The 56,779-nt window shown below is 74.6% G+C and carries 51 protein-coding genes (2 of these 51 only partly in view); 30 read left to right on the top strand and 21 right to left on the bottom strand.

Going from position 1 to position 56,779, the window contains the following annotated elements; genetic code table 11:
• Positions 1-192 carry the final stretch of an SDR family NAD(P)-dependent oxidoreductase gene (locus CRP51_RS12740; protein ID WP_097231227.1) on the top strand. 585 nt of this gene lie to the left of the window's left edge, so only the last 192 of its 777 coding nucleotides appear in the window; the start codon falls outside the window, past its left edge; it ends in the stop codon at positions 190-192.
• Between the two features lie 420 nt (positions 193-612).
• Here CRP51_RS12740 and CRP51_RS12735 read toward each other — a convergent pair whose 3' ends face one another.
• The 4 genes from CRP51_RS12735 to CRP51_RS12715 form a co-directional block, all read right to left on the bottom strand.
• Positions 613-987, bottom strand: a complete 375-nt coding sequence (locus CRP51_RS12735) for a DUF7848 domain-containing protein (RefSeq protein ID WP_097231225.1) — start codon at positions 985-987, stop codon at positions 613-615.
• Positions 988-1,531: 544 nt separating this feature from the next.
• Positions 1,532-1,963, bottom strand: a complete 432-nt coding sequence (locus CRP51_RS12725; protein WP_097231224.1) for a YjbQ family protein — start codon at positions 1,961-1,963, stop codon at positions 1,532-1,534.
• 63 nt (positions 1,964-2,026) lie between these two features.
• Positions 2,027-3,049, bottom strand: a complete 1,023-nt coding sequence (locus CRP51_RS12720; RefSeq protein WP_097231223.1) for a LacI family DNA-binding transcriptional regulator — start codon at positions 3,047-3,049, stop codon at positions 2,027-2,029.
• A gap of 68 nt (positions 3,050-3,117) precedes the next feature.
• A complete protein-coding gene (locus tag CRP51_RS12715; RefSeq protein ID WP_097231222.1) occupies positions 3,118-3,438 on the bottom strand; it encodes an L-rhamnose mutarotase in 321 nt (106 codons plus the stop codon).
• Positions 3,439-3,700: 262 nt separating this feature from the next.
• On the opposite strand from CRP51_RS12715, the gene rhaI reads away from it, so the two are divergent.
• The 7 genes from rhaI (at position 3,701) to CRP51_RS12680 (ending at position 12,540) form a co-directional block, all read left to right on the top strand.
• On the top strand, positions 3,701-4,861 hold the full coding sequence (gene rhaI / locus CRP51_RS12710) for an L-rhamnose isomerase (protein ID WP_097231221.1): 1,161 nt from the start codon (positions 3,701-3,703) through the stop codon (positions 4,859-4,861).
• 2 nt (positions 4,862-4,863) lie between these two features.
• A complete protein-coding gene (locus CRP51_RS12705) occupies positions 4,864-6,924 on the top strand; it encodes a bifunctional aldolase/short-chain dehydrogenase (protein WP_097231331.1) in 2,061 nt (686 codons plus the stop codon).
• A gap of 58 nt (positions 6,925-6,982) precedes the next feature.
• Complete coding sequence (locus CRP51_RS12700; RefSeq protein WP_281259647.1) at positions 6,983-8,497, top strand: rhamnulokinase; 1,515 nt, start codon at positions 6,983-6,985, stop codon at positions 8,495-8,497.
• Between the two features lies 1 nt (position 8,498).
• Complete coding sequence (locus CRP51_RS12695; protein WP_097231220.1) at positions 8,499-9,251, top strand: (Fe-S)-binding protein; 753 nt, start codon at positions 8,499-8,501, stop codon at positions 9,249-9,251.
• Between the two features lie 25 nt (positions 9,252-9,276).
• Positions 9,277-10,761, top strand: a complete 1,485-nt coding sequence (locus CRP51_RS12690; RefSeq protein ID WP_097231219.1) for a lactate utilization protein B — start codon at positions 9,277-9,279, stop codon at positions 10,759-10,761.
• Positions 10,758-11,399, top strand: a complete 642-nt coding sequence (locus CRP51_RS12685; RefSeq protein WP_097231329.1) for a LutC/YkgG family protein — start codon at positions 10,758-10,760, stop codon at positions 11,397-11,399. Before CRP51_RS12690 ends, CRP51_RS12685 begins: the two co-directional genes overlap by 4 nt.
• Before the next feature lie 73 nt (positions 11,400-11,472).
• Positions 11,473-12,540: a questin oxidase family protein gene (locus CRP51_RS12680; RefSeq protein WP_097231218.1), complete on the top strand. Its 1,068-nt coding sequence runs from the start codon at positions 11,473-11,475 to the stop codon at positions 12,538-12,540.
• A 26-nt stretch (positions 12,541-12,566) separates the two neighbouring features.
• On the opposite strand, the gene CRP51_RS12675 is transcribed toward CRP51_RS12680, so the two are convergent.
• A complete protein-coding gene (locus CRP51_RS12675; protein WP_097231328.1) occupies positions 12,567-13,088 on the bottom strand; it encodes an O-acetyl-ADP-ribose deacetylase in 522 nt (173 codons plus the stop codon).
• Between the two features lie 34 nt (positions 13,089-13,122).
• Entirely contained in the window at positions 13,123-13,800 is a 678-nt protein-coding gene (locus CRP51_RS12670; RefSeq protein WP_097231217.1) for a ThuA domain-containing protein, read from the bottom strand.
• A 195-nt stretch (positions 13,801-13,995) separates the two neighbouring features.
• Between CRP51_RS12670 and CRP51_RS12665 the strand changes: the two genes are divergently transcribed.
• From CRP51_RS12665 to CRP51_RS12650, 4 genes are all read left to right on the top strand, one after another.
• On the top strand, positions 13,996-15,117 hold the full coding sequence (locus CRP51_RS12665; RefSeq protein ID WP_097231215.1) for a DUF2332 domain-containing protein: 1,122 nt from the start codon (positions 13,996-13,998) through the stop codon (positions 15,115-15,117).
• Positions 15,092-15,520, top strand: coding sequence for a PPOX class F420-dependent oxidoreductase (locus CRP51_RS12660; protein ID WP_245880545.1), 429 nt, complete (start codon positions 15,092-15,094; stop codon positions 15,518-15,520). Before CRP51_RS12665 ends, CRP51_RS12660 begins: the two co-directional genes overlap by 26 nt.
• Before the next feature lie 7 nt (positions 15,521-15,527).
• Complete coding sequence (locus tag CRP51_RS12655) at positions 15,528-15,920, top strand: VOC family protein (protein ID WP_097231214.1); 393 nt, start codon at positions 15,528-15,530, stop codon at positions 15,918-15,920.
• A 103-nt stretch (positions 15,921-16,023) separates the two neighbouring features.
• The gene (locus tag CRP51_RS12650) at positions 16,024-16,425 is read left to right on the top strand and encodes an NUDIX hydrolase (protein ID WP_097231212.1); all 402 of its coding nucleotides are present in this window, start codon (positions 16,024-16,026) and stop codon (positions 16,423-16,425) included.
• Positions 16,426-16,471: 46 nt separating this feature from the next.
• On the opposite strand, the gene CRP51_RS12645 is transcribed toward CRP51_RS12650, so the two are convergent.
• The gene (locus CRP51_RS12645) at positions 16,472-17,272 is read right to left on the bottom strand and encodes an aminotransferase class IV family protein (RefSeq protein WP_097231326.1); all 801 of its coding nucleotides are present in this window, start codon (positions 17,270-17,272) and stop codon (positions 16,472-16,474) included.
• Positions 17,273-17,298: 26 nt separating this feature from the next.
• Here CRP51_RS12645 and CRP51_RS12640 point away from each other — a divergent pair, with 26 nt between their 5' ends.
• On the top strand, positions 17,299-17,682 hold the full coding sequence (locus CRP51_RS12640) for a MerR family transcriptional regulator (protein WP_097231210.1): 384 nt from the start codon (positions 17,299-17,301) through the stop codon (positions 17,680-17,682).
• Positions 17,683-17,742: 60 nt separating this feature from the next.
• Here CRP51_RS12640 and CRP51_RS12635 read toward each other — a convergent pair whose 3' ends face one another.
• Positions 17,743-19,638: an ABC transporter ATP-binding protein gene (locus CRP51_RS12635; protein WP_097231209.1), complete on the bottom strand. Its 1,896-nt coding sequence runs from the start codon at positions 19,636-19,638 to the stop codon at positions 17,743-17,745.
• Between the two features lie 139 nt (positions 19,639-19,777).
• On the opposite strand from CRP51_RS12635, the gene CRP51_RS12630 reads away from it, so the two are divergent.
• Positions 19,778-21,355: a phytoene desaturase family protein gene (locus CRP51_RS12630; protein WP_097231208.1), complete on the top strand. Its 1,578-nt coding sequence runs from the start codon at positions 19,778-19,780 to the stop codon at positions 21,353-21,355.
• A 37-nt stretch (positions 21,356-21,392) separates the two neighbouring features.
• On the opposite strand, the gene CRP51_RS12625 is transcribed toward CRP51_RS12630, so the two are convergent.
• Entirely contained in the window at positions 21,393-22,553 is a 1,161-nt protein-coding gene (locus CRP51_RS12625; protein WP_097231207.1) for a LacI family DNA-binding transcriptional regulator, read from the bottom strand.
• 122 nt (positions 22,554-22,675) lie between these two features.
• Here CRP51_RS12625 and CRP51_RS12620 point away from each other — a divergent pair, with 122 nt between their 5' ends.
• A complete protein-coding gene (locus tag CRP51_RS12620) occupies positions 22,676-23,266 on the top strand; it encodes a lytic polysaccharide monooxygenase auxiliary activity family 9 protein (protein WP_097231206.1) in 591 nt (196 codons plus the stop codon).
• Between the two features lie 127 nt (positions 23,267-23,393).
• On the opposite strand, the gene CRP51_RS12615 is transcribed toward CRP51_RS12620, so the two are convergent.
• Positions 23,394-23,978: a hypothetical protein gene (locus tag CRP51_RS12615; protein ID WP_097231205.1), complete on the bottom strand. Its 585-nt coding sequence runs from the start codon at positions 23,976-23,978 to the stop codon at positions 23,394-23,396.
• Between the two features lie 1,272 nt (positions 23,979-25,250).
• A complete protein-coding gene (locus CRP51_RS12610; RefSeq protein WP_097231204.1) occupies positions 25,251-25,832 on the bottom strand; it encodes a DUF6886 family protein in 582 nt (193 codons plus the stop codon).
• Between the two features lie 285 nt (positions 25,833-26,117).
• On the opposite strand from CRP51_RS12610, the gene CRP51_RS12605 reads away from it, so the two are divergent.
• Together CRP51_RS12605 and CRP51_RS12600 are read left to right on the top strand one after the other, a co-directional pair.
• Positions 26,118-27,902: an ABC transporter transmembrane domain-containing protein gene (locus CRP51_RS12605; protein WP_097231203.1), complete on the top strand. Its 1,785-nt coding sequence runs from the start codon at positions 26,118-26,120 to the stop codon at positions 27,900-27,902.
• Entirely contained in the window at positions 27,899-29,680 is a 1,782-nt protein-coding gene (locus tag CRP51_RS12600) for an ABC transporter ATP-binding protein (RefSeq protein ID WP_097231202.1), read from the top strand. The genes CRP51_RS12605 and CRP51_RS12600 overlap by 4 nt, the downstream gene beginning before the upstream one ends.
• A 68-nt stretch (positions 29,681-29,748) precedes the next feature.
• On the opposite strand, the gene CRP51_RS12595 is transcribed toward CRP51_RS12600, so the two are convergent.
• The gene (locus CRP51_RS12595) at positions 29,749-30,537 is read right to left on the bottom strand and encodes a metal-dependent hydrolase (protein ID WP_097231201.1); all 789 of its coding nucleotides are present in this window, start codon (positions 30,535-30,537) and stop codon (positions 29,749-29,751) included.
• A 124-nt stretch (positions 30,538-30,661) separates the two neighbouring features.
• Between CRP51_RS12595 and CRP51_RS12590 the strand changes: the two genes are divergently transcribed.
• Positions 30,662-33,175, top strand: coding sequence for a DEAD/DEAH box helicase (locus tag CRP51_RS12590; protein WP_097231200.1), 2,514 nt, complete (start codon positions 30,662-30,664; stop codon positions 33,173-33,175).
• Here the strand turns inward: CRP51_RS12590 and CRP51_RS12585 are convergent.
• The 4 genes from CRP51_RS12585 to CRP51_RS12570 form a co-directional block, all read right to left on the bottom strand.
• Positions 33,147-34,025 carry a DUF6397 family protein gene (locus tag CRP51_RS12585; RefSeq protein ID WP_097231199.1) on the bottom strand — a complete coding sequence of 293 codons (879 nt, stop codon included), beginning with the start codon at positions 34,023-34,025 and terminating at the stop codon, positions 33,147-33,149. The two genes, CRP51_RS12590 and CRP51_RS12585, sit on opposite strands and share 29 nt — an antisense overlap.
• Positions 34,026-34,403: 378 nt before the next feature.
• Positions 34,404-34,796: a roadblock/LC7 domain-containing protein gene (locus CRP51_RS12580; protein ID WP_097231198.1), complete on the bottom strand. Its 393-nt coding sequence runs from the start codon at positions 34,794-34,796 to the stop codon at positions 34,404-34,406.
• A 421-nt stretch (positions 34,797-35,217) separates the two neighbouring features.
• A complete protein-coding gene (locus tag CRP51_RS12575; protein ID WP_097231325.1) occupies positions 35,218-35,400 on the bottom strand; it encodes a tail-anchor membrane protein in 183 nt (60 codons plus the stop codon).
• Between the two features lie 146 nt (positions 35,401-35,546).
• Complete coding sequence (locus tag CRP51_RS12570) at positions 35,547-36,644, bottom strand: fatty acid desaturase family protein (RefSeq protein ID WP_097231197.1); 1,098 nt, start codon at positions 36,642-36,644, stop codon at positions 35,547-35,549.
• A 214-nt stretch (positions 36,645-36,858) separates the two neighbouring features.
• Between CRP51_RS12570 and CRP51_RS12565 the strand changes: the two genes are divergently transcribed.
• Positions 36,859-39,771 carry an SCO1167/SCO6262 family helicase gene (locus tag CRP51_RS12565; protein WP_097231195.1) on the top strand — a complete coding sequence of 971 codons (2,913 nt, stop codon included), beginning with the start codon at positions 36,859-36,861 and terminating at the stop codon, positions 39,769-39,771.
• Positions 39,768-41,045, top strand: a complete 1,278-nt coding sequence (locus CRP51_RS12560; RefSeq protein WP_212615894.1) for an SWIM zinc finger family protein — start codon at positions 39,768-39,770, stop codon at positions 41,043-41,045. Before CRP51_RS12565 ends, CRP51_RS12560 begins: the two co-directional genes overlap by 4 nt.
• On the opposite strand, the gene CRP51_RS12555 is transcribed toward CRP51_RS12560, so the two are convergent.
• Positions 41,018-41,827, bottom strand: a complete 810-nt coding sequence (locus CRP51_RS12555; protein WP_097231194.1) for an SGNH/GDSL hydrolase family protein — start codon at positions 41,825-41,827, stop codon at positions 41,018-41,020. The two genes, CRP51_RS12560 and CRP51_RS12555, sit on opposite strands and share 28 nt — an antisense overlap.
• Positions 41,828-42,151: 324 nt before the next feature.
• On the opposite strand from CRP51_RS12555, the gene CRP51_RS12550 reads away from it, so the two are divergent.
• Positions 42,152-45,088 (top strand): glycoside hydrolase family 2 TIM barrel-domain containing protein, encoded by a 2,937-nt coding sequence (locus tag CRP51_RS12550; protein ID WP_097231193.1) that lies wholly within the window; start codon positions 42,152-42,154, stop codon positions 45,086-45,088.
• Between the two features lie 129 nt (positions 45,089-45,217).
• On the opposite strand, the gene CRP51_RS12545 is transcribed toward CRP51_RS12550, so the two are convergent.
• A complete protein-coding gene (locus CRP51_RS12545; protein ID WP_097231192.1) occupies positions 45,218-45,454 on the bottom strand; it encodes a DUF397 domain-containing protein in 237 nt (78 codons plus the stop codon).
• 3 nt (positions 45,455-45,457) lie between these two features.
• Positions 45,458-46,324 (bottom strand): Sco1979 family transcriptional regulator, encoded by an 867-nt coding sequence (locus CRP51_RS12540; protein ID WP_097231191.1) that lies wholly within the window; start codon positions 46,322-46,324, stop codon positions 45,458-45,460.
• Between the two features lie 157 nt (positions 46,325-46,481).
• Between CRP51_RS12540 and CRP51_RS12535 the strand changes: the two genes are divergently transcribed.
• The 5 genes from CRP51_RS12535 (at position 46,482) to CRP51_RS12515 (ending at position 50,730) form a co-directional block, all read left to right on the top strand.
• Entirely contained in the window at positions 46,482-46,931 is a 450-nt protein-coding gene (locus tag CRP51_RS12535) for an ATP-binding protein (protein ID WP_245880544.1), read from the top strand.
• Positions 46,932-47,274: 343 nt separating this feature from the next.
• The gene (locus CRP51_RS12530) at positions 47,275-48,279 is read left to right on the top strand and encodes a TerC family protein (RefSeq protein ID WP_097231190.1); all 1,005 of its coding nucleotides are present in this window, start codon (positions 47,275-47,277) and stop codon (positions 48,277-48,279) included.
• Positions 48,280-48,388: 109 nt separating this feature from the next.
• Positions 48,389-48,709, top strand: a complete 321-nt coding sequence (locus CRP51_RS12525) for an SGM_3592 family protein (protein ID WP_245880543.1) — start codon at positions 48,389-48,391, stop codon at positions 48,707-48,709.
• An 85-nt stretch (positions 48,710-48,794) separates the two neighbouring features.
• Complete coding sequence (locus tag CRP51_RS12520; protein WP_097231189.1) at positions 48,795-49,604, top strand: alpha/beta fold hydrolase; 810 nt, start codon at positions 48,795-48,797, stop codon at positions 49,602-49,604.
• Between the two features lie 169 nt (positions 49,605-49,773).
• Positions 49,774-50,730 (top strand): DMT family transporter, encoded by a 957-nt coding sequence (locus CRP51_RS12515; protein ID WP_097231188.1) that lies wholly within the window; start codon positions 49,774-49,776, stop codon positions 50,728-50,730.
• 20 nt (positions 50,731-50,750) lie between these two features.
• Here CRP51_RS12515 and CRP51_RS12510 read toward each other — a convergent pair whose 3' ends face one another.
• Positions 50,751-51,623: an oxidoreductase gene (locus CRP51_RS12510; RefSeq protein ID WP_097231187.1), complete on the bottom strand. Its 873-nt coding sequence runs from the start codon at positions 51,621-51,623 to the stop codon at positions 50,751-50,753.
• Between the two features lie 90 nt (positions 51,624-51,713).
• Here CRP51_RS12510 and CRP51_RS12505 point away from each other — a divergent pair, with 90 nt between their 5' ends.
• Together CRP51_RS12505 and CRP51_RS12500 are read left to right on the top strand one after the other, a co-directional pair.
• The gene (locus CRP51_RS12505; RefSeq protein ID WP_097231186.1) at positions 51,714-52,574 is read left to right on the top strand and encodes a LysR family transcriptional regulator; all 861 of its coding nucleotides are present in this window, start codon (positions 51,714-51,716) and stop codon (positions 52,572-52,574) included.
• A gap of 58 nt (positions 52,575-52,632) precedes the next feature.
• Positions 52,633-53,022, top strand: coding sequence for a VOC family protein (locus tag CRP51_RS12500; protein ID WP_097231322.1), 390 nt, complete (start codon positions 52,633-52,635; stop codon positions 53,020-53,022).
• A 46-nt stretch (positions 53,023-53,068) separates the two neighbouring features.
• Here CRP51_RS12500 and xylA read toward each other — a convergent pair whose 3' ends face one another.
• Positions 53,069-54,241: a xylose isomerase gene (gene xylA, locus CRP51_RS12495; RefSeq protein WP_097231184.1), complete on the bottom strand. Its 1,173-nt coding sequence runs from the start codon at positions 54,239-54,241 to the stop codon at positions 53,069-53,071.
• 109 nt (positions 54,242-54,350) lie between these two features.
• Here xylA and xylB point away from each other — a divergent pair, with 109 nt between their 5' ends.
• Together xylB and CRP51_RS12485 are read left to right on the top strand one after the other, a co-directional pair.
• Complete coding sequence (gene xylB / locus CRP51_RS12490; protein ID WP_097231183.1) at positions 54,351-55,784, top strand: xylulokinase; 1,434 nt, start codon at positions 54,351-54,353, stop codon at positions 55,782-55,784.
• Between the two features lie 81 nt (positions 55,785-55,865).
• A protein-coding gene (locus CRP51_RS12485) for an ROK family transcriptional regulator (protein WP_097231321.1) crosses the window boundary here: on the top strand, positions 55,866-56,779 show its 5' portion. It continues 262 nt past the right edge of the window; the window shows 914 of its 1,176 coding nt (coding positions 1-914); it begins with the start codon at positions 55,866-55,868; its stop codon lies beyond the right edge, outside the window.

Here is a 56,779-nt window from a genome sequence, read left to right as displayed (position 1 = left end):
CTGGACATGAGCGCCGTACCCCGCATGAGCGCCGACGACCTCGTCACCGGCGCCCTGCGCGGCCTGGAACTCGGCGAGACCGTCAGCGCCCCCGGCGTCGAGGACCCTCAGCTCCTGAAGGACGTGTTCGCCGCCGACCTCGCCGCCTTCAACGGCCAGTCCCCCGCCCTCGCCACTCGCTACACCAAGTAGCCACAGCGGGCGACGGCCCCTTGGGCCACACCGTCGCCTCGTCCGGGCACCACTCCCTTCCCTCCGGGGGTACGGCGCACGCCTCCTGCTCAGCCGACGCGATAACCGGAAGCCTCGTCGATGATCTGCGCCGCGAGCAGTACGGCGAGCACCGCGCAGACTGCCGCTCAGAAGGCGCCGTTCAGGTAGGAAATACTCATGTTCAGATGATGTCCCGCCCTTCCCGCACCTGCCCGTGGGGCAGCACCCAGCCTTCCTGACCGTCCCCCGGGTGCCGCGCACCATCAGCACGTGATGGGTCTGGGTGGTGGCCAGCACGTGGAAGGTGATCGGGATCGGGGAACGGTTGATCGTCGTCAGCATCGGTCTCTCCTTGGATCGGTCGAACAGGGGACGGTCAGGGAACGGTCAGGGAACGGTTCAGGAGGTGAGGGCCGGCAGGAGGCCGGAGAGGGCCGTCAGCAGGCACATCAGGCCGACGAACGCCGGCCCCACGGGCCCCGGGCCGGACGGCGCAGTAGGCGGCGGGGCGTCCGCGCGGGGAACGACGCGCCAATGGCGTTCCGTCCGGGCCAGGAACAGCGTCTGCTCGGGGTGGTCCTGGGAATGTTGAACGGCCCAGACCGCCACGGGGAGCGAGTCGTCGCCGGAGGGCGGGGAGAGGGCCTCGCAACTCATGCACTCCGCGCCGTAGATGCCCTCCGGCACCCCGGGCCCTCGTTCCTGGATCAACACCCGGTCCGCGGCCTTCACGATCGACGCGGCGTGCGGGTCGTGCGGGTTGTGGTGGGTCACTGGGGGCACCCCTTCCAGAAGCGGGTGCCGAAGGTCGTGCGGGCCCGGGAACGCCAGCGCCCCCGGGTGGGCCAGGGCACCCAGGAATCGCCGGCCGGCCGGTAGGGCTCCCGCGCCCGCCCCTCGTCGTCGCGCGGCGCGGCACGCGCCGTATCGGTGAAGTCCCAAGCCATCGCGTTGAGTTGGCGTAGGCACGCGTCGCAGGCATAGAGCGGAGGCCGTCGTGCGGGCCTCGCTCCCCCGGCAACCAGGCACCCAGCCGCAGTCGCGTCAACGGGTCCGTGGCCCCGGAGACCCCCCGTCGTCGGCCCACCCGACGACGGCCCCCAACGGATGCGGCGGCGGCCAGCACATCGTTCCGCTGACGCTCCGGCGAGCTGGTGGCCGCCTTCAGCCGTGACAGACGCCGCACTCCCCGCACGCGCCTGCCGCACCCGTCATACGGTCGCTCGCTCGCTCCCAGCTCTGTGTCGCGCGTCGCCTCCCCGCCCCGCGTCGCACCGGGTGCGGAGAACCGGCGGCGTCACCCGGGGGAAGCGCTCGGCTATCCCAGGAAGGTCAGGCGGACCTGGCGGTGGGGGTTGTCGCCGTTGGTGTCGACGACGCAGACGGACTGCCAGGTGCCCAGGGCCAGGCGGCCGGAGAGGACGGGGAGGGTCGCGTGGGGCGGGACGAGGGCCGGGAGGACGTGGTCGCGGCCGTGGCCGGGGGCGCCGTGGCGGTGCTGCCAGCGGTCGTCCGGGGGAAGCAGGTCGCGCAGCGCCGCCAGGAGGTCGTCGTCGCTGCCGGCGCCGGTCTCGATCAGGGCGATGCCGCAGGTCGCGTGCGGGGTGAAGACGTTGAGCAGACCGTCCCGGCCGTCGGCGACCTCCCGCAGGTAGGCGGCGCACTCGGAGGTCAGGTCGTGCACGACCTCGCGGGAACCGGTGGTGAGGTCGAGGACGCGGCTGTCGAAGCGGTCGTTGGTGTGGGTCATGGCATCCATGTTCGCCGGGTGGGGCACTGAACCGCGCGCGCCACGCCCCGGCGGCATCGGTGCTCAGCGACGGGCGGCCAGGCTGGACTCGCGGACGATCAACTCCGGTTCGAAGACGATCCGTTGGTGCCGGTGGCGGGCCGCGTCCTCGCCGGTCTCCTCCAGCAGCAGCTCGGCGGCCTGCTGCCCCATCCGGACGGCAGGCTGCCGCACCGAGGTGAGCGGCACGGCGGCGGCCGCGGCGAACTCGATGTCGTCGTACCCGACGATCGCCATCTCCTCCGGCACCCGCACCCCGGCCGCGAACAACGCCTGGAGGACGCCGAGCGCCAGCAGGTCGTTGGCGCAGAAGACGGCGGTCGGCCGGGGCGCGAGGCCCAGCAGCCGGGCACCGGCGTCGCGGCCGGAGGCCACGTCGAGCCGGTCGGCCTCGATGTGGCGCAGCGCGCCAGCGGGCAGCCCGGCGTCGGCGAGCGCGGCCCTGGCGCCCTCCTCGCGGTCGCGGCACTGCTTGAGCGACATCGGCCCGCTGACGTAGGCGACCTCGGGATGCCCCTGGTCCAGCAGGTGCCGGACCGCCAGCGTTCCGCCGCGCACGTCGTCGACCGAGACGGAGCAGCCCTCGGCGCTGGGCAGCACGCGGTCGACGAAGACGAACGGGATGCCGTGCCTGCGGAACTCGGTGAGGTTGCGTCCGGACATGTCGGCCGGGGTCAACAGCACGCCGCGCACGCGCTGTTCGGCGAAGAGGGACAGGTAGTCGGCCTCCTCGGCCGAGCTCTCGGCGCTGTTGCAGAGCATCACGCCGAGCTTGTCGGCACGGGCGACGCGCTCGGCGCCGGTGGCGACGTCCACGAAGAACGGGTTGCCCATGTCGAGCACCAGCAGCGCGATGATCCGGCTCTGCCCGGCGCGGAGTTGGCGGGCCGACTCGCTGCGGACGTAGCCCAGGCGCGCGATGGTGGACTGGACGCGTTCCCTGGTCTCCTCGGCGACCATGTGGGGCCGGTTGATGACGTTGGAGACGGTCCCGACGGAGACCCCGGCGGCCCTGGCCACTTCCTTGATGCCGACCGTGTGCGCCATGTCCGTCTTCCGTTCGTCTCGTGTCCCGCGTAGCCGGGCCATGGTATGCACCGGCGGGGGCGTGCCGCTCAGGCCAGGTGGAAGACCTCGGTCAGCGGCTTCATCGCCTCGTCGGGGCGTTGACCGTCCATCGGCTCGAAGAGCTCGCCCATCTCGGCCTGCCAGCGGTCGTTGACGTCCGTGGCCGCCATGGCACGCTGGGCGGCCTCGAAGTCCTCGGTCTCCAGGTAGCCGACGAGGAGCCCGTCCTCGCGCAGGAAGAGGGAGTAGTTGTGCCAGCCGGTGGCGGTCAGCGCCTCGCGCATCTCGGGCCAGACGTCGGCGTGGCGGCGCCGGTACTCCTCGACGCGGTCGGGGCGGACCTTGAGCAGGAAGCAGACGCGCTGCACGGGACACTCCCTGTGAAAGGTTTCATGCGAGTGGGGGCCAGCATGGGACGGGGCGCGCGCGGCGTCAAGGGCCGCCGGCGCGGGCGGGCGCGCGCCGGACCGTTCCGAGAAAGAGGAGGTGAGCGGTTGCGGGATTGGGCCGCTCCCTTGACAGCGCTCGGCGCCGGCTCTTAGCGTCGACGGTGACTGTGAAACGATTCATAGCCGTCTCCTGAACGTTCCCCCGAACCGTCCCCCTCAGCGCTACGGGAGCCCTGATCGCATGACCCCCTCCCCCGCCGTCAAGGCGGCCCTGTCCTCCCAGGCCATCGAGACGCCCTCCTGGGCGTACGGCAACTCCGGCACCCGTTTCAAGGTCTTCGCGCAGGAAGGTGTGCCGCGCACCCCGTTCGAGAAGCTGGACGACGCGGCGCGGGTGCACGCCCACACCGGGGTCGCGCCCACCGTCGCGCTGCACATCCCGTGGGACCGGGTCGACGACTACGCCGCGCTCTCCGACCACGCGCGCGAGCGGGGGCTGCGGCTGGGCGCCGTCAACTCCAACGTCTTCCAGGAGGACGACTACAAGCTCGGCAGCGTCACCCACCCCGACCCGGTCGTGCGGCGCAAGGCGCTGGGCCACCTGCTGGAGTGCGTGGACATCATGGACGCCACCGGCTCGACCGACCTGAAGCTGTGGTTCTCCGACGGCACCAACTACCCGGGCCAGGACGACATCCGCACCCGGCAGGACCGGCTGGCCGAGGCGCTGGCCGCGGTCTACGAGCGGCTGGGCGAGGGGCAGCGGATGCTGCTGGAGTACAAGTTCTTCGAGCCCGCGTTCTACATGACCGACGTCCCCGACTGGGGCACCGCCTACGCGCACTGCCTCAAGCTCGGGCCGAAGGCGCGGGTCGTGGTGGACACGGGGCACCACGCGCCGGGCACCAACATCGAGTTCATCGTGGCGACGCTGCTGCGGGAGGGGAAGCTCGGCGGCTTCGACTTCAACTCCCGCTTCTACGCGGACGACGACCTGATGGTGGGCGCGGCCGACCCGTTCCAGCTCTTCCGCATCATGTACGAGGTGGTGCGCGGCGGCGGGCTGACGCCGGACGTGGCGTTCATGCTGGATCAGTGCCACAACATCGAGCCGAAGATACCGGCGATCATCCGCTCGGTGATGAACGTGCAGGAGGCCACGGCCAAGGCGCTGTCGGTGGACGCCGACGCGCTCGCGGCGGCGCAGGCCGAGGGTGACGTGCTGGGCGCCAACGAGGTGCTGATGGACGCCTACCACACCGACGTGCGGCCGTTGCTGCGCGCGTTGCGCGAGGAGTGGGGGCTGGACCCGGAGCCGATGGCGGCCTACCGGCGTTCGGGCTGGGCGGAGCGGATCGTGGCGGAGCGACAGGGCGGCCAGCAGGCCGGTTGGGGGGCGTGACGATGGGTGCCGACGAGACGAGTGGGGCGACGCACCCGGAGGTGGCGGCGCTGCTGGCGCGTTCCCACCGGCTGGGGGCCGACCCGAGGAACACCAACTACGCCGGTGGCAACGCCTCGGCGAAGGGCTCGGCGACCGACCCGGCCACCGGCGAACCGGTGGAGCTGATGTGGGTCAAGGGCTCCGGCGGCGACCTGGGGACGCTGCGCGAGGAGGGGCTGGCGGCGCTGCGCCTGGAGCGGCTGCGGGCGCTGGTCGGGGTGTACCCGGGGGTGGAGCGCGAGGACGAGATGGTCGCCGCGTTCGACTTCTGCCTGCACGGCAGGGGCGGGGCGGCGCCGTCGATCGACACGGCGATGCACGGGCTGGTCGAGGCGGCGCACGTGGACCATCTGCACCCGGACTCGGGGATCGCGCTGGCCTGCGCGGCGGACGGCGAGGCGCTGACGGCCGAGTGCTTCGGCGGGAGCGTGGTGTGGGTGCCGTGGCGGCGTCCCGGCTTCCAGCTGGGCCTCGACATCGCCGAGGTGAAGCGGGCGCACCCGGAGGCGATCGGCTGCGTGCTGGGCGGCCACGGGATCACCGCGTGGGGGGAGACCAGCGAGGAGTGCGAGCGCAACTCACTGCACCTCATCCGCACTGCGGAGGCGTTCCTGGCGGAGCGCGGCGCGGCGGAGCCGTTCGGGGCGCCGCTGCCCGGCTTCGGCCCGCTGCCGGAGGCCGAACGACGGGCGCGGGCGGCCGCGTTGGCGCCGCACGCGCGGCGGGTCGCGACGCGCGACCGGCCGGCGGTGGGGCACTTCACGGACGCGCCCGAGGTGCTGGACTTCCTGGCGCGCGCCGAGCACCCCCGGCTGGCGGCGCTGGGCACCTCCTGCCCCGACCACTTCCTGCGCACCAAGGTCCGGCCGCTGGTGGTGGACCTGCCGGCCGACGCGCCGCTGGAGCGCGTGGTGGAGCGGCTGGGCGAGCTCCACGAGGCGTACCGGGAGGAGTACCGGGCGTACTACGAGCGGCACGCCACCGAGGACTCGCCGGCGATGCGCGGCGCGGACCCGGCGATCGTGCTGGTGCCGGGCGTGGGCATGTTCTCCTTCGGCAAGGACAAGCAGACGGCGCGCGTGGCGGGCGAGTTCTATGTGAACGCGATCAACGTGATGCGGGGCGCGGAGGCGGTCTCGACGTACGCGCCGATCGAGGAGTCGGAGAAGTTCCGCATCGAGTACTGGGAGTTGGAGGAGGCCAAGCTGCGGCGGATGCCGCCGCCGAAGCCGCTGGCGGCGCGGGTGGCGCTGGTCACGGGCGGCGGCTCGGGCATCGGGCGGGCCACGGCGCTGCGGCTGGCGGCGGAGGGCGCCTGCGTGGTGGTGGCCGACCGGGACGCGGCGGCGGCGCTGGCGGTGGCGGAGGAGCTGGGAGGCCCCGACCGCGCCCTGGCGGTGACGGTGGACGTCACCGACGAGGAGCAGGTGGCGGCGGCGGTGCGGGAGACCGTGCTGGCGTTCGGCGGCCTGGACCTGGTGGTGAACAACGCCGGCATCTCCCTCTCCAAGCCGCTGCTGGAGACGACGGTGGCGGACTGGGACCTCCAGCACGACATCATGGCGCGCGGCTCGTTCCTGGTCTCGCGCGAGTCGGCGCGGGTCATGATCGACCAGGGCCTGGGCGGCGACATCGTCTACATCGCGTCGAAGAACGGCGTCTTCGCCGGGCCCAACAACATCGCCTACGGCGCGACCAAGGCCGACCAGGCGCACCAGGTGCGGCTGCTGGCGGCCGAGTTGGGCGGGCACGGCATCCGCGTCAACGGGGTCAACCCGGACGGCGTGGTGCGCGGCTCCGGGATCTTCGCCGGCGGCTGGGGCGCGAAGCGGGCCGCGGTGTACGGGGTGGAGGAGGAGCGTCTCGGCGAGTTCTACGCGCAGCGGACGCTGTTGAAGCGCGAGGTGCTGCCGGAGCACGTGGCGGCGGCGGTCTTCGCGTTGACCGGCGGGGACCTGGGGCACACCACCGGGCTGCACATCCCCGTGGACGCCGGGGTGGCCGCGGCGTTCCTGCGCTGAGGGCGGCGTCCGCCGTCCGTTTCCTTCGAAGTCGTCCGCGAGTGTGGTGAGGTGCGTCGTGTCCGCTGATCAGTCCGGGTTCCCCGATGCGGGCGGCGCGCCGTTCGCCGCCGTCGACCTCGGCGCCTCCAGTGGCCGGGTGATGCTCGGCCGGGTGGCGGCGGGCGGCGGCGTGGAGCTGGTGGAGGCGCACCGCTTCCCCAACCGGCCGGTGCGGGTGGCCGGCACGCTCCACTGGGACGTGCTGGCCCTGTACCGGGGCGTGCTGGACGGGCTGCGGGAGGCGGGGCGGCGGGCCGGGGGCCGGCTGGCGGGGGTCGGGATCGACTCCTGGGCGGTGGACTTCGGGCTGCTGGACGCGTCCGGGGCGCTGCTGGGCAACCCGGTGCACTACCGCGACGGGCGCACGGCCGGTGTGGCCGAGCGGGTGGGGCGGCTGCTGCCCCCGGAGGAGATGTACCGGGCGACGGGGCTGCGCGCGCTGCCGTTCAACACCGTCTACCAGCTGGCCGCGCTGGAGGGCTCCCCCCAACTGGCGGCCGCGCGGCGGCTGTTGCTGATGCCTGACCTGGTCTCCTCCTGGCTGACCGGGGTGGCGGGCACGGAGCTGACCAACGCGTCCACGACCGGGCTGATCGATCCGCGCACGGGCGGGTGGGCCCGCGAGGTGGCGGAGGCGGTCGGCGTGGACCTGGGGCTCTTCGCGCCGCTGCGGCGGCCGGGCGAGCCGGCCGGGGAGCTGCTGCCGGAGGTGCTGGCGGAGTGCGGGCTGACCGGCCCGGTGCCGGTGACGGCGGTCGGCTCGCACGACACCGCCTCCGCCGTGGTGGGGGTGCCGGCGACGCGGGACGGCTTCGCCTATGTCGCGACCGGCACCTGGTCGCTGGCGGGCCTTGAGCTGCCGGCGCCGGTGGTGAGCGAGGCGGCCCGGCGGGCCGACTTCACCAACGAGCTGGGCGTGGACGGCACGGTCCGCTTCCTGCGGAACATCATGGGCCTGTGGCTGCTCCAGGAGTGTCTGCGGGAGTGGGCGGGCGGCGGTGAGGAGCCGGCGCTCGGGCCGCTGCTGGAGGAGGCGGCGGCGCTGCCGGGCCCCGGGCCCGTGGTGGACGCGGGCGACGAGGAGTTCCTGGCGCCGGGCGGGATGCCGGCGCGGATCGCGGCGGCCTGCCGGCGCTCGGGCCAGCCGGAGCCGGCGGGCCGGGCGGCGATGGTGCGGTGCGTGCTGGACTCGTTGGCGCTCGCCCACCGCGAGGCGGTGGCCGAGGCGGCGCGGCTGGCGGGCGCCGAGGTGCGGGTGGTGCACGTGGTGGGCGGCGGCGCGCGGAACGCGCTGCTGTGCCAGCTGACGGCGGACGCCTGCGGGCTGCCGGTGGTCGCCGGGCCGACGGAGGCGGCCTCGCTGGGGAACGTGCTGGTGCAGGCGAGGGCGGCGGGACGGGTGCGGGGCGGGCTTTCGCGGCTACGCTCGTGCGTGGCCGCGTCGCAGACGCTGGGCCGCTTCACCCCCCGCGGCGACGCCGCGGTGTGGGAGGCGGCGGCGCGGCGGATCGCCGAGGACGGAAGGGGCTGAGATGCGGGTCGCGCTCTTTGTCACCTGTGTCAACGACACGCTCTTCCCGCGGACCGGGCAGGCGGTGGTGGCACTGCTGGAACGGCTGGGGGTGAGCGTCGACTTCCCCGAGGAGCAGTCCTGCTGCGGGCAGCCGCAGTTCAACACGGGCTACCGGCGGGAGACCGAGCCGCTGGTGCGGCGCTACGCGCGGGCGTTCCACGGCTACGACTACATCGTGACGCCCTCCGGCTCCTGCGCGGCGATGGTGCGGGACAACTACCCGAGGATCGGGGCGCGGGCGATGTCCGAGGGCCGGGACCGGGGGCTGGCCTCGGTGGCGGAGTCGGTGGTGCCCAGGACGGTGGAGCTGACGGAGTTCCTGGTGGACGTGCTGGGGGTGACGGACGTCGGCGCCTACTACCCGCACACGGTGACGTACCACCCGACCTGCCACGGCCTGCGGATGCTCGGCCTGGGCGACCGGCCGCGACGGCTGCTGGAGGCGGTGCGGGGGCTGCGGCTGGTGGACCTGCCGGGCGCGGAGGAGTGCTGCGGATTCGGGGGCACGTTCGCGGTGAAGAACGAGGCGGTCTCGGCGGCGATGGGCGCGGACAAGGCCCGGCACATCATCGCGACGGGCGCCGAGGCGGTGTGCACGGTCGACAACTCGTGCCAGACGCACATCGGCGGCACGCTCTCCCGGCTGGGCGCCGGGGTGCGGCCGGTGCACCTGGCGGAGATCCTGGCCAGCACGGAGGAGGCGCGGTGGTGAGGCACGGCGCCCGGGAGGCGGCGGTATGAGCGGTGGGACGTATCTGGGGATGCCGGCGTTCCCCCGGGCCGCGGAGGCGGCCACGCGGGACGAGCGGCTGCGGGCGAACCTGACGCACGCCACGCACACCATCCGCGACAAGCGGGCGCGCGCGGTGGCCGAGCTGCCGGACTGGGCGGAGCTGCGGGCGGCGGGTGCCGCGATCAAGGACCGGACACTGCGTCATCTGGACAGCTATCTGGAGCGGTTGGAGGCGGCGGTCACGGCCGCCGGCGGACAGGTGCACTGGGCGGCCGACGCCGCGCAGGCCAACGAGATCGTGACGCGCCTGGTCCTTCAGACCGGGGAGCGCGAGGTCGTCAAGGTCAAGTCGATGGCCACCCAGGAGCTGGGGCTGAACGCGGCGCTGGAGCGGGCCGGGGTGCGGGCGTTCGAGACGGACCTGGCGGAGCTGATCGTGCAGTTGGGCGACGACCTGCCCAGCCACATCCTGGTGCCGGCGATCCACCGGAACCGGCGGGAGATCCGGGACATCTTCACCGAGCGGATGGGCGAGTGGGGCCGGCCGGCGCCGGAGGGCCTGACGGACGAGCCTGCGGACCTGGCGGAGGCGGCGCGGCTGCATCTGCGGCAGAAGTTCCTGGACGCGAAGGTCGGGATCTCGGGCGCCAACTTCATGGTGGCGGAGACCGGCACGATGGTGGTGGTCGAGTCCGAGGGCAACGGGCGGATGTGCCTGACGCTGCCGGAGACGCTGATCTCGGTCGTCGGCATCGAGAAGGTGGTGCCGACCTGGCGGGACCTGGAGGTCTTCCTCCAGTTGCTGCCGCGCTCGTCGACGGCGGAGCGGATGAACCCGTACACCTCGATGTGGACGGGCACCTCCGACGGGGACGGCCCCTCGACGTTCCATCTGGTGCTGGTGGACAACGGGCGCACGGACACGCTCGCCGACGAGGTGGGACGGCAGGCGTTGCGCTGCATCCGGTGTTCGGCCTGTCTGAACGTGTGCCCGGTCTACGAGCGGGCCGGCGGGCACGCCTACGGCTCGGCCTACCCGGGGCCGATCGGCGCCATCCTCACGCCGCAACTGCGAGGCGTGGACACGGTGTTGGACGCCTCGCTGCCGTACGCCTCGTCGCTGTGCGGGGCGTGCTACGAGGTCTGCCCGGTCGCGATCGACATCCCCGAGGTGCTGGTGCGGCTGCGGGAGCGGGTCGTGGAGGGCGGCGAGGCGACGGTCCGCGGCAGCCGGGTGCGGATCCGGCCGGCGCGCGGGCACGCGGCGGAGCGGGCCGCGATGCGGGCGGCGCGCTGGGCGCTGGACCATCCGGGCGCGCTGCGCGCGGGGCAGCGGGTCGCGGGGCGGATGCGGCGCCTCCAGCCGCGCCGGCTCCCGGGGCCGGGCGCGGCGTGGTCGCGGACGCGGGACATGCCGCCGCTGCCGCCGGAGTCGTTCCGTTCGTGGTGGCGCAGGACCAGGGGCGAGAGCGGGGAGGCGGGCCGGTGAACGCGCGCGAGGTGGTGCTGGGGCGGGTGCGTCGGGCGTTGGCCGACGTGCCGCGCGAGGAGGACCCGGAACGGGAGCCGCTGGAGCGCGGCTATCTCGACAGCCATCAACCTGCCGACGCGGTCGGGCTGCTGGCGGAGAACCTCGCCGACTACCGGGCGCTGGTGCACCGTTCGACGCCCGAGGAGCTGCCGGGGCTGGTGGCGCGGCTGCTGGCGGAGCGCGGCGCGGCCAGCGTGGTGGTGCCGGCCGGGCTGCCGCCCGAGTGGCTGGCCGAGGTGCCGCGGGAGGTGCGCCGGGTCCCCGACGAGGCGGCGGACACCGCGCGCCGGCTGGACGGGGTGGACAGCGTGGTGACGGGCTGCGCGGTGGCGATCGCGGAGACCGGCACGGTGGTGCTGGACGCCGGCCCGGACCAGGGGCGGCGGCGGATCACGCTGGTGCCGGACCATCACGTGTGCGTGGTGGTCGTCCCGGACCAGGTGGTGGACTCGGTGCCGCAGGGGCTGCGGCGGCTCGATCCGGCGCGCCCGCTGACCTGGATCTCGGGCCCCTCGGCGACCAGCGACATCGAGCTGGACCGGGTGGAGGGCGTGCACGGGCCGCGCCGGCTGGACGTGGTCCTCCTGGAGGAGTAGGCCCGAGGGACCGCGCGGCGTCCGGTCCCGCGGCCGATGCCCGCGCCCGGCGCGGGTCCGTAGCGTGCCGCGCATGGACGACACGGGCGGGCACGACACGGGCGGGGCGCGGCGGGCGCGGGACGGCGTGCTGGACGAGGCGTGGGAGCGGCTGCACCGGGCGGGCCCCGAGTACCGCGGCTGGCTCAGCAACCACGCGCCGATGGCGGTCGAGGCGCTGGTGCGGCACGGGCAGGGCGCCCGGGTGCACCGGTGGATCGACTCCTACCGGGAGAAGTTGGAGGACCGGCCGGCCGGGAGCGGCCGGATCACGGAGGCCGACTGGCGCGAACGGCTGGGCGACGCCCGGTATCTGACGGACTGGGCGCGGTACTTCGGTGAGCGGCTGGCGGAGCGGCCCTGGCCCGAGGTGCTGACGGTGTGGTGGCCGAGGCTGCTGCCGGGGATCGCGGGCGGGGCGACGCATCCGGTCATCCGCGTCGGGCACGCCGTGCGGGCGCTGCTGGCCGACGGGGCCTCGGCGGCGAGGCTCGCCGAGCTGGCCGAGGGGCTGGGGTACTGGGCGGCGCGGCACCAGCCGCTGCCGTCCGGCGTCGTCGGGGCGCCGGTGGCGGCGGGCGCGGCGGGGGCGTTGGCCTCGGTGGAGCCGGTCGCGGACCGTTCGGGCGGGATCGGCCACCGGCTGGGGCAGTTGACGCGGCTGCCCGCGTGGCCGGGGACGCCGCCCGGGGAACCGGGACAGGCGCGGGCGGCGCTGGCCGAGCTGGTGCGCGCGGCGGCCGGGTACTACGCGGGGCACGCGCGGGGCGAGCCGGTGATGCTGGTGCACGCCGTGACGGCGCCCAACGCGGTGCTGCGGGTGCTTCCGGCGCTGCCGCCCGCGCTGTGGCGGCCGAGCGTGGCGGCGGCCTGGTCGGCGAGCGCGGCGGTGGTCGCCGCGTACGCCCCGGACGGCGGCCCGGAGCCGGTGGAGCCGGCCGAGACCGGGGCGCGGGAGGTGTTCGCGCGGGCCGCCGAGCACGGCGACGAACACGTCATCAAGCTGGCGGACACCGTCCTTGACCTGCTGGCCGACGCCCCCGACGACCCGCTGCCCGCGACGGCCGCCCGGCGCGCCGCGGAGCTGGTCCCCCCGGACTGAGCCCGGCCCGGCGCGCCGGGCCGGGCTCAGTCGCGCGGGGCGACCGCGTCGAACGCCCGGTACGCCCGCTCGTCGAAGAGCACGAACCGCAGTTCGTCGAAGGCGCCGCCCGCCGCCGCCTCGTGGGCGGCCGCCACCGCGAGGCGGGCGGCGTCGTCCAGGGGCCAGCCGTAGACCCCGGTGGAGACCGCTGGCATGGCGACCGTGCGGGCGCCCAGCTCCTGGGCGATCCGCAGCGACGAGCGGTAGCAGGAGGTCAGCAGCGCGGAGCGGTCCTCGGTCGCGGAGTGGACGGGGCCGACCGTGTGGATGACCCAGCGGGCCGGCAGCCGGCCGGCGGTGGTGGCCACGGCCTCGCCGGTGGGCAGCCCGCCGCCGAGGTGGCCGGCGCGCAGGTCGCGGCAGGCCGCCAGGATCTCGGGGCCGCCGGCCCGGTGGATCGCGCCGTCCACTCCCCCGCCGCCGAGCAGGGAGGAGTTGGCCGCGTTGACGACGGCGTCGACTCGTTGGGCGGTGATGTCGCCCCGGACACGGGTGAGCACGGACATGGCGCCCATCGTGGCAGCGTTCCCCGGGGCGGGGTCAACTCGACTTAACGCCAGGCGTGTTGAGCACCCAGCGCAGCCCGCCGCGCAGATGCGCGCGGAAGGCGGGGTCGGTGAACGACTCGGAGGTGTGGCCGAGGGCGGTGTAGAACGACCTGCCGCCGGCCCGTTCGTGGCACCAGACCAGCGGGTGGTCGGCGCCCATGCCGCCGCCCTCGTAGCTGGTCTCGTCGGCGGTGGCCAGCACCCGGACGCGGGGGCGCGGGTTGCTGGTGAAGTTGTACCACTCGTCGACGAACTCCCAGCGGGCCGGCAGGTGGGCGGTGGCCGGGTGGTCGTGGTCCTCGACGGCGACCACCCCGGGCTGGAGGGCGGGGTGGCCGTCGAAGACGGCGCCCACCACGTCGGTGCCGAACCAGGGCCAGTCGTACTCGGTGGTGGAGGCGCCGTGCACGCCGAGGAACCCGCCGCCGTCGGCGAGGAACGCGCGCAGCGCCCGCCGCCCCTCGTCGGTGAGGACCTCGCCGCTGGTGGAGAGGAACACGACGGCGCGCGCGCCGGGCAGGCCGGCGGCCAGCTCCTCGGGGTCCTCGGTCGCGGTCACGGTCAGGCCGGCCTCGGCGCCCAGCTCGCGGAACGCGGCGACGCCGGCCGGGATGGAGTCGTGCCGGAACCCGGTGGTGCGGCTGTAGACGAGGATGCGCTCAACACTCATGCCGCCATCGTAGAAGGCGCTTACCATCCGACCCGTGTGCGCCCGCGGGGGCCCGGTTCGGGGTTGCCATGATCACCGGCAATTGGGGCACAGGAGTACGAGCAGGCCCTTCCTGCGGGTCTCCTGTCCCGATGCCCCTTCCCTTCGGACCCCGACGGACCCCATGATCTTGGCGACCCCCAAAAAGGAGTACCGATGCCCCGTGAACACGTTGCCCGGGTCTTTCGCCAGCAGGCGGGGTCCTGCGGTCGCCAAGGCTCGCCGCTCTACGCGGCGCTGCTGGAGCGGATCGCGCGGGACATCGAGCAGGACGGGCCGAGCGTCGACGCGGTCGCGGGCTACGAGGACGCGGCCGTGGACGACGTGCTGCCGCTGCGGCTGCTGGGCGGCGCCCACGCGCTCGCGCTGACCGGTCGCGCCCCCGAGCTGGCGGCGCACCTGCCCAGCGCCGGCGGCACGTTCGACCCCGCGCGCCCGGACGCGGCCTGGCCGGCGCTTCGGGCCGCGCTCTCCGAGGAGCGCTACTGGCTGCGGGACTGGCTGGCCAGGCCGCCGCAGACCAACGAGGTCGGCCGCTCCCACCTGCTGATCGCCGCGCTGCTGCACACCGTTCCCACGCCGCAGACGCCGGTGCGCCTCTTCGAGCTGGGGTCGAGCGGCGGACTGAACCTGCGCGCCGAGCAGTTCCGCTACGAGGCGGACGGCTTCTCCTGGGGGCCGCCGGACTCGGCGGTGCGGCTGACCGACACCTGGGCGCCCGAGGTGCCGGCGTGGCTGCGCGCCGGCGCGGAGCGCCACCAGGCGCTGCGGATCGTGGAGCGACGCGGCTGCGACCCCTCGCCGATCGACCCGCTGTCGGCCGAGGGCTCGCTGACCCTGCGCGCCTACGTCTGGCCCGACCAGCGCGCGCGGATGGAGCGGCTGGAGGGCGCGTTGCGGATAGCGGCCAAGGTGCCGGCGACGGTCCAGGGCTCGGGCGCGGCCGAGTTCCTCTCCACCCTCGACGTGGAGCCCGGCACCTGGACGGTGGTGTGGCACTCGGTGATGCGCCAGTACGTCCCGCTGGAGGAGTGGGCCGCGGTGGAGTCCGAGCTGGCCCGGCTGGCCGCCTCGGCGACCCCGGACGCGGGATTCGCCCATGTCGCCTTCGAGCCGGGGCGCCACGACGGCGGCGAGGACTTCTGGCTCTCGGTGCGGGTGGGCACCGGCCCCGAGCGGCTGCTGGCCTCCGCTCACCCGCACGGCCTGCCCGCCGGTGGCCGCGTCCCGGAGGATCCCCCACGATGGACGTATGGCGCACACGATGGAGCGGAGTGAGTGGCGGGCCTTCCTCGCCGCGGGCACCAGGACCGGCAAGCTGTCGACCGTGCGCGAGGACGGCAGCCCCCATGTCGCGCCGGTCTGGTTCGTGCTGGACGGCGACGAGGTGGTGCTGACCACCGGCCGGAACACGGTCAAGGGGAACAACCTTGCACGTGACGGGCGGGTCGCGTTCTGCGTGGATGAGGAGCGCGAGCCCTTCGCGTTCGTCCTGCTGCGCGGCCGGGCCGAGTGCGGCGAGGACGCCGGGCAGCTGCGCGCGTGGGCGACCAGGATCGCCGCCCGCTACATGGGCGAGGAGCGCGCCGCGGAGTTCGGGGAGCGCAACGCGGCCCCCGGGGAGATGCTGGTGCGGATCAGGCCCGAGCACGTGGTCGCCCAGGGCGACCTGACGGACTGAGCGCCCCGTGCCGCCGGCGCGGTTCAAGGAGCTGGCGCTCGACGCCGTCGACCACCAGGCGCTCGCCGACTGGTGGTGCGCGGCGCTGGGGTACGAACGGCGCCATCCCGCGGGGGAGGACGGCCCCTGGCCGCCCCAGTGGCCGGTGCACATCCGCGACCCGCTCGGCGAGGGGCCCTCGATCTGGCTGAACCCGGTGGCCGCGCCCACGTCGGGCAAGAACCGGATGCACTTCGACGTCCGGGGCGACACCGAGGAACTGCTGGCCATGGGCGCCACTTTGCTCCGGCGCGGCGCGGGGCCCGGCGACGGCTGGGACGTGCTGTCCGACCCCGAGGGCAACGAGTTCTGCGTCTTCCCGCCAGAACGGCGGGCCGCGGTGCGCCCCACCGTCCGCTGAGGCGGCCCGCCGCGTTCGACGGCCCCGGCCCGTGGCACCATCGTCCCGCCGCCGCCCCGCGCTGCCGCGGGGCGGGACGACGACGGCCGGAGGGCGGGAGACGGTGAGCACGACGATCGACACCGTGGCATGGGTGCACCTGGAGGAGGGGAGGATTCTGGGCGCACGTTCTAAGGGAAAGGATGTGTTCTACATTCCCGGTGGCAAGCGTGCCCCGGGCGAGAGCGATCTGGAGACGCTCAGCCGGGAGGTGCGCGAGGAGCTGACGGTCGCCATCGATCCGGCCACCGCGCGCCACGTCGGGACCTACACCGCGCAGGCGCACGGGCATCCGGAGGGGACGCTGGTCACCATGGCCTGCTACACCGCCGACTACACCGGCACGCTCACGGCCAGCAGCGAGATCGAGGAGATCGCCTGGCTGACCCTCGCCGACCGGGAGCGCACCGCGCCCGTCGACCACGCGGTCCTCGACGACCTCGCGGCCGCCGGCCGGCTGCGCTGAACGCGCCGCGGCGGGGGCGGCGGCCCGCGGCCGACAGACCCCGCTCTCAGGGTCGCGTCGGCGGCTCGTCGGCGTAGGCGTCACCGAGGAGCGTGACGAACGCCGGGTCGTCGACCAGCCTCCGGTCCCCGATACGGGAGACGGGAACGCCGGGCGACCACGAGTTCATCACCACGGCGGCGAGCCCGTCGAGGTCGGCGCGGCGGACCGCGCGGGTCCGCTGGGGCACACCACGGGCGCGCAGGCGGCGACTCAGTATCCGCATGGTCACTCCGGGCAGCCGGTCCGCGTCGGGCCAGATCACGGACTCGCCGTCCCAGAACGCGAGGTTCCAGATGGTCGCCTCGCTGAGTCGGCCGGTGCGGTCCTCGAAGGCCGCGTCGTCGAACCCGTTCGCGTGAGCCCGTCGCATGAAACGGGTTTTGGCCACCTCACCCACGTGCTTGACCCCCGGCAGGTGGCGCTCGTGCCGTACCAGGTCGAGCGCGACCGGGCCCACCGGGGCCCGCACCGGGTCGGTGGCCCTGACGAGCACGTCGAGCACGGCGGCATCCCCGGCCAGCGCGAACTCCCCGGGGCGTGTGGTCAGGTAGCACGTCAACGAGCAGTCGGGGCCCGCGGTTTCGAGCGCGGCACGCAGATAGGCGGTGATCCGTTCGTCCGGGAGGCTCCGGCCGAAGAGCGTGTCGCTGGCTGTGCGCAGGCGGTCGAGGTGGAGATCCAGCCCCCGGACGGCGTGGTCGCGAACCTGGAAGGCGGTGAAGTGGGCGTGGCCGGCGAAGGCCAAAGGAGCCAGGTCCTCGACGGTGGCCGGCCTACCATTGAACTGGGTGAGCGAGAACATCATGGCGGCGACCATAGGAGTTGACACCGGTGGCAAGGGCAAGCTCGGAGAACGCCCGTCTCCGCGTCGGTGAGCTCGCCGCACGCACCGGGGCGAGCCCGCGCATGGTGCGCCACTACGAGAACCTGGGTCTGATCGAGGCCACGCGTTCATCGACCGGTCAGCGGCTCTTCGCCCCCTCCGCCGTCGAGCAGGTCCGGCACATCCGGGTGCTGCTCTCCGCCGGGCTCCCCGCACGGGTACTCCACGAGCTGCTCACCTGCGTCCGCGAACACGACCGGCTCGACCCGTGCGCGGTGCCCCTGCTGGTGGACCACCTGCGCGCCCACGACGAGCGGATCGCCGCGCTCACGAGCACCCGGGCCACGCTCCAGGGTCTGATCGACTCCGCGACCCCGGCGCCGGGGGCCTGAGCGGCCCCGCAGGGGGTGGGGGCCCGCCCTCGGGGGCGAACGGCAAGGGGGCAAGGAGCGTCAGGGGGTCAACTCCACGCTGGGGCCGTCCCGTCGGGCGGCGGCACCGCCGCTCGCCGCCTCGCCGGGCGCCGTCCCGCCGGGCGCCGTCCCGCCGGGCGTCGTCTCGCGGGCGACCAGCGCGGCGTAGCGGCCGTCGAGTGCCAACAGCTGCTCGTGGGTGCCGCGTTCGAGGACGCGGCCGCCGTCCAGCAGCACGATCTGGTCGGCGTCCCGGACCGTGGAGAGCCGGTGCGCGATGGTGATCACCGTGCGGCCGGCGGCGAGCGCGTCGATCGCGCGCTGCACGGCGTGCTCGGTGCGGGTGTCCAGGGCGCTGGTCGCCTCGTCCAGCACCAGCACCGGCGGGTCGCGCAGGATGGTGCGGGCCAGCGCCAGGCGCTGCTTCTCCCCGCCGGAGAAGCGGTAGCCCCGCTCCCCCACCACCGTCGCGTACCCGTCGGGCAGCGCCGCGATGTGGTCGTGGATCTGGGCGGCGCGGGCGGCCTCCTCCAGCTCGCCCTGGGTGGCGTCCGGCTTGGCGAACCGCAGGTTCTCGGCGATCGACGCGTGGAGCAGATAGGTCTCCTGCGAGACCACGCCCACCGTGCTGGCCAGCGACGCGAACGACAGGTCGCGCACGTCGACACCGTCGAGGGTGACCCGCCCGCCGGTGACGTCGTAGAGCCGGGGCACCAGGTAGCCGAGGGTGGACTTGCCCGCACCCGTCGCGCCGACCACGGCGAGCGAGCTGCCGGCGGGCACCGTGAGGTCGACGTCGTCGAGGGTGGGCCGGGCGGCCGGGTCGTAGCGGAAGGTGACGTGCTCGAAGGCGACCTCGCCGCGCGGGCGTTCCAGCGTCACGGGCTTCGGACGTTCGGTGATGTCCACCGGGAGGTCGAGGTACTCGAAGACGCGTTGGAAGAGGGCGAGCGACGCCTGGATGTCGACGCCGGTGGAGAGCAGCGAGGTGGCGGGGCGCAACAGGCCCTGTTGCAGGCCGACGAAGGCCACCAGGGTGCCGATCGACGGCGGGTTCCCGCCGAGTTGGGCCAGGGCGCCGGCGGACCAGTAGAGGAGCGGCGGGATGGCGCCCATGATCATGCCGATGGTGGCCATCCGCCACCGCCCCGCCATGCTGGCGCGCACCTCCAGGGCGACCAGCTTCTCCGACTCCGCGGAGAAGCGTTCGGTGAGCGTCTCCGCCCGCCCCATCGTGCGGCCGAGCAGGATGCCGCTGACGGACAGCGACTCGGTGACCATCGCGGCCATGCCGGCCATCTGCCCCTGGCGGCGGGCGGTGATCCGCTTGCGCTCCCGGCCGACCCGGCGGGCGATCCAGACGAAGAACGGCAGCAGCGCCACGGAGACCAGCGTCAGCCGCCAGTCCAGCGCGACCATGGCGACGAGGGTGGCGGTCACGGCCGTGAGGTTGGAGACCAGGGAGGTCGCCGTCGAGGTGACGGTCGCCTGCATCCCGCCGATGTCGCCGGCGATCCGGGACTGGACCTCGCCGGTGCGGGTCCGGGTGAAGAACGCCAGCGGCATCTGCTGGAGCTTGCCGTAGACGCCGGTGCGCAGGTCGTGCATCACCCGCTGGCCCACGGTGGTGGAGATCAGGGTCTGGAGGACGCCGAAGACGCTGCTGACCAGGGTCGCGGCGACCATGCCGAGCGCCAGGGCGGTGAGCAGCCCGGTGCGCCGCTCGGGCAGCGCCACGTCGATGATCTCGCGGAGGAGGAACGGGGAGGCGACCGCGACCAGGGAGGACGCGCCCACCAGCAGCCCCACGAGGGCGAGGCGACCGCGGTAGGGGGTGAAGAGGCGGAGGATGCGACGGAGCTGTGGCGGAGGCTTGGGTTCGGCGTCGTCACCTGTCGCGGGGGTGGTCGGCGCCGGGGGTGCGAGGTGGGGCAATGGGCTCCTTCGACGGTGTGACGGTTCCCCGGCGTCCGCGTCGGGGAGCCGGGGGCGGAGGGCGATCCACCAGCGTACGACCGCTCCCGGGCGCGGTCGGGCGGCTGGCCCGACGACGGCGGCCGTGTTACCAAGAGCCATGCCCAGTCGTTCGCGGTATGACGTGGTGATCGTGGGCGGCGGCCACAACGGACTGGTCGCCGCCGCCTATCTGGCCGGGGCCGGCCGCCGGGTGGCGGTGCTGGAGCGGCTCGACGCCGCCGGGGGCGCCGCCGTCTCCGGCACGCCGTTCCCCGGGGTCGCGGCCCGGCTGTCGCGGTTCGCCTACCTGGTCAGCCTGCTGCCGCGGCGCGTCGTCCAGGACCTGGGGCTGCGGCTCGAACTGCGGCGGCGCCCGTTCGCCTCCTACACGCCGACGGTGCGGGACGGCGCCCCGACGGGACTGCTCGTCGGCGACGGGGAGGAGCGGGTGCGCACGTCGTTCACGCGGCTGACCGGCGACGAACGGGAGTACGTCGCCTGGCGCGCATTCTACGCCCGCACGGGGCGGCTTGCCGGTCGGGTGTTCCCGACGCTGACGGAACCGCTGCCCAGCCGCGCGGAGCTGCGGGCCAGGGTGGCGGACGAGGCGGTCTGGTCGGCGGTCTTCGAGCGCCCGCTGGGCGAGACCGTGGAGGAGACCTTCGCCGACGACCTGGTGCGCGGTGTGGTACTCACCGACGCGTTGATCGGCACCTTCGCGCACGCCCACGACCCGTCGCTGGCGCAGAACCGCTGCTTCCTCTACCACGTGATCGGCCAGGGCAGCGGCGACTGGGACGTGCCCGTGGGCGGGATGGGCGCGGTGACGGGTGCGCTGCTGGAGGCGGCGGTCGCCGCCGGGGCGGAGATCGCCACGGGCCACGAGGTGACGGGGATCGCCACGGACGGGCGGGGAGCCGAGGTGGCGTGGCGGACGGACGCCGGCGAGGGCGTGCTGGGGGCCGGGACGGTGCTGGTCAACGCCTCGCCGAGCGAACTGGCCCGGCTGCTGGGCGAACCCGGGCCGCCGGCGCCCGAGGGCTCCCAGCTGAAGGTGAACATGCTGCTGCGCCGCCTGCCGGCGCTGCGCGACCCGGCCGTGGACCCGAGGGAGGCGTTCGCGGGGACCTTCCATGTGGCCGAGGGCTACGCCGAGTTGGAGACGGCCTACCGCGAGGCGGCGGCCGGGAGGCCGCCGACCGTGCCGCCGAGCGAGGTGTACTGCCACTCGCTGACCGACCCGACGATCCTCTCCCCCGCGCTGGCGGCCGACGGATACCACACGATGACGCTCTTCGGGCTGCACACCCCGGCGCGGCTCTTCTCCGGCGACCCGGCGGACCGGGAGCGGACGCGCGAGCGGCTGGTGGCCGACGCGCTCGCGGCGTTGGACACCCACCTCGCGGAGCCGCTGGCCGACTGCCTGGCCGTGGACGCCGACGGGCGCCCGTGCCTTGAGGTGCGGACCCCGGGCGACCTGGAGGACGAGCTGCGGCTGCCGGGCGGCCACATCTTCCACGGCGACCTGGCCTTCCCCCACCGCGCGGAGGAGGGGGAGCCGGCGGACCAGGCGGAGCGGTGGGGCGTGGCGACCGGGCACCGCAACGTGCTGCTGTGCGGCGCGGGCGCGGTGCGCGGCGGCGGGGTCAGCGGGGTCGGCGGCCACAACGCGGCGATGGCGGTGCTGGGGAGGTGACGGGCGGCACCGCCGGTCCGGCGGTGCCGCCCGCCTCTCAGCCGGGGCGGCGGCGCGGCGGCGGGGCGGTGGACTCGCGGAGCACCACGTGGGTGCCGAGCGGCGCGCGCGGAGCGGCGCGCGCGTCCTCGCCGAGTGCCGACCGCACGGCGGTGCGGCCCAGTTCGGTGTAGGGAACGTGGACGGTGGTCAGCCCAGGCCGCAGGTCGGTGGCGCAGTCGGCGTCGCCGTAGCCGACGAGCGAGACGTCGTCCGGCACGCGCAGGCCGGCCTCGCGCAGGGCGGCGAGGGCGCCGGAGGCGGCGTTGTCGGTCACGGCGAAGACGGCCGTGAAGTCGGAGCCGCCGACCAGCCGGCGGGCGAGTCGGTCGCGGGCCTCGGCCCGGCCGAGGCCGCCGCCGACCACCAGCTCGGGGCGGAACGGCAGGTCGAAGTCGGCCAACGCCCGCCGGTAGCCCGCGAGTCGGCCGGAGGCCGTGGTCGACCCGGCGGCCGGGCCGAGGAAGAGCACCCGGCGGTGGCCCTCCACCAGCAGCCGGCTGACGACGGCGTGCGCGCCCCCCTCGTTGTCGTACTCGACGACGGCGGCGGGGGTGGCGGCGTCCGGGGTGGGGCGGCCGCAGAACACCAGGCGGGAGCCGGCGGCCGCCAGGGAGCCGGCGATGGCCGATAACTCCTCCTGGTGGCCGCGTTCCTGAGCGCCTCCGCCGATGAGGATGACCGCGCCCGCTCCGTGCTGCCGCATCGCGCGCAGCACGGAGCGCTCGCGCTCCGGGTCGCCCCTGGTGGTGCCGATGAGGCAGCTGCGGCCGTGGCGCGCGGCCTCCTCCTCGACGCCCTGCGCGATCCGCGCGACGGCCTCGTCCCTGAGGTCGGCGAGGACCAGGGCGACGGTGGGGGTCGCGTGGCCGCGCAGGGCGCGGGCGTGGCTGTTGGCGACGTAGTCGAGTTCCCGGACGGCGCGGAGCACGCGCTGGCGGGTGCGGGGAGCCACGGGATAGTTTCCGGCCAGCACGCGGGAGACGGTGGCCATGGACACGTCGGCGGCACGGGCGACCTGACGGAGCGTCGTGGGGCCCGAGGCGGCGCCGCGCGCGGGCCGGTCGGGGCCGGCCGCCTCGCCGCCCCGGGGGCGCGACCGGTTCACCGGCGTGACGGACGGGACGGGACTGACGGATCTGACGGACGCGATGGACATGGCCACCCCTCACGATTCATTGGTCTGGACATGACGAAAAGCTCGCAGTAACGTCCCCCTTGGTCTAGACCGCGCTACTCCCCCCAGGAGCGCTCCTCCCCCACGACATCCGGGAGCGAAGTATGCGAAAGACGATCCTCACCGCCGCGACCGGCGCCGGACTCGCCGTGGCGACGGTGTTCGCCACCAGCACCACGGCTTCGGCCCACGGCTACACCACGTCCCCGCCCAGCCGTCAGCAGCTGTGCGCCGAGGGCGCGGTGAGCGACTGCGGCGCCATCCAGTGGGAGCCGCAGAGCGTCGAGGGCCCGAAGGGCTTCCCCGGCGCCGGCCCCGCCGACGGCTCGATCTGCGCGGGCGGCAACACGCCGTTCGCCCCGCTGGACGACCCGCGCGGCGGCGACTGGCCCGCCACGGACCTCACGCCGGGGCAGTCGGCCACGTTCAGCTGGACGTTCACCGTGCGCCACAGCACCTCCACGTTCGACTACTACATCACCAACGACAGCTACGACCCCACGCAGCCGCTGACCCGCGCCGACCTGGAGCCGGAGCCGTTCCTGAGCGTCTCGCTGGACGGCGCGCAGCCGGGCGAGACGGAGAACCACCAGGGCACCGTGCCGGACAAGTCCGGCCGGCACCTGATCCTCTCCGTGTGGAACGTCGCCGACACCGGGAACGCCTTCTACGCGTGCTCGGACGTCGACCTCTGAGACGCACCCTCGCGGGAACGCCCCGTGACATGACGCGGGCGCGTGGGGAGGCTCGATCCTCTCCCCACGCGCCCGCAGTTCGGGGACGACCGGGCCACGGGGGCCCGGTCGCTTCCGTGACGGCGTGTCAGCGCAGCCACGGGAAGGAGCGCACCAGCTGCGTGCGCTCCCACCAGCCGCCGAGGCCGTAGACCCGGCCGGCGGAGCAGAGCGCCACGGCGACCATGACCCCCGCGTAGACCACGTGCTGGTCGAAGAGCGGGTTCGTCGACATCGTGGGCGTTCCGTCGGAGGCGTGCCGCGCCGGCGGGTACATGCTGAGCCAGAGCGTCAGCATCAGCAGCGGCCCGGCGATCGCCGTGACCCGCAGCCCGATCCCCAGCACGAGCGCCACGCCCAGGCCCCCCATGCCGGCCATGTAGAGCCAGTCCACGAGGGCCGCACCGGCCCAGGACTGGAAGACGGACTCCAGCGGCCCGACCGTGACGCTCGACAGATACCCCTCGGCGGGCGACCCGCCACGCACCCAGGCGTTCTCCGAGGGCGTCGAGTACCCCAGGCCCAGGGCCTTGTCGAGGAACGGCCACAGGAACACCATTCCGGTCGCGATCCTGACGACCGCCAGCACTCTGAGCGCCGTGGACGGCACGTCGGCGTCCTCGGCCTCCGGGGTGGCGAGGCTGACGGGACGCGAAGGCTGTTGCACTGCCATGGACTTCTCCTTGTATGGCTGACCGCGGTTCGACGCCGTTCACGGCCTCACCACCGCCGTGCGTGCGACGATCCCTGCCGGAGCGTCGTCCTCACGGGCCGTCAGGTGGGGGGCCCGCACCCGGACGCGCCGCGCCTCGCGGCCGGCGGGGGCCGGGTGGGGACCGCCCGGCGGCTGATCCGGGCGACGCCGCGGGAGCGCGTTCGGGGCGACTTCCCGCACGGTAGCAGTTGGTTGAACAGGAAACGATCGGGGGGCGCGGCCGCCCCCGCGCCTCACCCCGGCGCCCCCGCGCCCCCGGGGGCGGGGCGGGCGGCATCGCGCGTGGGCGGTCGCGCGTTCGGGGCGAGGAGGCATCGGCGGCTCGTTCCAGTTCCGAGGGGTGAACCGCCGCCGGGTGGTGACCGACGTTCACCCGAGGGGCGCTCGACGGTCGAACTGGGAGCGCTCCCACCCGGCGGCGGCAGCTCAATGGTGCGGAGACACCATGCCCCCGTCAAGACCTTGACTTGACGAGTTGGAGCGAGGGAACGCACTCCACGACACGAGAACCTCCGCCGACTTCACTTCCTGTGCGAGCCCGGAGACGGAACCGGGCTCTGGTCGCGGTCGTTTCGCCCCCGCCCGTCCCCGACAGGGGCGAAACGACCGACTCCCCACTGGCCCGCCGGACACCCCCTCCCGCAGGGGGTCCGGAGCGGCAACACCACGACGGGCAGCGGGTCACGGTCACCGCCGCTGACGACGGCGACCCGGCTCCTCAGCCTGCTCGCGGCGCCCTTCCGCGCCGGACGCCCGCGACGCTCGCGTTCACTTCCCGAAGCCCGGGGCCCCGGGGAGCGGTCGACGATCCGCCACCACGCCGGTCGGCGCGGCGCGGGGCGGGCCGGCTCCGCCCCCGGGGGGAGGAGTGGGCGGCCCGGGCGCCTGTCACGGCACCCGGGAGGTCGACACGCACCGGGGAAGCCCTGCGGGGTGGCATGAGTCGGCCCTTTCGTTCCATGGTCGGCGACCCGCCGAGATGGGAAATGCGCCCGAAACCAATGGGAGCGCTCCCATCTCTGCGGTTGCCCCTCATAGTGGAAGCAGAGCATGTCCTCGTCAACCGTTGGCGCGGTCTTTTCTCAAACGGAGTGGGCGCACGGGGGCCCCGTCCAGGCGATCGGCTTCCGTCCTGTGAACTCCCGGACGGACAAAGAGGGTTGCCCGACGCCATCACGGCGTCGCCGTCTTCGGGGCGTGAACGCGCGGCGGCGCGGGCGCGCCTCCGGGTCAGGAGATCGCGGTGGGCGCGTGCGGGGGCCCCGAGCGGCGCGCGGGCTGGGGGCGGGGGCGCGCGTTGCGCATCCGGATGGCGCTGTGGCCGAGGCTGCTGTCGACGGCCGCGTCCCAGAAGGGCCAGAGGTTGTCGTAGAGCCGCAACTGGATGCCGGCCCGGCGGTGCAGGGCCAGCAGATTGCCCACCGGAAGCGGCTTGCCCAGGGGCTCCACCCGCTCGCGCGCGACCAGCGCGTGCCCGTCGGCGCCGAACGGCCGGAAGGGACCGGCCGGCAGCCGGTAGGCGTACAACTCGACCTCCAGGAAGCGGGAGAGCCAGCCGTACTCGATGGCGTGCACCCGGTGGCCGCCGCCGTCGCCTATCAGGCGCTGGCGGTCGCCCCGTGAGCTGCTGGGCCGCAGCCAGACCATGGCCCTGGGGCACTGCCGGGGGAACCAGTAGTCCGGGGCGCGCTCGGCGTCCACGGCCCAGACGAGCTCCTCCCACGATCCGGAGCTGACGGAGACATGGGGGCGGAACATCCGGATGTCCGGGTCCTCCGAGAAGTGCAGGACCTCGCCTGGAGCTGGGCGCATTACGTCATGATCGCATCCACGCGAGGGCGTTCGCGCCCCGGGGCGTACGCCGGCGTCTGGAAAGTCCGTCACACACAAGCGGAATCATCGCTTTTCAGCCAGCGCACTTCCTTCCGCTTCCGGGGAGCGGCGCCCGGCCCCGGTGCGCGGAACGGGCATGTCGGGCGGGCCGGGACGGCCGTGACACGCTCCGGGCAGCCGGGGAAAACCCGTTGATTTTCGACGTCTCCGGCCGGGACTCTTGCAAGGTTGTCCAGTTCTGACGCGCACTGACTCTGGGATGTCATGCAGATTCGCGATCTTCCGCATACCGACCCCGGCCGACCGGACGTGAGGTCGGGATTTCGTTTTCTGGTCTGGCTGTTCCGCTGCCAGCTCGGGGGCCAGGCCAAGGCCCTGGGCTGGGGCACCCTGCACATGGGCATGATCGCCTCGCTGCCCGTGCTGATGGGCACGGCGATCGACGCCGTGGTGGACGAGTCCGGGCGCGGGCTGCTGGTGACCGGCGCGCTCCTGTTGGTGGTCGCGCTGGTGATGGCCTTCGCCGACACGATGCTGCACCGCACGGCCGTCACCAACTGGATCACCGCCGCCGCCCGCGTGCAGCAGTTGCTGGCGCGCCAGACGGCCGCGCTCGGCGGGGTGCTCACCCGGCGGGTGGCGGCCGGCGAGGTGGTGAAGGTCTCCACGGGGGACGTCGAGAAGATTGGCTGGTTTGTCGAGTCCTTCTCCCGTTTCGCGGCCGCCGTGGTGGTCACCGTCTCGGTCTGCGGGGGGTTGATCTGGTACGAGCCCCGGCTGGGACTGCTGGTCGCCGGTGGCGTGGCGGCCGTGGTGCTGAGCGTCTTCCCGCTGCTGCCGGCGGCGATCCGGCGGGCGGAGTTCGAACGGGGGAAGTCGGGGCGCGCCGCCGAGCTGGCCTCGGACACGGTGGCGGGGCTGCGGGTGCTGCGCGGCATCGGCGGCGAGGAGCTGTTCCTGGACCGCTACCGCAGGGCGTCGCAGGAGATGCGGGCGGCCTCGGTGCGCAACGCCCGCATGTGGTCGCTGATCGACGCGGTGCAGGTCGTGATGCCGGGGCTGCTGCTGATAGCGGTCGTCTGGCAGGGAGCCACGCTGGCCAGGGACGGCCGGCTGGGGGCGGGCGAGCTGGTGACCGTCTACGGGGCGGTGACCTTCCTGCTCTTCCCCTTGCGTCTGTTCACCGAGACGGCGATGGCCTTCACCTTCTCCCGTCCCTCGGCGCGCCGTGCCGTGCGGGTGCTGGGGCTGCTCAGGGAGGAGCGCGAGGGGGCCGGGCGGCCCCCGTCACAGGACGCGCCCCCGGACGGGCCGACCGGCGACCTGACCGACCCGGCCACCGGGCTGCGGGCCGTGCGCGGCCGGCTGACGGCCGTCGTGTGCGGGGCGCCGGACTACGCCGAGCGGCTGGCCGAGCGGCTCGGCGGGCACCCGGCGGTGCCGGGCGAGGAGGGCTCCCCGCTGCTGGGGGATGTCGCCCTGGACGAGATCCCGTTGGAGCGGGCGCGGGCGGCGGTGCTGGTGCAGGACAAGGACCCGGTGCTGCTGTCCGGCACGCTGGCCGAGCTGCTGGACGTGCCGGCCTCCGGGCGGGTGGACGCCGAGGCGGCGCTGCGCGCGGCGCACTGCCAGGACGTGCTGGAGGCGCTGTCCCGGGCGACGGCGGACGGCAGCGGGGAGCCGATGCGGGGGGTGCTCACCGAGCGGGCCCGTTCGCTCTCGGGCGGCCAGCGGCAGCGGCTGGCGCTGGCGCGTTCGCTGCTCACCGACCCGGAGGTGCTGGTGCTCGACGAGCCCACGTCGGCCGTCGACGCGCACACCGAGGCGGGGATCGCGCGGGGGCTTCGGGAGCTGCGCGCCGGGCGCACGACCGTGGTCTTCACGTCGAGCCCGCTGATGCTGGACCAGGCGGACGAGGTCGTCTTCGTCCGTGACGGCGCGGTGGCGGCCGTGGGGCCGCACCGCGAACTGCTGCGGGCGGCGCCGGCGTACCGGGCCGTCGTGACGCGTGACACCGAGACCGTTCAACTTGCCGAGGAGTCCGCATGATCGGCGTGCCACCCCCCGCCTACGACCCGGCCGACGCGGAGAACGCGACGACACTGCCGGTCGCCGGGGACCGGACGGTGCGCACGTATGTGCGCGCGCTGCTGCGCCGGCACCGGCGGGCGTTCGCGATCCTGATCGCGGTGAACGCCACGGCCGTGGTGGCCTCCATGGTGGGTCCCTACGTGCTGGGCGGTGTGGTGCAGGCCCTCGCCGACGGGGAGCGGGAGCTGGACCTGGCGCGGAACCTGTCGCTCTTCGCCGTGGCGCTGGCGGTGCAGGCCGTCTTCGTGCGGATGGTGCGGCTGCGCGGCGCGGTGCTCGGTGAGCGGATGCTGGCGGATCTGCGGGAGGACTTTCTGGTCCGCTCGGTGGGGCTGCCGCCGGGGGTGCTGGAGCGGGCGGGCACCGGCGACCTGCTGGCCCGGATCAACACGGACGTGGACCGGCTCTCCACGGCGATGCGGGAGGCGCTTCCGCAGATCTCGATCGCCGTGGTCTGGGCGGGGCTGCTGGTGGGCGGCCTGGTGGTGACGGCGCCCCCGCTGGCGCTGGCGCTGCTGGTGGCGCTGCCGATGCTGCTGGCGGTCTGTGTCTGGTACTTCCGGCGGGCGCCGGCCGGCTACCGCTCGGAGGCCGCGGGGTACGCGGCCGTCGCGGCGGCGCTGGCGGAGACCGTGGACGCGGGGCGGACCATCGAGGCGCACCGGCTGGAGGGGCGGCGCGTCGCGCTGTCGGACCTCCGGGTGCGCCAGTGGACCCGTTGGGAGGAGTACACGCTCTGGCTGCGGTCGGTCCTGATCCCCGGGATCAACCTGTACCACGCGTCGCTGCTGGCCGGGGTGCTGATGATCGGCGGCTGGTTCGTGCTCGAGGACTGGCTGACGGTGGGGCAGCTGACGACGGGCGCGCTGCTGACGCAGCTGATGATCGAGCCGGTGGGGATGATCCTGCGGTGGATCGACGAGCTCCAGGTGGCGCGGGTCTCGCTGGCACGGCTGGTGGGGGTGCGGGAGGTCGAGGAGGATCTCGGCGACGCCGCGCTTCGGCCGGCGGGGCGTGAACTGCTGGCGGAGCGCGTGCGGTTCGGCTATCTGCCGGACGTGGACGTGCTGCACGAGGTGAGCCTGGACGTGGCGCCCGGCACCCGGCTGGCGCTGGTGGGGCCGTCGGGGGCGGGGAAGTCGACGCTGGGACGGCTGCTGGCCGGTATCTACGGTCCCCGCACGGGATCGGTGTCGCTGGGCGGGACGCGGCTGTCGGAGATGACGGCGGAACGGGTGCGGGAGCGGGTGGCGCTGGTCAACCAGGAGCACCATGTCTTCGTCGGCCCGCTGCGCGACAATCTGCTGCTGGCCAGGACGGACGCGACGGACGCCGAGTTGTGGGAGGCGCTCGGCGCGGTGGACGCCGACGGCTGGGTGCGGGAGCTGCCCGACGGGCTGGAGACCGAGGTGGGCTCCGGCGCGCTGACGGTGACGCCGGCGCGGGCGCAGCAGATCGCGCTGGCGCGGCTGGTGCTGGCCGACCCGCACACGCTGGTGCTGGACGAGGCGACCTCGCTGCTCGACCCGCGGGCGGCGCGCGACCTGGAGCGCTCGCTGGGGCGGGTGTTGGACGGGCGGACGGTCATCGCGATCGCGCACCGGCTGCACACGGCGCACGACGCGGACGTGATCGCGGTGGTCGAGGACGGCCGGATCACGGAGCTGGGCAGTCATCACGAGCTGGTGGCGGCGGACGGCGCCTACGCGGCGCTGTGGCGGTCCTGGCACGGCTGAGCCCGGCTCGGCCCGGCCCGGTCCCCGGCAGGGGGCCGGGCCCCCGCGTGCGCGGGAGGAGCGGGGCGTCAGGGGGTCAGCAGGCCGGCGGCGACGCCGCTCACGGCGCCGATGACGACGAACGCGGGCATCAGCACGCGGTTCTCCACCCAGGCGCCGGCGCGGAAGCGCATGAAGCTCGGGGTGCCCAGGGGGTACCAGCGGCGGCCGGAGATCTTCAGCGGCCAGAGCATGGGGCAGCCGGAGATGGTGATGGAGTCCCCCAGGGTGTGGACGATGGCGCCCAGCACGATGGGCAGGCCGAGCCAGGCGTAGGGCTCGTCGGTGAAGAGCCAGTTGGAGCCGTTGCCCGGCTCGTTCAGGACGCCGGCGACGATCCAGGCCGTCGCGCCGCCGAGCAGCCAGACCAGCACGTCGCTGGAGACCCGGGCCATCCGCCACAGCAGGCCCTCGACGGCGAGCACCATGTGCACGAAGAGGGTGAAGAGCACCGCCCAGCGGCCGAAGAGGATGGCGGCGCCGGAGAAGCCGGCGCCGAGCAGGACGGCCCAGATCCAGGTGTGGGTGAGGGTGCGGTGGCCGCCGCTGCGGCGGCGGTCGCGTGGCCCCCTGGTGGAGTTGTAGACGGCGCTGGAGAGCTTGTCGATCACGCCGGCGAGGATGCGGGAGAAGGGACCGAAGGCGCGGGATATCGTGGCCGACTTGTGGTCCAGGTCGGGGGCGAGCGCGGCGCCCGCGCAGATCAGGGTGCCGGCCACCAGCACCGGCCAAGGCATGGCGTGGTCGGCGGCGGCAGCGGCGGCCCCCACACCCAGCCAGGCCATCGCGCCGGACAGCGAGTGCGCAGGTCCCATCATGGTTGAACTCCCCCGCCTTTTCTTCCCCGTTGAGTCGTCGTCTGGCCCGACAGCGTAGCGCCATGTGATCTTCGGTCGAACGGTCGGTTCTGCCCGGGGCGGGTGGTGCGGGCAGTATGGGACGGTGACCCTTATCGATCAGATGCCGCAGAACAGTGACCCCGACGCCCTCTTCGACGCGTTCTCGTCGTGGGCCGACGAGCGGGGGATCACCCTCTACCCCGCCCAGGAGGAGGCGCTGATCGAGGTGGTCTCCGGGGCCAACGTGATCCTCTCCACGCCCACCGGCTCGGGAAAGTCGCTGGTGGCGGCGGGGGCGCACTTCGCGGCGCTGGCCTGGGACGAGGTGACCTTCTACACGGCGCCGATCAAGGCGCTGGTCTCGGAGAAGTTCTTCGAGCTGTGCAAGCTCTTCGGCACGGAGAACGTCGGGATGCTCACCGGCGACGCCTCCGTCAACGCGGACGCCCCGGTGATCTGCTGCACCGCCGAGGTGCTGGCGTCGATCGCGCTGCGGGACGGGGCGCAGGCGGACGTCGGCCAGGTGGTGATGGACGAGTTCCACTTCTACGCGGAGCCGGACCGGGGGTGGGCCTGGCAGATCCCGCTGCTGGAGCTGCCGCAGGCGCAGTTCGTCCTGATGTCGGCGACGCTCGGCGACATGACCCGCTTCGAGGAGGACCTCGGGCGGCGCACCGGGCGGCCGACCGCCGTGGTCCGCTCGACGACCCGGCCGGTGCCGCTCAGCTACGAGTACCGGACGACGGGGCTGACGGAGACGCTGACGGAGCTGCTGGAGACCCGTCAGGCGCCGGTCTACATCGTGCACTTCACCCAGGCGCAGGCGGTGGAGCGGGCCCAGGCGTTGATGAGCATCAACATGTGCACCCGCGCCGAGAAGGACGAGATCGCCTCGTTGATCGGCAACTTCCGCTTCACGACGCGCTTCGGCCGGAACCTGTCGCGTTATGTCCGGCACGGCATCGGGGTGCACCACGCGGGGATGCTGCCCAAGTACCGGCGGCTGGTGGAGAAGCTGGCGCAGGCGGGTCTGCTGAAGGTGATCTGCGGCACCGACACCCTCGGTGTCGGGGTCAACGTCCCCATCAGGACGGTGCTGTTCACCGCGCTCACCAAGTACGACGGGAACCGGGTGCGGGTGCTGCGGGCGCGGGAGTTCCACCAGATCGCGGGGCGCGCCGGCCGGGCCGGCTACGACACCTCCGGCTTCGTGGTGGCGCAGGCGCCGGAGCATGTGGTGGAGAACGAGAAGGCGTTGGCCAAGGCGGGCGACGACCCGAAGAAGCGCCGCAAGGTGGTGCGCAAGAAGGCGCCGGAGGGCTTCGTCAACTGGAGCGACCAGACCTTCGAGAAGCTGATCGCGGCCGACCCGGAGCCGCTGACGTCGCGTTTCCGCGTGACCCACGCGATGCTGCTGGCGGTGATCGCCAGGCCGGGCGACCCGTTCGCCGCGATGCGGCGGCTGCTGGAGGACAACCACGAGCCGCGCCGGCAGCAGCTGCGCCACATCCGGCGGGCCATCGCGATCTTCCGTTCGCTGCTGGACGGCGGGATCGTGGAACGGCTGCCGGAACCGGACGCGCAGGGGCGCACGGTGCGGCTGACGGTGGACCTCCAGGCGGACTTCGCGCTCAACCAGCCGCTGTCGACGTTCGCGCTGGCGGCGTTCGAACTGCTCGATCCGGAGTCCCCCTCCTACGCGTTGGACATGGTCTCGGTGGTCGAGGCCACGCTGGACGACCCCCGGCAGATCCTGGCGGCCCAGCAGAACAAGGCGCGGGGCGAGGCCGTGGCCGCGATGAAGGCCGAGGGGATCGAGTACGAGGAGCGGATGGAGCGGCTGATGGACATCGGCTATCCCCGCCCCCTGGACGAGCTGCTCTTCCACGCCTTCGGCCTGTACCGCAGGAGCCACCCCTGGGTCGGCGACCATCCGCTGTCGCCGAAGTCGGTCGTCCGCGACATGTACGAGCGGGCGATGACCTTCTCCGAGTTCGTCTCGCTCTACGAGCTGGCCAGGACCGAGGGCATCGTGCTGCGGTATCTGGCCAGCGCTTACAAGGCGTTGGAGCACACGGTGCCGGAGGACCGGAAGTCGGAGGACTTCCAGGACATCACGGCGTGGCTCGGCGAGCTGGTGCGTCAGGTGGACTCCAGTCTGCTGGACGAGTGGGAGCAGTTGGCCAACCCCGAGACGGAGGACGCCGAGGAGGCGCGGGAGCGGGCCGACCAGGTGCGGCCGGTGACGGCGAACGCGCGGGCCTTCCGGGTGCTGGTGCGGAACGCGATGTTCCGCCGGGTGGAGCTGGCGGCGCTGGACCGCTACAGGGAGCTGGGGGAGCTGGACGGGGACGACGGCTGGGACGCCGAGGCGTGGCGCACCGCGCTGGAGGGCTACTGGGAGGAGTACGACGAGCTGGGCACCGGCCCGGACGCCAGGGGACCCCGGCTGCTGGCGATCGAGGAGCACCCGGAGGACGGTCTGTGGCGGGTGCGGCAGACCTTCGCCGACCCGGCGGGTGACCACGACTGGGGCATCTCGGCCGAGGTGGACCTCACCGCCTCGGACGCAGAGGGCCGCGCGGTGCTCAAGGTGATCGACGTCGGGGCGCTGTGACGGCGGGCAGCGGGCGCTGACGGGCGAGGCGGAGCGCGGCCTCCAACTGCTCCCGGTACCAGCCGGCTTCCTCCGGGTCGTGCGCGGTGAGCAGCCGCCGCACCGTGCGCCACGGGCCGGCGGCGAGCCGGGCCGCGACCAGGGGCGGGCGCAGCCGGCCGAGCGCGGCCCGCTCGGCGGGGTCGGGCACGGCGGCGCGCAGGTCGCCGAGCGGCAGCACCGCGGCGGGAACGGCCGCCGCCTCCCAGGGGCCGGCCGCCTGCCCGACGAGCAGCCCGGTGCGTCGGGCCCGCCATCGGCGCGGTCGCCAGTCGTGTCCCCTGCTGAGCGTGTGCCGCAGCCCCTCGGGCAGGGCGCCGGTCAGCAGGGCGGGGCGGCGGCGCGCCAGCCGCAGCAGCTCGACGGGCGGATAGCGCCAGGCGATCACGCCGTGCTCGGTGAGGAGGAACTCGCAGGGGCTGAAGCAACCGCCCCTGGCCAGGCGGGAGAAGCGGGCGGTGCTGACGCCGAGCAACTGGGCGCCGGCCGCCGCGCTCACCGGGTGGCGCGGGAGCCGCCGGCCCACCGGGGGCCGGGGCAGCGGGCCGGCCCGGCGGCGCGCCCGGGGAGCGGCACGCTCCCACCGCCCGGGGCGGCGGGCGGGCGCCAGGCCGCCCGGGACTCGCCACGGTCGGTGACGGACCAGCCTGCGGTGCCGTGCCAGGTCCTCCGTGACGCCGGAGCGGGGCGCAGCCGGGACGCGGGTGATGAGGGGGTGGTCGAACAGGCGGGCCGCGCGGGGCTCCTGACGACGCCCGGTCGCGGTGGCGCCCCGCGCCGGGGGCGCCGCGAGGACCGCGTGCCCCGTCACCGTCCTCCCCGGCGGTGCGCCTCCCGCCCCGCTCGGGGGCGTCGTCCCGGCGTCCCGCCGCGGCAGGCGGGCGTGGCCGAGGCCGCGGGTGGTCGTCGCCGCGCGGCCGGGGCCGCGGGTCTCGGCCGGGGACAACACCAGCGCGCGCGGGGGGAACCGCGGGGGCGAGAGGTCGGACGGGGACGGGCTCCCAAGACGCATGACTACCTCCAGCAGGCATCGCTTACTGTCGGTAGTCAGCCTAGCCGCGCCCACCCGTAGGCGCAACCCTGAGTAACCAGAAGATCACGGTCCGCCGCCCGCGTCCCGGTGAGCGCCCCGCCACGGCACGCCGCACCGCCCCGCCGACCGCCCCCGGGACCTCCCCGGTCACAACGGCTAGAGCGCCTCGCGCGCCGCCAGCCCCATGTGCTCGCCCACCTTGTTGACCAGCAGCGTCATCTCGTAGCCGACCTGCCCCACGTCCGCGTCGGGCCCGGTGAGCACACACAGACAGCTGCCGTCGCCGGCGGAGGTCACGAAGAGCACTCCGTCGTCGAACTCGATCATCGTCTGCCGCACATCGCCGCAGCCGAAGTGGTCCCCGACCCCCTTGGCCAGGCTGTGCAGTCCGGAGGCGACGGCGGCCAGATGCTCCGCGCTGCTGCGCCGGAGCCCTCGGCTCACCGAGGTCACCAGTCCGTCGCTCGACAGCAGCAGAACGTGCCGCACACGCGGCAGTCGCTGCGCCAGGTCGTCCAACAGCCAGTCGAGCGTGGTGCTCAGTGCCATCCCCAGCTCCCCCTTCTCGTAAGGCGACTGCGGTGTCAGCCTTCCCCAGCGAGCGGTTGTGAGCAACCGTCTGACCCCCACCGCTATCCGGAAGGGACCGTACCGTTTCCGCGCCTCCTCGGCACGGGCGGGGGGTGCTCACCGGGCCGAAGGGCCCGTGGCACGCGGTGGCGGGCCCCGGCGGCGGGCCGGGACCCCGGGTGAGCGTGGCGGAAAGACGGCGGGAAGACGCCGAGAAAACGCCGTGAAAAGTGGGGCGGGAAGGTCGACAAAGCGATGTTGACCCGCCGGCCCGGCTCGCGACCGTCCGCCGGGCGCCGAGGCAGCGGCGCGCGGTCGGCCGCACGTCCGTCCGGGGCCGCTCGCGCCGTGCCCCGCGTCCCTCAAAGGCGCCCCGCGCCGCGCTCAGCGACGTCGCGGGTCAGCGGCCGAGCTCCTTGCGGCCCACCCGGCGCAGGCGGGTGCGCTGCGAGGAGTCCAGCAGGAAGTACGCGCCGACCGGGATGCCCACCATGACCAGCAGGGCGATCCAGAAACTGGTCAGCCACCAGAGAATCACCCCGGCGCCCAGCGCGCCGATCGCGACCTTCGCGCCTCTACTCATGATCAGCACCTCCTCCTCACCACGGCGAGGGTCGCCGCGGCACTGTGTCAACGTCTCTCCAGTGTCCACCGTTCCACGCGAGGGTGCCCCGGCCTCGCCGGGGCACCCTCGCGCTCAGCCCTCACCGCCCGACGGGCGCCCGACGGTCAGCCCTTCTCGCCCCGGCGCGCGGCGCGGCGGTCGGCCCGCAGGTCGGCGCCGACGCTGTGCATGTGGGTGAGCGCCTGACGGTAGGAGTCCAGCAGGCTGGTCTCGGCGTAGGAGACGCCGATGGAGCGGCAGTAGTCGCGGACCAGCGGCTGGGCCTTGCGCAGGTTGGAGCGCGGCATGTTCGGGAAGAGGTGGTGCTCGATCTGGTAGTTGAGCCCGCCCATCATCCAGTCGGTGAACGGGCCGCCGCGCACGTTCCGCGAGGTCAGGACCTGCTTGCGCAGGTGGCCCCAGCGGACGTCCGGGTCGGGCATCTCCATGCCCTTGTGGTTCGGCGCGAAGACCGCGCCCAGGTGCAGGCCGAAGAGCATGTGGTGGATCAGCGCGAAGACGAGCGCCTTGCCCGGACCCATGGCGGTCACCAGCAGCGCGACGTAGGCGACGAAGTGGACGACCAGCAGCGAGGCCTCCACGGCCCGGGCCCGGCCGCGCCCCTCCCAGCCCTCGCGGGAGGCGACCATCTGGACGCTGGCGACCTTCAGCGCGATGCCTTCGAGCAGCAGCAGCGGGAAGAACAGCCTCGCCTGGTTGCGGGTGAGCCACTGGGCGAAGCCGGTGCGCTTCTCGGCCTGCCCCTCCGTCCACACCAGCACGCCCTCGCCGACGTCCGGGTCCTTGTCGATGTGGTTGGGGTTGGCGTGGTGGCGGTTGTGCTTGTCGTTCCACCAGGCGGAGCTCATGCCCAGCAGCAGGTTGCCGTGGAAGAGCCCCAGCCGCCGGTTCACCTTGCGGCTGGTGGCGATCTGCGAGTGTCCGGCGTCGTGCCCGATGAACGCCGTGCGGGTGGAGAACAGCGCCATGGGCACGGCCAGCAGGACGGTCCACCACGAGTCGCCGGAGAGCAGCACGGCGGTGATCACCAGCGCGAGCGCCAGGGCGTTGACGCCGAGGTGGACGGCGTACCAGCCCAGTCGGCGCTCCAGCAGTCGCTCTGCCTTGACCTGCCGCGACAACGGGGTGAACTCGCCGGCGTCGGGCGTGGCCGAGGACGGCGCCGAGCGCGACGGTGGCACGACGGCGGTGGGCTGAGGCATGGAGACTCCGGTACGGGATAAGGGATGATGCGCTCAGTCTAGGAGACGCTCACGGTGGGTCACTATGGCCGCAACCCCCCGAGTGGGGGTGTACCCAGCGACACCCCCCGGAGCGACTCGGGCCGTTTTGGGCCTCCTTCGGCGTTTCCGGTCGCCCCTCTCGTTGGGGTACCCTCGGCCGTCGCCCGCCGACTAGTCAAATTTGAGGAGCCGCGTGTCAGCGAGTCCGCCGACCCCGTCGCAGGTCACCGCCCTCCTGGAGCTCGCCGCCACGGTGCTGCCGGCCGATCCCCCTCGGCTCTCCCGGGTCGCCTTCTGGTCGCCGGACGGTTCGGCGCCCGAGGTGCCGGGGCTGCCGGTGGAGGAGGTGACGGTGGCGCTGCCCACCCCCGACGGCGCGGTCGCGGTCACCGCCGTTCCCGCCGTCGCCCTGCCGGTCGGCTCCGCGCTCCCGGCGCTGACCAGGGCGCGGGCCGCGCGCACGGCCACGCCGGCGGCCCGCTTCTGGGGGGCCGCCGCCGTGCTGGCGCTGCAACTCGCCGCGCGCGGAAGGCTGTTGCCGGGAGTGACCGCCGGCGACCACGACGCGTGGCGACTCGGGCCGCTGGAGGCCGCCGACACCGAGCGGCTGCGCGCGCTGGCCGAGGCGATGCCGCCGCACGCACACGCCGTTCCGCTGCCCGAACCCGACACGGACGGCGGGCCGTTGCTGCCGTCGCCGGCGACGTTGCTGCGCACCTTCCTGGACGCCGTCGCCGACGGCCTGCCGCGCACCCCGGCCGCCGCGCTCGCCGCCGGCTCCCCGGCGTTCGCCGCGCGGGAGCCGGTGCGGGTGCCGGAACGGCGGGCCTGGGCCGGCGAGGTGGCGGCCGGCCACGACGCCGGGGTCGGGCTCTCACTGCGGATGGAGCTCCAGGCGCCGGCCGGCGACGCCGCCCCGGACGAGGCGCGCTTCCGCGCGGTGCTCCAGGCGCACAGCCTGGCCGACCCCGCGGTGGTCGTGGACGCCTCGGCGCTGTGGGCCGAGGACGGCCCCGGTGCCGAGCACTTCGGTCCCGGCGCGCGGCGGGACGCGCTGCTGACCCTGCGGCGGGCGGCGGCCGCGTGGGAGGCGCTCTCGCCGCTGCTGACCGCGCGCGTGCCGGACGCGCTGGAGCTCGCGGACGAGGAGGTCGGCCAACTGCTGGGCGAGGCCACCTCCGACGCGCTGCGCGCCGCGGGACTGCGGGTGCACTGGCCACGGGACTTGGCACGTTCCCTCACCACCAGGGCGGCGATCGGGCCGGCCCGCGACACGGACGGCGACGGGGGCGGCCGGGTGCCGGGGCTGTTGAACCCGGACGCGCTGCTGGCGTTCGAATGGCGCTTCGCGGTGGGCGAGACGCCGCTGACGCGCGCCGAGTTGGACCGGCTCGCCGAGGCGGGGCGTCCGCTGGTGCGGCTGCGCGACCAGTGGGTGCTGCTCGCTCCCGAGGAGCTGCGCCGCGCACGGGAGCGGCAGGACGGCAAGATGCCGGTCGGCCAGGCGCTGGGCGCCGTGCTGACCGGACGGACGGAGGCGGGCGGCGAGCCGGTCACCGCCGAGGCCACCGGCTGGCTCGCGACGCTGCGGGACCGGCTGGCCGACCCGGAGCGCGCCGTCGGCGAGCCGGTGCCGCAGCCGCCCGCGCTGCGCGCGACGCTCCGCGACTACCAACGGCGCGGCCTCGACTGGCTGGACCGGATGACCTCCCTCGGGCTGGGCGCGTGCCTCGCGGACGACATGGGGCTCGGCAAGACGGTCACGCTGATCGCCCTGCATCTGCACCGGCAGCGCACGCCGGCGACGGCCGGCCCGACGCTGGTGGTGGCGCCCGCCTCGCTGCTGGGCAACTGGCAGCGGGAGATCGAGAAGTTCGCGCCCGCCACCCCGGTGCGGCGTTTCCACGGCAGCGAACGGGAGCTGTCCGGGCTGGCGCCCGGCGCGTTCGTGCTGACCACCTACGGCACCATGCGGCGGGACGCCGGACGGCTGGCCGAGGTGGAGTGGTCGCTGCTGGTCGCGGACGAGGCGCAGCACGTGAAGAACGCGTTCTCCGCCACCGCCCGGCAACTGCGCACCGTCCCGGCCGCCGCCCGGGTGGCCCTGACCGGCACCCCGGTGGAGAACAACCTCTCCGAGCTGTGGGCGGTACTGGACTGGACGACCCCGGGGCTGCTGGGGCCGTTGACCGCCTTCCGCCGGCGGTACGCCGACGCGGCGGAGGACGGGGGCGACCCGGCGGCGGCCGAGCGACTGGCCCGGCTGGTGCGGCCGTTCCTGCTGCGCCGGCGGAAGTCCGACCCGGGGATCGCCCCCGAGCTGCCGCCGAAGACCGAGACCGACCGGGCCGTCACCCTCACCGCGGAACAGGCGGGACTGTACGAGGCGGTGGTCCGCGAGGGGCTGGCCGAGGTGCGCGGCAGCGCGGGCGTGGCGCGGCGGGGCCTGGTGCTGCGGCTGCTCACCTCGCTCAAGCAGATCTGCGACCATCCGGCGCAGTACCTCAAGGAGGACGAGCCGCGACTCGCCGGCAGGTCCGGCAAGTTGGAGGCGTTCGAGGAACTGGTGGACAACGTCGTGGCGGCCGGCTCCAGCGCGCTGGTCTTCACCCAGTACGTGCGGATGGCACGGCTGTTGGAGGCGCGGCTGGCGGAACGCGGCGTGGCGAGCCTGCTGTTGCACGGCGGGACGCCGGTGGCGCGCCGGGAGGAGCTGGTGCGGCGGTTCTCGGCGGGCGAGGCGCCGGTCTTCCTGCTGTCGCTGCGGGCCGCCGGCACCGGGCTCAACCTCACCAGGGCCGAACACGTGATCCACTTCGACCGCTGGTGGAACCCGGCCGTGGAGGCACAGGCCACCGACCGGGCCTATCGGATCGGGCAGGACAAGCCGGTGCAGGTCCACCGGCTGATCGCCGAGGGCACGGTCGAGGACCGGATCGCCGCGCTGCTGCGGCGCAAGCAGGCGCTGGCGGACGCGGTGCTCGGCGGCGGCGAGGCCGCGTTGACCGAGCTGGACGACGCGGCGCTGACGGAGTTGGTGACGCTGCGCCGGGAACCGGCCGGCGGGGCGGAGCGGGTGACGGGCGAGCAGGGGAGCGAGCGATGACCGAGGAGGAGAGGGTGCTGGCCCCGCTGCCGCCGGCGCACGGCCGGGGGTTCGCGGTGACCTGGTGGGGCCGGTCGTGGCTGAGCGCGCTGGAGGACGGCGCGCTGGACGGCGCCCAGCTGCGGCAGGGACGCCGGCACGCGCGCGCCGGCGCGGTCGGCGCGGTGTCGGTGCGGCCGGGGCGGCTGACGTCGGTGGTGCGGACGGGACGCGGCGAGGCGCGCCGGGCCGACGTGCTGCTGCGGCGGCTGGACGACGCGGAGTGGGAGCGGCTGCTGGGCACGGCGGCGCGGGAGGCTGGCCATCTGGCGGCGCTGCTGGACGCCGAGCTGCCGCCGGCGCTGGTCGCGGACGCGTCGGCCGCCGGGGTCGACCTGCTGCCTGGCATCGGGGAGTTGGAGCCGACCTGCGAGTGCGACGAGTGGGACCACTGCGTGCACACGGCGGCCCTGTGCTACCAGACGGCGCGGCTGCTGGACGAGGACCCGTTCCTGCTGTTGCTGCTGCGCGGGATGGGGCGCGAGGAGCTGCTGGCGCGGCTGCGGCGGCGCTCGACGCGGCCGGCGGCGGCCCCGAGGGGCCAGGCCGGGGTGCCGGCGGCCGAGGCGTACGCGCGGGAGGTGCCCGCGCTGCCGGAGCCGCCGCCCGCGGTGGACGGGCCCGGGTCCGTGCCGGGGCTGGTCCCCGACGACCGGGGCGAACTGGACGCGGCCGCCCTGGAGTTCCTGGCCGCCGACGCCGCACGGCGCGCGCACCGGCTGCTGGCCCTGGCGCTGGCGCCGGGGCAGGCGCCGTGCGCGCCGGAGCCCGTGCCGGGGCTGTGGGAGGACGCCGTGCGGCTGGCGGCGGGCGGTGAGCCGCCGACCGCGGTGAGCCGGCGGCTGGCCGCCGGCTGCGGGCGGCGCGGGGTGGAGCTGGCCATGGCGGTGCGCGCCTGGCGGGTCGGCGGTGCGCCGGCGCTCGCGGTGCTGGAGGCGCCCCCCGCGCCCGACCCGGGCGCCGAGGAGGAGTTGACGCGCGCCCTCGCGGAGGCCGGCGAAGGGGCGGCGCCCCGCGCGGGCGGCGGGCGCTGGACGGTCGCGGGCGGCGAGGTGCAGCTGCGGCACGGAGCCGGCCGGTGGTGGCCCTACCGCAAGGAGAGGGGCCGCTGGTGGCCGGCCGGGCCCGGGGAGACGGACCCGGTGACGGCGCTGGCCGCCGCCCGGGAGCTGTCCCGAACGGCGGCCGTGGCGCCGGGAGTCGCGGCTCAGGCGAGCGACTCGAAGACGGCGTAGTAGCCGCCGGACTGGCCGGCCGCCGTCGGGTGGTAGGAGTCGCCCACCGGCACGGTGACGCTGTGCAGCCACTCGTCGTCCGAGCAGATCTCGTGCCCGGTGAACGCCGACCGGACGTCGCCGTAGGTGAAGCCGTGGGCGGCGGCGCGGTCGCCGGTCACGGCGCTGAGGTTGTCGGAGGCGCTGTTGATGGCGGCCCGCGACTCCTCGCTGATGCCGAGGGCGCAGCCGCCGTCCAGCTCGTACATCCGCGGGTAACCGAGCACCACCACCTGCGCGTTGGGCGCCGCGGCGCTGATCGCCTCGTAGGCGGCGTCCAGGCGCCCCGGCAGCGTGTCGCTGATGTAGGTGTTGGCCTCGGCGACGGCGGCCACGCAGGCGTCGGTGCCCTGGAGCACGCAGACCTGCATGGTGTCGGCGAAGCCCGCGTCGTTGCCGCCCACGCTGACGCTGACCAGGGTGGTGGAGGCGCTCAACGGCCCGAGCTGGTCGTTGATGACGTCCGTGGTCACCGCCCCCGAGCAGGCGGTGAAGGCGAACGAGGACGGGCCGTTGGCGTCCGCCCACAGCTCCGGGTAGGCGACGGTGCTGCGGCGGCAGTCGCCGCTGGCGTCGTCGTAGGAGCCGGCGCCCACTCCCGAGGAGTAGGAGTCGCCCACGGCCACGTACTCGGCGGCCGCGGTGGGGGACGCGTCCGCCTGGGCCGAGGTGGGGGTGAGTGCGGTGACGCCGAGCACGGCGGCCGCGGTGGCGACCGTGGCCAGACAGCGGCGTACGTTCATGGAACCTCCCGATTGATCAGTGGGGGGACGGGTGGTGCCCCAGGGCTTACCCCACCCAAATCCTGTCCATGCCAAGTGGATTGGCCGAGCACCGTGTCCAACGAGCGGTGGCGGCACGCGGCAACGCGCCGCGCGGGCGCGGCCGGTGGGCCCTCCGGGGCGGCCGCCCGGAGGGGCGCGGGAGGCAAGTGCGCAGACGGCGACGCAGGAAGCGCTTACCCGGCGGGGGTTGTCGAGACGACGCTCCCCGTTCTAGCGTCTTCCAACAGCAGGGCACACATATCAACATGCGACGGGCTGGTCGTCGCGGACGCGAGGAGACACATGCGGAATCGCCCCGAGGACGCACCGCTCCCCTACTACGAGGACTTCTCCCCCGGCCACGGCGACCTCCCGCCGCGGGCCTGGCGGCCGGCCTCCGACGCGGCCCGGCTCTCCCTCGACGGCACCTGGGACTTCCGGCTCTCCGACACCGCCGAGGGCGCGGACACCGCGTTCGCCACCGCCGAGGACTTCCGCCCCGACGCGGCGGCCGGCTGGCACCCGTTGGCCGTCCCCGGCCACTGGGTGCTCCAGGGCCACGGCGCGCCCGCCTACACCAACGTGCGCTACCCCTTCCCCGTCGACCCGCCCCGGGTCCCGACGGAGAACCCGACCGGCGACCACCGCCGCGTCTTCGACCTGCCCGAGGAGTGGCCCGAGGACGGCGAGAGCGTGCTGCGCTTCGACGGCGTCGAGTCCTGCGCGCGGGTCTGGCTCAACGGGCGGGAGCTGGGCGTCTTCCAGGGCAGCCGGCTGCCGCACGAGTTCGCCGTCGGCGGGCTGCTGCGCCGCGCCGGGAACGTGCTGGCCGTCCGGGTGCACCAGTGGTCGGCCGGCAGCTACCTGGAGGACCAGGACATGTGGTGGCTGCCCGGCATCTTCCGGGAGGTCAACCTGCTGCACCGGCCGGCCGGCGCGGTCGAGGACCACTTCGTGCACGCCGGCTTCGACCACGCCACGGGCGAGGGCGTGCTGCGCGTGGAGTCCTCCCCCGCCGGCCGGGTGCTCGTGCCGGAGCTGGGCCTGGACCTGGCGACCGGCGAGGAGGCACGGGTGCCGGTCGAGCCGTGGACGGCGGAGACGCCCCGGCTCTACACCGGCGAGCTGGTCACCGAGGGGGAACGCGTCGAGCTGCGGATCGGCTTCCGCACCGTGGCGATCGAGGACGGGCTGTTCAAGGTCAACGGCCGCCGGGTGCTCTTCCGCGGCGTCAACCGGCACGAGTTCCACCCCGAGCGCGGGCGCGCGCTCGACCTCGCCACCATGCGCGAGGACGTGCTGCTGATGAAGCGGAACAACATCAACGCCGTCCGCACCAGCCACTACCCGCCGCACCCGGCCTTCCTCCAGCTCTGCGACGAGCTGGGGCTGTGGGTCGTCGACGAGTGCGACCTGGAGACCCACGGCTTCTGCGACTTCGAGGACTGGCGCGGCAACCCGGTCGCCGACGAGCGGTTCACCCCGGCGCTGGTGGACCGCGCCCGCCGGATGGTGGAGCGCGACAAGAACCACCCCTCGGTGGTCGTCTGGTCGCTGGGCAACGAGTGCGGGGCCGGCGAGGGCCTGGGCGCGATGTCCCGCTGGATCCGGGAGCGCGACCCGGAGCGCGCGGTCCACTACGAGAACGACCACACCTCCAGGGACAGCGACTTCTACTCCCGGATGTACGCCCCGCACGCCGAGGTCGAGCTGATCGGCCGCCGCGAGGAGGAGGCGCTGGAGGACCCGGAGCTGGACGCCCACCGCCGCTCCTCGCCGTTCCTGCTGTGCGAGTACGCGCACGCGATGGGCAACGGCCCCGGCGGGCTCGCCGAGTACCAGCGCCTCTTCCGGGAGCACGAGCGGTGCCAGGGCGGCTTCGTGTGGGAGTGGATCGACCACGGCTTCCCGAAGACCACCGCGGACGGCGTCCCCTACTTCGGCTACGGCGGCGACTTCGGCGAGGAGCTGCACGACGGCAGCTTCGTCTGCGACGGGCTGCTCTTCCCCGACCGCACGCCCTCGCCCGGGTTGCTGGAGTACCGCAAGGTCATCGAGCCGGTGCTGATGGAGATCGACCCGGTCGCCGGCGTGGTGGAGGTGAGGAACGACCAGGACTTCGCCGACCTGGGCGCGTTCGCCTTCGAGTGGGTCTACGAGGTCGAGGGCGAGTCCGTCGCCGGCGGACCGCTGACCGTGCCGCCGCTCGGTCCCGGCGCCTCCGCCCGGGTCGAGCTGCCCGGCCGGCCGGGCACCGACCGGCCGGGCACCGGCGTGTGGACCGTGCGCGCCGCGCTGGCCGCCGACACCGCGTGGGCCGCGCGCGGCCACCGCGTGGCCTGGGCCCAACGGGCCGTGGGCGAGCGGGCGGTGGAGCCCGCGCCGACGACCCCGGGGCCCGCGCCGCGCCGGACCGACGAGGGGATCGCGCTGGGCCCCGCGCTCTTCGACGCGCGCGACGGCGCCCTGCTGCGGCTCGGCGGGCTGGCGGTGCCGCACGCGCCGCGGCTGGACGTGTGGCGGGCGCCGACCGACAACGACCTGGGCGCCTCCTGGCAGGACGACGAACGCCACGCGGAGGTCTGGCGCGCGCTCGGCCTGGACCGGATGCGCCACCGGCTGGACGGCGTCGCGCTCGCCGACGACGGCCTGACCGTGCGCTCCCGGGTGGCCCCGGCCGCCGCCGAGGTCGGACTGGCCACCACCTACCACTGGCGGGCCGTGGGCGACGAGCTGCTGCTCACCGTCACCGTGCAGCCGGAGGGCCCCTGGCGGTCGACGCTGCCGAAGGTGGGGCTGCGGCTGGGCCTGCCGGCCGCCTACGGGACGGTCACCTGGTTCGGCGGCGGGCCGGGCGAGGCGTACCCCGACACCCGGCAGGCGGCCGCGCTCGGACGCCACCGCGCCACCGTGGACGCCCTCCAGACCCCGTATGTGCGCCCGCAGGAGAACGGCGCCAGGGCGGACGTCAGGTGGGCCGAGCTGGCGGCCGACGGGGCGCCGACGCTGCGGGTGACCGCCGTCGACGAGCCGTTCACGCTGACCGCGCGGCGCTGGACGCCGGAGCACCTGGACGCGGCGCGCCACACCAGCGACCTGGTGCCCTCGGAGACGGTCTGGGTGCATCTCGACCACGCCCACCACGGCATGGGCAGCCAGTCGTGCGGCCCGGGGCCGCTGCCGGAGTACCACCTGCTGCCGAGGGAGTTCCGCTTCGCGGTGCGGCTCGCCGCGCGCTGACACCGGCGGGGGTCCCCGGGCTGGCCGCCCGGGGACCGACCGGTCGGCGGCACGCGTCCGCCGTGCGCGTCGCGGTGCCCGCACCCCTCGTACGCGGGCACCGCGACGTCACTCCCCCATCCGGTGAGATCAGGCCAGGAGGTAGTCGGCCTCCCCCGATTTCACTCCCCGGATGAAGGCCGCCATCTCGTGGAACGAACAGATCAGCGCCGGCCCCTCGGGGTCGGTCGACTGCCGCAGCGCGACCCGGCCGTCCGTCAGCCGCAGCGCCTCCAGGCAACTGCCGCCGTTCCCCCCGCTCCAGGGCTTCTGCCAGCCCTCGGTGCCCAGGAGAGTCGCCGGCATCCCGTTGTACACGCGTTCCATGGCTCAGAGCTCCTTGCGCATTCCGCTGAGGATGGCCTCGGTGCGGTGCACCGGCGCGGCCTGGGCGCACATCCGGTCCAGCGCCTCGCGGAAGGTCGAGACATCCGCGGGCTGGTCGTAGTAGGCGGCGCCGACCAGGTTCTCCGCGCAGGCGACGTCGGGCAGCTCGGGGACGGGGAACCGGAAGAGATGGAACGGGCCGTACATGGCCGGGTGGTGCCCCGCGGCGAACGGCATGATCTGAAGCCTGACCTGGGACGAGGCCACCGCCTCGATCAGCCGGCCGAGCTGGCCGCGCATCAGCCCCGGCGGCCCGACGGGACGGCGCAGCACCGTCTCGTCCAGCACGATCCACAGCAGCGGCGGCCGTTGCCTCCGCAGGATCTCCTGACGGGCCGTCCGCACCGCCACCAGCCGTTCGATCTCGGCGACGGGCGCGTGCGGGAGCCCGGAACGGAGCACGGTGGCGGCGTACGCCTCCGTCTGCAGCAGTCCTGGGACGTAGTGCGGCTCGTAGGCGCGGATCAGGTCGGCCTCGGCCTCCAGGCTGACGAACGCGCTGAACCACTCGGGCAGCACGTCACGGTAGCCGTGCCACCAGCCGGGCCGGTTGGCCTCGCGGACCAGGGCGAGGAAGGCGTCGACCTCCTCCTGCTCGGTGACCCCGTAGATCCGCAGCAGCTTCTCGACGTAGAGGATCTTCAGCCCGACCTGGGCCTTCTCCATGCGCCGGACGGTGGCGTGCGTGACGTCCAGCGCCCGCCCCGCGTCCTCGAAGGTGAGGCCGGCCGCCTCCCTGAGGTCGTGGAGCCGGCGGCCGAGCACCACGCGCAACGCGGTGGCGGCCCCACCGCCCTGGCCACCGGCCACTGCCCCTCCCCCGACAACCTCTGTCTCCCGCCAACTTCGGTCCGTGGAGGGAAAAGTCTGCCACGCGGTCACCGGGAGCAACAGAGTGCAACGGATGAATCTGTAATTTGCAGGATGCCTCTTGCCGGATGCGAGGGGCGCGCCGCACAGTGGTTCCGTGGCTTCCTCCCCGCATGTCCCACCCCAGGCGCGACGCCACGGCTCCGCGCTGCCCGGCGACTGCCTGCGGTTCCGGCTGCCCGCCGTCCCCACCTCGGCGGCGGAGGCGCGTCGCCTCACCCGCCAGCAGCTCGCCGAGTGGCGCGCCCCGAGCGACGCCTGCGACAGCGCCCAACTGGTCATCTCCGAGCTGGTGACCAACGCGCTCCGGTACACCGACAGCGACAGCGTCGGCTGCGAGGTGCGGCTCGCCGGCTCGCTGCTGCGGGTCGCGGTCGCCAGCGGTGGCGCGGGACCGCGCCGCGCGCCCGGACGGGCGGCGGACGACGACGAGGGCGGCCGGGGGCTGCTGCTGGTCTGCTCGCTGGCGCAGGTCTGGGGGGTCAGGCCGCGGGAGGCGGGCGACGGGCACGAGGTGTGGGCGGAGCTCCCGCTGTCCCCCTCCTAGCCGGACCCGACCCGAAACCGCGGGATTTACCCGCGTTGACCGCCCCGTGGGTGACCTCGGTCACCTTTCGACCGGCCGGCGGCCGGCCACCGCACCCCACGACCCGCCGACGACGCGGTCGGAGCGCCGGGCGGGGGGCCGCCCGTGGCACCCTCCCCAGAGGGCGTGGGGCGCCCTTCGCGCCCCACCCGAGGACGCCGAGTCACGGGCGGGCAAAGGCACTTCCGCCCGTAAGCGAGGCATACCCGGACACGCCACTTTACCGTTCCATTACTATTGGCCGAGCCGCGACGGCACGCCGCGCGGAAGCCCGTCATGCCGCGCGCAGAGGACCGGAGGAAGAGTGGACGTCTCGTTGACCATGTGGGTGCTCACCGTGGTGGTGTTGTGCGCCTTCATCGCCGTGGACTTCTTCTTTGGACGCAAACCCCACGAGGTCTCCCTGAAGGAGGCCGGCATCTGGACCATTTTCTGGGTGGTGCTGGCGGTCCTCTTCGGGATCGGCCTGGCGGTCTTCGAGGGCGGCACACCGTCGAGCGAGTTCTTCGCCGGCTATGTCACCGAGAAGTCGCTCAGCGTGGACAACCTTTTCGTCTTCGTGCTGATCATGACCAAGTTCGCCGTCCCCGCGCAGTACCAGGCCCGGGTGCTGATGGTGGGCGTGCTGATCGCGCTGGTGCTGCGCGCGGGCTTCATCGCGATGGGCGCCGCGCTGATCGCGAGCTTCTCCTGGATCTTCTACATCTTCGGCGCGTTCCTGATCTGGACCGCCTGGAAGCTGATCAAGGAGGCCAACGCCGAGGACGAGGAGTACGAGGAGAACCGCTTCCTCAAGATGGTGGAGCGGCGCTTCCCGGCCACCGACCAGTACCACGGCACCAAGCTCTTCATCCGGGAGAACGGCCGGCGGCTCATCACGCCGATGCTGATCGTGATGCTCGCCATCGGCAGCACCGACATCCTGTTCGCGCTGGACTCGATCCCCGCGATCTTCGGCCTCACCGAGGACGCCTACATCGTCTTCACCGCCAACGCCTTCGCGCTGATGGGCCTGCGCCAGCTCTACTTCCTGATCGGCGGGCTGCTGGAGAAGCTGGTCCACCTCTCCTACGGCCTGTCGGTGATCCTCGGCTTCATCGGCGTCAAGCTCATCCTGCACGCGCTGCACGAGTCCGGCGTCCACACCCCGGAGATCTCCACCATGTTCTCGCTCAGCGTGATCTGTGGCGTGCTGATCATCACGACCGTCACCAGCCTCTACGCCACCCGTTCCGAGCGGCTCAAGGCCGAGGCCGAGGGGAAGACCTCCGGGCAGGACGAGACGGAGTCCGCGGAGCGCCGCTCCTGAGGTCACCTGCTGTACCGTGTCCCGAACGCCGCCGCCGGAACCCGGCGGCGGCCTCGGGCGTTCACCTGGCGTTGGACTCCGCGCACCAACGGGTATGAGGAGGCAGCTCATGGGGACGGGGCCCTCGGATCAGGAGGAGCCGCGCGGAGGCGACGACACTCCGCGCGAGGAGGACTGGGACAACCTGGTCCTGGACGAGAGCTTCATACGCGGCGCCGAGGTGCGGGAGCCGACCGCCAGGACGCGGATGCTCCGCGAGCGCTGGAAGGATGGCGGGCCGGCCCCGCAGCCCTGGCGTTCCGACGAGCCGCCGGCCGGCTGGGTGCACGGCTCCGGCCGCAAGAAGGGCTCACGCAAGAAGAGCGGGGACAAGCCGCGCAAGCGCCGCTGGTTCCGCCGCAAGGGCAAGGACGGCGACGGGGACGCCTGACCGGCCTGCCCGTCCGCCTCGCCCCGCCCGCGCCCTCCCGGCGCGGCGTCGGGCCCGCCCTCGCCGTCCGCCCCGGGAGTCGCCGGTGTCCGCCGCCGCCCGTCCACCGTCCTTCGCCGCCCTCGACACCGGGCCGCCGGCCGCCGGTGGCGCGCACTCCGTGGTGCTGCTGGTGCACGGGTGGGGCGGGGACCGCCACGAGTGGGCCGGGGTGGTCGACGGGCTCGCGCGGCGGCACCGGGTGCTGGCGCCCGACCTGCCGGGGCACGGCGCGACGCCGCCCAGCCCCGGGCGGCACACGCCCCGCCTCGTCGCCGCCGACCTCGCCGCCTGGCTCACCGCCACGGGCACCGGCCCGCTGGTCGCGGTCGGGCACTCGATGGGCGGCCACGTGGTGACCGCGCTCGCCGTCGACCACCCGGAGCTGACGCGGGCCACCGGCACCGTCGCCACCGGCTTCGGCGGCACCGCGACCCGGGAGCGGCTCGCGGCCGAGCAGGCCGCCCTGGAGCGCGAGGGCGCCGCGTGGGCGGAGCGGTTCGCGGACCGCGCGCGTGGCCCCGCCACCCCGCCGGAGCTCACGGAGCGGCACCGCCGGCTGCTGGGCGCGGCCGCCCCGCGGGTGCTGGCCGAGTACCGCGCGGGGATGTATCTGGCGCCGGACGCCTTCGGGCTGCGGGCGCAGGCCGAGGAGTTCCTGGCCCGGCGGCGCTGCCCGGCGTTCGCGCTGCACACCGACGCCGGGGCCGCCGCCTGGGAGGCGTCCCTGCCCGCCCACCCGCTCTCGGCGCGGGTGGTGTGGCCCGATGTCGGCCACTACCCGCACGAGGAGAGGCCGGCCGAGGTGGCCGCGCTGATCGCCGACTGGTGTCGCCGGGTCCCTCTTTCGGGTTAGCCTGCTGCCATGCCGACCTACTGGAACCGGGTCACCCCGCCGCCGTTCGCCCGCTGAGGGCACGGCTCACCGTTTCTTCTCCGCCGGGCGCCGAGGCGCGGCCGGCTCGTCGAGTGTGCCCTCCGCTGGTCCCTCGTAGGATTCCAACGGAAACAGGACACCTGATCCCATGACGTCTTCCTCCGGGCTTCCCGGTTCCACGGGCGCGGGCGACGCCCCCGCTTCCTCTCCTCTCCCCTCCCCCGCTCCCCGACTGGCCGGCGGCGCCTGGCTGGTGCTCGCGGCCGCCGGGTTGTGGGGCACCACCGGCACGGCCGCGACCCTGGCGCCCGAGGGCGCCTCGGGGCTGGCGCTCGGCGCCGCCACGATGGGCATCGGCGGGCTGCTCACCGTCGCCCTGGCCTGGCGCTCGGCCTGGGCCGTGGTGCGGCGCGGCTCCCCGCTGTGGTCGCTGTGCGGGGCGGCGGGCATCGTGGTCTACCCGCTCGCCTTCTACACCTCGATGGCCTGGGCGGGGGTCGCCGTCGGCACGGTCGTGAGCATCGGTTCGGCGCCGGTCTTCGCCGCGCTGCTGGAACGTTGCTGCGAGGGGCTGTCCCTGAGCCGCCGCTGGTGGGCGGCGACGGTGGCCGCCGGACTCGGCTGCGCGGTGCTGACGCTGGCCGGGGGCGGCGACGCGGTGAGCGGCGAACGGCCCACCGCGGGCGTGGTGCTGGGCGTGGTCGCCGGAGCCGGCTACGCGGGGTACTCCTACTGCGCCTCCCGGCTGATACGGGGCGGGCACGGGGCGCGGGCGACCATGGGCGCGCTCTTCGGACTCGGGGCGCTGGTGCTGCTGCCCGTCCTGGCGGTCACCGGCGGACCGCTGCTGGGGTCGGCGCGCGGGCTGGCGGTGACGGGCTATCTGGCGGTGGTGCCGATGTGCCTGGCCTATCTGCTCTTCGGGGCGGGGCTGGCCCGGGTGCGGGCGAGCACGGCGGTCACCCTCAGCCTCTTCGAGCCGTTGGTGGCCGCCGTGCTGGCGGTGGCGGTGGTGGGCGAGCGGCTGGCCCCGGTCGGCTGGTGCGGGGTGGCGCTGGTCGTCGCCGGGCTGGCCGCGCTGACCGTGCGCCGGCGGCGCCGCTGAGGCGGCGGGCGCGCCGCCGGTCAGCCGGCGATGCCGTCCAGTGCGGCGCGCTCCGCCTCGGGCAGCACGAGTCCCGCGCCGGCGACGTTCTCCCGCAGATGGGCCACGGACGAGGTGCCGGGGATGGGCAGGATGTTCGGCGAGCGGTGCAGCAGCCAGGCGAGGGCGACGGACATCGGCGGGGCGCCGAGCCGGGCGGCCACGGCTTCGAGGGTCGTGGACCGGAGCGGGGTGAAGCCGCCGAGGGGGAAGAAGGGCACGTAGGCGATGCCCGCCGCGGCGAGTTCGTCGATCAGCGCGTCGTCCCGGCGGTCGGCGAGGTGGTACTGGTTCTGCACGCACACCAGCGGGGCGAGGGAGCGGGCCTCGGCGACCTGTGCGGGCGTCGCGTTGCTCACCCCGAGGTGGCGGATCAGGCCCTCGCTCCGGAGCGCGACGAGGGCCTCGAAGGGCTCGGCGAGCGAGCCCTCGCGCGGGCCGGTGGCGTCGCCGAGGCGGAGGTTGACGACGTCGAGGGCGTCGAGGCCGAGGTCGGCGAGGTTCTCGTGGACGGCGCGGCGCAGTTCCTCGGGGCGCCGGGCGGGCGGCCAGCCGCCCCGCGCGTCGCGGACCGCGCCGACCTTGGTGACGATGTGCGGCGGCGTCCCGGCCACGGGGCGCAGCGCCTCGCGGATCAGCCGGTTGGTGACGCGGGGGCCGTAGGCGCCGGCCGTGTCGATGTGGGTGATCCCGAGGTCGGCGGCCTCGCGCAGGACGGCGAGGGCGCCCTCGTGGTCGGCGGGCGGGCCCATGACGCCGGGACCCGCGAGCCGCATGGCGCCGTAGCCGAGACGGGTGACGGTGAGGTCGCCCAGGGTCCAGGTGCCGCCGGGCGGCGTGGAAGGAGTGTGCATGGGGCGATCGTGGCCGGGCGGCGGGGGGCGCCGCCAATACCGATGCGGTGGGCGGTGATACCCGACCGGTATCACCGCTACGTTGGGACCATGGACGACACCCCGTTGGAGACCCGCGAGCTGCGGTACTTCGTCGCCGTGGCCGAGGAGCTGCACTTCGGCCGGGCCGCCGAGCGGCTCGGCATGGCCCAGCCGCCGCTGTCCCGGGCTATCCAGCGGCTGGAACGGCGCTTGGGCGTGCGGTTGTTGACGCGCGACCGGCGGGGCGTGGCGTTGACCGGCGCCGGGGAGACGCTGCTGCACGAGGGGCGCGCGGCCCTGGCCATGACGCGGGCCGCCGCACGCCGGACGCGACGCGCCGGCGCGGACGGGGGCGCGCGCGAGCGGCTGGTGCTGGCGGTGAAGGCCGGCGCGTTCCACGAACAGCTGCGGAAGCTGCTCGACGCCTACGCGGCCGAGCCCGGCGCGGCCGAGGTGGAGGTGCTGCCGAGCGGCACCTGCGAGCAGGAGGAGATGCTGCGCGACGGGCGGGCCGACGTGGCGCTGATCCATGTGCCGCCCCGCTCGCTGGCCGGGTTCGACAGCGAGCGGCTGTCGACCGAGGGGCAGGTGGCGGTCCTGCCCGCCGGGCACCGGCTCGCGGCCCGCGCGAGCCTGTCGATGGCCGAGGTCGGCGCCATCCCCGGTCTGCCGTTGGCCCGTTGGCCCGGCCCCGACGGGCGTCCGCCGGGGCCGGGGCCCGAGATCCACGACCAGACGCAGCTGGGCCAGCTGATCGCGCTCGGACGCGCCGCGGCCGTCTTCCCGGTCTCCGCCGTCTCCTGGCTGTGGTCCGCGCACGCGGCCGTTCCGCTGTCGGACGCGCCCGAGGTGGCCACCCACCTCGCGTGGCCGGCACACAGCCGTTCCCTCGCGCTCGCCGCGCTGGCCCGCACCGCCGGCCGGCTCTGAGGGCGCCCGGGGCGATACCCGCTGGCGCCGGGGCGCGCGGGCGTCAAGTATGGGGCGCGTGGCACGACTTCACGACTTCGTCTTCGACGCGGCGCGCCCCTCGGCCGTCGCGCGCTTCTGGGCAGCGGCGCTGGACGGGTACGCGGTGGCGCCGTACGACGACGCGGAGCTGGCCCGGCTGCGGGCGCTGGGTTTCGAGGGGCCGGAGGACGACCCCACGGTGCTGGTGGAGCCGGTGGACGGCGGCGGGCCACGGCTGTGGTTCCAGCGGGTGTCGGAGCCGGCGGTCGGCAAGAACCGCGTCCACCCCGACGTGCTGGCCGCCGACGTCGGGGCGGAGGCCGAGCGGTTGACGGGCCTCGGCGCGCGGGTGCTGACCCGCCACGCGGACCATCTGGTGCTGGCCGACCCGGAGGGCAACGAGTTCTGCCTCTACCCCGAGAGATAGCCGTCCCCGCTCCCGGCGCGGGAGCGGGGACGGCGGCACCTCCTGGTCAGCTCCGCACGCCCAGCAGGTGGTCCGTGGCCAGCTGGTCGAGCGCCTCGAAGGCCATGCCGCGCTCGGCGGCGGCGTCCGGGTCGAACTCCTCGAAGGTGGAACGGTCGGCCAGCAGTTCCTCGAAGCCCTCCCCCTCGTCCAGGGTGGGCCTGGCCAGCTCGTCGACGCGGGCGACGCGCAGCGCCTCCTGGACCTCCGGGTCGGCGCGGAACCCGGCGGCGCGCTCCTTGAGGATCAGGTAGTTGCGCATACAGCCGGCGGCCGAGGCCCAGACGCCGTCGATGTCCTCGGTGCGCGGCGGCTTGAAGTCGAAGTGCCTGGGCCCCTCGTAGCCGGCCGCCTCCAGGAGGTCGACGAGCCAGAACGCGGCGCGCAGGTCGCCGCCGCCGAAGCGCAGGTCCTGGTCGTACTTGATGCCGGTCTGGCCGTTGAGGTCGATGTGGAAGAGCTTGTTCGACCACAGCGCCTGCGCGATGCCGTGCGGGAAGTTCAGCCCGGCCATCTGCTCGTGTCCGACCTCGGGGTTGACGCCGAAGAGCTCGGGCCGCTCCAGCCGGTCGATGAACGCCAGCGCGTGGCCGACGGTCGGCAGCAGGATGTCGCCGCGCGGCTCGTTGGGCTTGGGCTCGATCGCGAACCGCAGGTCGTAGCCCTTGCTCACCACGTAGTCGGCGAGCAGGTCGAAGGCCTCCTTGAAGCGGTCGAGCGCGGCGCGCACGTCCTTGGCCCCGCCGCTCTCCGAGCCCTCGCGTCCGCCCCAGGCCACGAAGGTCTGGGCGCCGAGCTCGGCGGCGAGGTCGATGTTGCGCAGCACCTTGCGGAGCGCGTAGCGGCGGACGTCACGGTCGTTGGAGGTGAAGCCGCCGTCCTTGAAGACGGGGTGGGTGAAGAGGTTGGTGGTGACCATGGGCACCACGACGCCGGTGGCGTCCAGGGCCTTCCGGAAGCGGCTGACGTGGTGCTGGCGCTCGTCGGCCGAGGCGCCGAACGGGATCAGGTCGTCGTCGTGGAAGGTGACGCCCCAGGCGCCGAGCTCGGCCAGCCGGTTGACCGACTCGACCGGGTCCAGCGCGGGCCTGGTGGCGTCGCCGAACGGGTCGTTACCCCGCCAGCCCACGGTCCACAGACCGAAGCTGAACTTGTCCTCGGGGGTGGGCTGGAATGACATGGCGGCTCCTCGGCTCCCCAGTATTTCGTCATGGCTGTTAACAAATTAGTATGCGAGGGCCCGCCTTAGGAACCCCCCTCGCCCGTGGCTTATGGAAGGACCGAGCGCAATGACCGCAGCAGAAGGCCCCCTGGTGGTCGGTGTGGACAGCTCGACCCAGTCCACCAAGGTGCTGGTGGTGGACGCCGCCACCGGCGCGGTGGTCGCCAGGGGCCAGGCCCCGCACCAGGTGACCGCCGAGCACGACAGCGACCCCGAGGTGTGGTGGGAGGCGCTGACCGCGGCGCTCGCCCAGTGCGGCGAGCCGGCGCGGCGCGCGGCGGCCGTCGCGGTCGCCGGCCAGCAGCACGGGCTGGTGACGCTGGGCGCCGACGGCCGCCCGGTGCGCAACGCGCTGCTGTGGAACGACACCCGCTCGGCCCCCCAACGCGACCGGCTGCTCGCCGAGTTGGGCGGCCCCGGGGCGTGGGCGGAGCGGGTCGGCAGCGTGCCGGCCGCCTCGTTCACGGTGACCAAGTGGGCCTGGCTGACCGAGCACGAGCCGGCGGCCGCGGCGGCGACCCAGGCGGTGCGGCTGCCGCACGACTACCTCACCGGACGGCTCGCCGGGCAGCCGGTGACGGCCGGCACCACCGACCGGGGCGACGCCTCGGGGAGCGGCTGGTGGTCGACGGCGACCGAGAGCTACGACGAGGGCGTCCTGGCCCATGTCGGCCTCGACCCGGCGCTGCTGCCCCGGGTCGTCGCCCCGGGCGAGGCCGCGGGCACGGTGACCGAGGGGCTGCCGCTGCCCGCCGGCATCCCGGTGGCCGCCGGCACCGGGGACAACATGGCCGGGGCGCTCGGCCTCGGCCTCGCCCCCGGCAGCCCGGTGCTCAGCCTGGGCACCTCGGGCACGGTCTACGCGGTCTCGGAGCGCCGCCCGTCCGACCCGACGGGCACGGTCGCCGGCTTCGCCGACGCCGGCTCCGCGTTCCTCCCGCTGGCCTGCACGCTCAACTGCACGCTCGCCGTCGACCGGTTCGCCACGCTGCTGGGCCGCGACCGGGAGGCGGTGGAGGCCGGCGGGCAGGCCGTGGTGCTGCCGTTCCTCGACGGGGAACGCACCCCCGACCTGCCCTACGCCTCCGGCCTGGTCCACGGGCTGCGGCACGACACCACGCCCGGCCAACTGCTCCAGGCGGCCTACGACGGCGCGGTCTTCGCGCTGCTGAAGGCGCTCGACCTGGTCCTCGACGAGGGAGCCGACCCCGAGGCGCCGATCCTGCTGATCGGCGGCGGGGCCAGGGGCACCGCGTGGCGGGAGACGGTCCGCCGGCTCTCGGGGCGTCCGGTGCGGGTGCCGGTGGCCGAGGAGCTGGTGGCGCTGGGCGCCGCCGCGCAGGCCGCCGGGCTGCTGCTGGGCCGGGAGGCCGCCGCGGTGGCGCGCGACTGGGACACCGCCAGCGGGCCCTCGCTGCCGGCCGTCCCCAGGGACGAGGCCGCGCTGGAGCGGCTGGGGGCGACCCTCGCGGACGCGGACGCGCTGCTGCGCCGCCACTGAGCAGCCGGCCCGCACGGTCAACGCCCGCTCGACAGCACGGGAGTCCAGGTGGCCCAACCGGCGCCCACGCCGCAGTCGGCGATGCGTCAGCTCAACCTCTCGCGGGTCCTGCACACGCTCGCCGCCGAGGGGCCGCTCTCACGCGCCACGGTGGCCACCCGCATCGGGCTGACCAGGGCGGCGGTCTCCACCCTGGTGGAGACGCTGCTGCGCGGCCGGCTGCTGGTGGAGGAGGGCCCGGGGCGCTCCGGTTCGGTCGGCCGGCCGGGCAGCCAGCTGCGGCTGACCGACCGGGGGCCGTGCGGCTTCGGCGCCGAGATCGGGGTGGACCACCTCGCGGTCTGCGCCGCCGACCTGCGGGGCGAGATCCGGGTCCGGGTCGAGAAGGAGTTCCGCGCCCAGCACCGCGCGCCCGACGCGGTGCTGGGCGAGTTGCGGGCGCTGGCCCGCCGGGCCCGCGCCGAGGCGGACGGGGTCGGGCTGCGCCCGGCCGGGCTGGCGGTGGCCGTGCCGGGGCTGGTGCCGCGGGGCACCACCACCGTGCTGCGGGCGCCCAACCTGGGCTGGCGCGACGTCGAGCTGGCCGGGCTGCTCCCCGCCGACCTCGGCGAGGTCACCGTCCACAACGAGGCCAGCCTCGGCGGGCTCGCCGAGCTGTGGTCGCGCGGCGACCCGGCGGCCGACGGCTTCGTCTACGTGTCGGCCCAGATCGGCATCGGCGCCTGCGTGGTGCTGGACGGCCGACTCCTCAGCGGCGCCCACGGTTTCGCCGGCGAGCTGGGGCATGTGCCGGTGCGGCCGGAGGGGCCGCCCTGCGGCTGCGGCGGGCGCGGCTGCCTGGAGACCTACGCCGGCGAGGAGGCGGTGCTGCGCGCCGCCGGCATCGAGCCCGGCCCCGGCGTGCGGCTGGGGGCGCTCACGGCGCGCTGCGAGGCGGGCGAGCCGACCGCGCTGCGCGCGGTGCGCCGCGCCGGCACCGCGCTGGGCATCGCGCT

This window comes from Streptomyces zhaozhouensis, from assembly GCF_900230195.1.
Classification (GTDB): domain Bacteria; phylum Actinomycetota; class Actinomycetes; order Streptomycetales; family Streptomycetaceae; genus Streptomyces; species Streptomyces zhaozhouensis.
The sequence above is the reverse complement of the archived record's forward strand: the minus strand, read 5'-3'. Positions and strand labels throughout refer to the sequence as shown.

Coding starts and splice junctions, on each gene's coding strand:
- CRP51_RS12725 (WP_097231224.1), bottom strand. CDS start 1,963: ATGACCCACACCAACGACCGCTTCGACAGCCGCGTCCTCGACCTCACC.
- CRP51_RS12720 (WP_097231223.1), bottom strand. CDS start 3,049: ATGGCGCACACGGTCGGCATCAAGGAAGTGGCCAGGGCCGCCGGGGTC.
- rhaI (WP_097231221.1), top strand. CDS start 3,701: ATGACCCCCTCCCCCGCCGTCAAGGCGGCCCTGTCCTCCCAGGCCATC.
- CRP51_RS12705 (WP_097231331.1), top strand. CDS start 4,864: ATGGGTGCCGACGAGACGAGTGGGGCGACGCACCCGGAGGTGGCGGCG.
- CRP51_RS12695 (WP_097231220.1), top strand. CDS start 8,499: ATGCGGGTCGCGCTCTTTGTCACCTGTGTCAACGACACGCTCTTCCCG.
- CRP51_RS12690 (WP_097231219.1), top strand. CDS start 9,277: ATGAGCGGTGGGACGTATCTGGGGATGCCGGCGTTCCCCCGGGCCGCG.
- CRP51_RS12680 (WP_097231218.1), top strand. CDS start 11,473: ATGGACGACACGGGCGGGCACGACACGGGCGGGGCGCGGCGGGCGCGG.
- CRP51_RS12675 (WP_097231328.1), bottom strand. CDS start 13,088: ATGTCCGTGCTCACCCGTGTCCGGGGCGACATCACCGCCCAACGAGTC.
- CRP51_RS12670 (WP_097231217.1), bottom strand. CDS start 13,800: ATGAGTGTTGAGCGCATCCTCGTCTACAGCCGCACCACCGGGTTCCGG.
- CRP51_RS12665 (WP_097231215.1), top strand. CDS start 13,996: ATGCCCCGTGAACACGTTGCCCGGGTCTTTCGCCAGCAGGCGGGGTCC.
- CRP51_RS12660 (WP_245880545.1), top strand. CDS start 15,092: ATGGCGCACACGATGGAGCGGAGTGAGTGGCGGGCCTTCCTCGCCGCG.
- CRP51_RS12645 (WP_097231326.1), bottom strand. CDS start 17,272: ATGATGTTCTCGCTCACCCAGTTCAATGGTAGGCCGGCCACCGTCGAG.
- CRP51_RS12630 (WP_097231208.1), top strand. CDS start 19,778: ATGCCCAGTCGTTCGCGGTATGACGTGGTGATCGTGGGCGGCGGCCAC.
- CRP51_RS12625 (WP_097231207.1), bottom strand. CDS start 22,553: ATGTCCATCGCGTCCGTCAGATCCGTCAGTCCCGTCCCGTCCGTCACG.
- CRP51_RS12620 (WP_097231206.1), top strand. CDS start 22,676: ATGCGAAAGACGATCCTCACCGCCGCGACCGGCGCCGGACTCGCCGTG.
- CRP51_RS12615 (WP_097231205.1), bottom strand. CDS start 23,978: ATGGCAGTGCAACAGCCTTCGCGTCCCGTCAGCCTCGCCACCCCGGAG.
- CRP51_RS12610 (WP_097231204.1), bottom strand. CDS start 25,832: ATGCGCCCAGCTCCAGGCGAGGTCCTGCACTTCTCGGAGGACCCGGAC.
- CRP51_RS12605 (WP_097231203.1), top strand. CDS start 26,118: ATGCAGATTCGCGATCTTCCGCATACCGACCCCGGCCGACCGGACGTG.
- CRP51_RS12600 (WP_097231202.1), top strand. CDS start 27,899: ATGATCGGCGTGCCACCCCCCGCCTACGACCCGGCCGACGCGGAGAAC.
- CRP51_RS12595 (WP_097231201.1), bottom strand. CDS start 30,537: ATGATGGGACCTGCGCACTCGCTGTCCGGCGCGATGGCCTGGCTGGGT.
- CRP51_RS12580 (WP_097231198.1), bottom strand. CDS start 34,796: ATGGCACTGAGCACCACGCTCGACTGGCTGTTGGACGACCTGGCGCAG.
- CRP51_RS12575 (WP_097231325.1), bottom strand. CDS start 35,400: ATGAGTAGAGGCGCGAAGGTCGCGATCGGCGCGCTGGGCGCCGGGGTG.
- CRP51_RS12570 (WP_097231197.1), bottom strand. CDS start 36,644: ATGCCTCAGCCCACCGCCGTCGTGCCACCGTCGCGCTCGGCGCCGTCC.
- CRP51_RS12560 (WP_212615894.1), top strand. CDS start 39,768: ATGACCGAGGAGGAGAGGGTGCTGGCCCCGCTGCCGCCGGCGCACGGC.
- CRP51_RS12555 (WP_097231194.1), bottom strand. CDS start 41,827: ATGAACGTACGCCGCTGTCTGGCCACGGTCGCCACCGCGGCCGCCGTG.
- CRP51_RS12550 (WP_097231193.1), top strand. CDS start 42,152: ATGCGGAATCGCCCCGAGGACGCACCGCTCCCCTACTACGAGGACTTC.
- CRP51_RS12545 (WP_097231192.1), bottom strand. CDS start 45,454: ATGGAACGCGTGTACAACGGGATGCCGGCGACTCTCCTGGGCACCGAG.
- CRP51_RS12525 (WP_245880543.1), top strand. CDS start 48,389: ATGGGGACGGGGCCCTCGGATCAGGAGGAGCCGCGCGGAGGCGACGAC.
- CRP51_RS12515 (WP_097231188.1), top strand. CDS start 49,774: ATGACGTCTTCCTCCGGGCTTCCCGGTTCCACGGGCGCGGGCGACGCC.
- CRP51_RS12510 (WP_097231187.1), bottom strand. CDS start 51,623: ATGCACACTCCTTCCACGCCGCCCGGCGGCACCTGGACCCTGGGCGAC.
- CRP51_RS12505 (WP_097231186.1), top strand. CDS start 51,714: ATGGACGACACCCCGTTGGAGACCCGCGAGCTGCGGTACTTCGTCGCC.
- xylA (WP_097231184.1), bottom strand. CDS start 54,241: ATGTCATTCCAGCCCACCCCCGAGGACAAGTTCAGCTTCGGTCTGTGG.
- xylB (WP_097231183.1), top strand. CDS start 54,351: ATGACCGCAGCAGAAGGCCCCCTGGTGGTCGGTGTGGACAGCTCGACC.